Here is a 57,671-nt window from a genome sequence, read left to right as displayed (position 1 = left end):
AACGCAGACACCAGTACATTCGTATCAATCACAGCAAGGCAAGTCATTTCCCTGCTCCCTGTCGAGCCATTTCAATCTCTCGATTGATTTCTTCCAACGTCATATCAACCGCACCGCTTCTCTTTGCTTCTTGGCGAAGAGTCATGAACGCCTGCATAGCGCCCTCCCTCGTCAACTCCGTCTCCAACGAAGAGATTTCAAAAGGTATCCTGCGCTCTCGTACCACAGCTCTGACAAACACATGGATAGCGGTCGCCATATTCATCCCAAATTCCTGGCACAATCCCTCAAACTGCCGCTTGAGCCCCTCTTCCATCCGCACGCTGAATGTTGTCTGCGCCATATTGAACACCCCCCTTGAATATCCAAAAGCATACATTCCCTTGCCGCACCTGTACGGCTCTGCTCCCGTCGAATATCTACCTCCATTATAGCGAACAGGCGAAAAAAAGCAACCGCGCCGAAGTAAATGCGAGGCATTCTCGGCACGGCTGCTCATCCTATGGATACAACACAATCAGCACTCAGTTGGGCAGAGCGTTGGGCGCTGCGAAAATGAAATGGTAGACATCAACTCCGGGAACGCGTACGCTGCCCAGATCGCGCACGGCGCCCATGGCTTTCCAAGTGTTGTAGATGACTTTGTTCGGCGTGTACACTTCCACGCCGTCGCTCAGTTCCTCAGCGATTTCATGAGCTGCAGACGGACCCGAGCGGGTGCACCAATACTCGGTGTAGCTGCTGCTGTTCTTCACGTAGACAGAGGATCGCGCCTGATCGGTGCATTTCGTCTTCATGACGGTCTCACTGATAGAATAGCGCTCCACTGAGGCGAAGCAAAGGCTTGACGAGAGCGCCAACATCGCAAACGTCACGGAAAGTACTTTCTTCAGTTTCATGATGTTCTCCTCCTTACATAAAGTTCCAAAATCAAGTCACGTGCCAAATCCACTCGACACCAGACCTCCGCGCTTATTGTACCATACAACGAGTCATAAGTAAACTACAAGTACACATATCCATTCTGCTTCACCAGATTCGGTAAATTTCCAAAGTAAATCCCACATAATAGGTCACTAACGGGATTTACTCTGAGAAGAATTTATGGCTGAATTTAGTGTGAGAAATCTCTCTACACAAAGGAGGCTGTCATCATGAAGCAAGCAGACAACAACAAGAAGAACAAGCACCTTACTGCACAAGACCGCCAGGAAATCATGAACGGGCTCGACAGGGGATTGTCCTTCAAGGCGATCGCCCTGCTCGTTCAGAAAGATCCTACCACCATATCTTACGAAGTGAAGCGACATCGCAAAGAGCACCGCAATGCGTTCGTGCAAACAGACGAACTCTGCCCCTTGCTCGAAAAGGCACCCTTCGTCTGCAACGCCTGCCCCAAGCGCCGTTCTGCTAACTGCCGCTTCCTCCGCCTTCTCTATGTCGCTCCGCAGGCACATGCCGAATACGAAGCGCTCCTGCACGATGCACGCGAAGGCATTCCGTTGAACCGTGCGTCTTTTTACAAGCAGGATCGCATCATTTCCTCTTGCATTGAGAAGGGGCAGCACATTTATCATATCGTCGCTTCTCACCCAGAGCTCAATGTGTCTCTCAGCACAGTTTATCGGCATTTTTCCAAGGGATATTATTCGGCTTCCAAGATTCACCTTCCACGCGCCGTAAAGTTCAAGCCTCGCAAAAAGAAGCGGGCGGATGTCGTTCCTTCTGCCATAAAGAAGGAACGCACCTATGCGGATTTCCTCGCTCATATGGAACGGGAAGGGCTTAGCGCACATACGCAGCTTGATACCGTTATCGGAGTTTCAGGCGGCAAAGTCATCCTCACCGTCCACTTCACTGCGTTCAATTTCATGTTCGGGCTTCTGCTCGAAAACAAGACGGCTGTGCAGGCTGCCTTGAAGTTCCAAGAGGTCAAACGAACTTTGACTGCAGGCGGTTTTGCTTTTCCTGCCCTTATGCCCGTGATGCTTACGGACAACGGTGGAGAGTTCTCCGATGTTTTCGCCTTTGAGAACAATCTTGAGGGGGAAAAGGAGGCCTGCCTTTTTTTCTGCGATCCCATGCAGTCTTACCAGAAGGCGCAAATTGAGAAGAATCACACGCTTTTTCGCGATATTGTGCCGAAGGGGTCTTCTTTCGACCATTTCACACAGGATACCGTCAATTTGATTTTTTCGCACATCAATGGCGTCCGTCGCAACATTTACAGCGGCAAGTCTCCCTATGAGATGTTTACGTTCGCTTTTTCCGAGGAACTGGCTGCTCTTTTGGGCATCTCGTATGTTGCGCCGGAAGATGTCGTGCAGTCTCCTAGACTTCTAAAGGGCTGATCTTGCGCTGCACATCTTTCTCATAGTAAATCCCGCCAGGGTGGAACTTACTCTGAAAAGCCTCGCTTTTCGGAGTGCGAAGCATGTCCTTCTTTCTAGCTTATCCCTTATGGTTCGGTCGCTTTTAAGACGATATTGTGCTCAGGTCATCCATTGCATACAAATTCTGATGCTTCTCGCACTTACTCCTATCGGCTTTCTTAGACTAAATCCCATAGACTTACATCAGCGGAAGTTACTTTGCGAATTTACGCTTCACCAGATTCCCGCGCTCGCACAGAAATTGATAGGGAACAAAAAACACGGACGAATCCGTCAGCTTTGTGCCAGATTCATCCGTGCATCCTTAATACTCGACGCTTTCCAAAAACAAGCCGCATGCAGGCGCAGTCGCCGAGGCACGCTTTCGCTCGCGGCTCGCGAGGATCGCGGCGAAGTCCGCCCGCGTGCGCCGCCCCTTGCCGACATCGACGAGCGTGCCGACGATGTTGCGCGCCATGTGGTAGAGGAAGCCGTTCGCATGGAAGCGGAACTCGATCCTCTCGCCCTCAATGCGTCTGCCCTCGGCGCTGTACATCGTGCGCACGGGCAGCATCGGCGCACCGCCTGCGGCACGAAACGCCGAAAAGTCGTGCGTGCCGAGGAGCAGCGCCGCCGCCTCGTTCATCGCTGCGAGGTCGAGCGGCGTGCCGACGTACCAAGCGTAGCGCTCGCTGAACGGGTTCGGCGTATCCCCCTCCTGTATGCGGTAGATGTACGACTTGCTCTTCGCGCTGTGACGTGCGGAGAAGTCGCGCCCCTCTTCCCGCGCCGCCTTGACGACGATGTCGGGCGGCAGGACGCTGTTCATCGCACGCACGATGCGCTCTGTCGGGATGCGCCCGTCAGTGAAGAAGTTCACGACCTGCCCCATGGCGTGAACGCCCGCGTCGGTACGTCCCGCCGCCGCCAGTTCGATCGCATCGCCGAAGACGAGCGCGAGCTTTTCCTCCAGGACGTTCTGCACGGCGCGGATCGGCGGGCTCTGGCGCTGAAAACCGTGGTACGCCGTGCCGTCGTAGGCGACGGTCAGACATACATTGCGCGCGCGCGCCTTCATCCTTTCCTTGTGCTCGCGCTTCATGCGATGCCGCCGAACTTCAAGGCGGCGAGCGCCGCGAAAAAGAGTGCGCCGAAAGCGTAGGCGACATAGTCGATGGAGCTGATGCGCAGCGCCTTCATCTGCGTGCGCCCGACGCCGCCGCGATAGCAGCGCGCCTCCATCGCCAGCGCGAGATCGTCGGCGCGGCGAAAGGCCGAGATGAAGAGCGGCACGAGCACGGGCACGAACCCCTTGACGCGCTCGATGACGCTTCCCTCCGTGAGGTCTGCGCCACGCGCCTGCTGCGCCTTCATGATCTTGTCTGCCTCCTCGATCAAGGTCGGCACAAAGCGCAGCGCGATCGTCATCATCATGGCGATCTCGTGCGCGGGCACACCGACGCGCTTCGCGGGCTGCATGAGGGTTTCCAAGGCATCGGTCAGGGCGAGCGGCGAGGTCGTATACGTGAGGAGCGCGGACAAGAGAATCAGAAGCGCCAGCCTGAGCGCGATGAAGAAGCCCTTCGCCGCGCCCTGCCAAGTGAAGTCAAAGAGCCACACATGGAAAAAGGCGTCGCCCGGCGTGCTCACGAGGTGGATGACGAACGTGAAAGCGATGATCCACGAGAGCGGCTTCAGCGCCTTGAGCATCAAGAGGAGCGGCACGCGGCTGACAGCGATCAGCGCCGCCGTGAACGCCGTCAGCGCCGCATAAGCGAGCGGCGAGTCAAAGACGAAGATCGCCGCGAGGAAGAAGAACAAGAGGACGATCTTCGTGCGCGGATCGAGGCGGTGCAGGAGCGAATCGCCCGGGAAGAACTGCCCGAGCGTGATGTCCTTCAGCATAGTCTTCGCCTCCCCAGAGCCTCTTTGATGCGCGCTGCGCCATCCGCCGTGTCGAAGGCGGCGGGATCGAGGTCGAGTCCCTTCTCGCGCAGCTCTTCCAGAAGCTCGACGAGATGCGGCGCACGAAGCCCCGCCTCCGCCAGCCTTTCCTTGGCGAAAAAGACTTCGCGCGGCGCACCTTCGAGCGTCGCGCCGCCCGCATGCATGACGATGAGGCGGTCAGCATAGCGCGCGATGTCGTCCATATTGTGCGAGACGAGCACGATGGTCACGCCGCCCTGCTCATGCAGTTCGGCGAGACGCACGAGGAGCGCGGCGCTCGCACGCGGGTCAAGCCCCGCCGTCGGCTCATCGAGCACGAGATAGCGCGGCTTGAGCGCCAAGACGCCCGCGATCGCCGCACGCCTCCTTTGCCCTCCGGACAGAGCGAACGGCGACCGCGCCCCAAACTCGGAGACAGGAAGCCCCACGAAGTCCAGCGCCGCCCTCACGCGCTCCTCGACCTCCTGCGCGGAAAGCCCGAGACGCATGGGGCCGAAGGCGACATCCTTTTCCACCGTCTCCTCGAAGAGCTGATGCTCGGGGTACTGGAAGACCATGCCGACGCTGCGCTTCGCCTTCTTCGCCTCCGCGCCCTTCTTGCCGATGTCCGTGCCGTCGACGAGAACCGTTCCGCTGTCGGGCTGCAGAAGGCCGTTGAGATGCTGCACGAGCGTCGATTTGCCCGATCCCGTATGCCCGGCGAGCGCCGTGAAGCTGCCCGCCTCGATCGTCAGCGAGACATCCGAAAGAGCCTTGCGCTCAAACGGCGTGCCGCGCATGTATGTGTAGTCGATATTTTTCAGCACGATGGACAAAGCGCACTCACCAATTCCTTATCCGTCAAGAGATCCTGCGGCAGCGATATGCCGTCCGCGCGAAGGAGCGCCGCCAACTCGACGGCGAGCGGCACGTCGAGGCCACGCGCCTTCATGCCCGAGACGTCCTGAAACACCTCGCGCGGCGTTCCTTCCGCCGCGATGCGCCCCTCCTCCATGACGATGACGCGGTCGGCGGCCGCCGCCTCCTCCATGAAGTGCGTGATATAGATGACAGTGATGCCCCTCTCGCGATGAAGCCGCTGCACCGTCTGCAAGACCTCCTGCCTGCCCAAAGGATCGAGCATCGCCGTCGGCTCGTCGAGCACGAGGCAGCGCGTCCGCATCGCCAGTGCGCCCGCAATCGCCACGCGCTGCTTCTGCCCTCCCGACAGGAGGTGCGGCGCTGCCGTGCGATAGCGCTCCATGCCGACGGCAGCGAGCGCGTCTCTCACGCGCAGGCGGATCTCCGCCGGCTCTATGCCGAGGTTTTCCGGTCCGAAGGCGACGTCGTCCTCGACGACAGCGGCGATGATCTGATTGTCGGGATTCTGGAACACCATGCTCACGAGCTGGCGGATGCGCCAAAGCTCCTGCGTCTCCTTCGTATCCAGCCCCGCGACCGTGCATCGGCCCTCGGTCGGCAGGAGGAGCGCATTGAAGTGACGCGCCAGCGTCGACTTGCCTGAGCCGTTCGTGCCGAGGACGGCGAGAAATTCGCCGTCGGCGATGGACAAGGAGATGTCGGAAAGCGCCCGATAGGCGTCCTCTTCCCCCGCATGGAATACATGCGAAAGATGTTCGGCACGAATGAACTCCGCCACGCTTCTTGCCTCCCCTGTCATGCGCGGACAAAAAACTGCCGCGCCCTTCTCTCATCTGCCGCAAATCACGCGATCAACAAAACATCCCCATTATACCCGATTTTAATTGTCAACACAAATAAAATTTCAGGGTAACAGTTCTAACCTGCCGGCAGCAAATTTCACGGAAAGCGCACGCCGTCTCATTTGCTGTAGATCTCGGGCTTCAGGATGCCGAGATACGGCAGATTCCTGTACTTTTGATCGTAGTCAAGCCCATAGCCGACGAGGAAGGCGTCGGGCACCTCCGCACCGCAGTAGTCGACCTTCACATCGACCTTGCGCCGCGACGGCTTGCTCAAAAGCGAGCAGAGCTTGACGCTCTTCGCCTTTCGATGGCGGAAGTTCTCCATCAGATAGTGCATGGAAAGCCCCGAATCCACAATGTCCTCAATGAGCAGGATGTTGCGCCCCGCGACGCTCTTCGCGAGGTCGAGGAGGATCTGCACATCGCCCGTCGAACTCGTACCGCCGCCATAGCTCGAAAGCTGCATGAAATCGAGCGTCACGGGCAGGTCGATGGCGCGCACGAGGTCGGCGTAGAAGAGCACGGCGCCCTTCAGAATGCCGACGGCGTAGATCTCCTCGCCCGCATAGTCGCGCGTGATCTCGCGCCCAAGCCGCTCCACCATCTCGGCGAGCTGCGCCTCATCGAAAAGAATCTTCTCCAAATCGTTGTGCATGATCGTATGCTCCTTCTTCAAAAACGGCGCGAAGCCGTACCATTGATTCATCTTCCTTCACCAGCGCGGACGAAAAACGCCGCACGCCTACCGCCCAGACGACCTCCCCATCACAGACGACGAGCGGCACGCGATCGCGCGCGGTGCGCGGCACATGCTCGTCGATGAAGAAATCCTTGAGCTTCTTCGTGCCGCAGGGAAGCCGCACGCGATCGCCCGCGCGGCGCGTGCGCACGACGGCTGCGGCAAGTACGCGAGACGGCAAGTAGATTTCCGAGCGTCCGTCCGTCCGTGGGCGCTCGCGGACAAAATCCGCGACGAGCGCGATGCCGAGCGCGGGCAGACGCGTCGCACCAGGCGCTCGAAGAGGTATGCCGCTCAAAAGATCGCTCTCCGCCATGCCGCCCGCCGTCCTATGCGAAGAAAGCGGCCTGCCTCCTGCACCGCCTTCCTCATGGGCAGTACGAATCGCGCCGACAAGAAAGACGCCCCTTTTTCCATCGAGGAAAAAGCGCACGCAGCCGGGCAAGTCCCACGAGAGACCGCCCCTTCCTTCCACCATCATGCGGCGCACCTGCTCGACCTGCCGCCAGCCCCAATCGTGCGATTCATCGACGAAGGCGCGCGCAGCAAGGCGCACGATGCGCCGCTGCAGGGCGAGCGGCTCGGCGCGAAACGCCGTGCGCGAAAGCGCAAGGCTTTCGTGCGCCGCGCCCGCTGCCCGCCCCTCGCCGCAGACGACGCGCGAAAACGCTGCGTGCGCCATCTCATCGAGCAGAGCGTCGTCCGCGCGGGCAGCTTCCGCGAGGCGTACGAGCGCCGCGCCCGCCGACGCGTTGATATGCGCGGTGAGACGCGGCAGGATCTCCAGCCGCAAGTAGTTGCGCCGCGCCTCCGCCGCATCATTCGTCGCATCGTGGCGCACCTCGATGCCATGCGCCGCGCAGTGAGCGACAAGCTCCTCCTTCGTGCAGGCGAGCAGGGGGCGCACGACATCGCCCGTGCGCGGCGTCATGCCCACGAGACCGTGCAATCCAGCGCCGCGCAGGATATGCTGCAGCACCGTCTCCGCCTGATCGTCCGCATGATGCGCGACAGCGATCGCCTGAGCGCCGACACACGCCCTTACGCGGCGCAAAAAAGCGTAGCGCAGTTCGCGCGCCGCCGTTTCCAGCGACATCCTGCGCTCTTTCGCATACTGCGGCACATCTGCCGCCTCCACGCTGCAGGCGACGCCTCGTGCACGGCAGAATGCAGCGACATAGTCCGCATCTTCGCGCGATGCCTCACCGCGAATGCCGTGCTCGAAATGCGCGACATGCAAGGAAAGCGCCCGCCGCTCCTGCAAATGCAGCAGCAGATCGAGCAGCGCCATCGAGTCTGCGCCGCCCGAGACGGCAACCACGATGGAAGAGCCATGCGCCAGAAGGCCATGCTCCTCGCAAAAAGCCAAGACCTTATTCAGCATGAGATTCCCCCATCTGCCGTCGTCCGGCAAGCTCTGCACTACTCTTCCTCAATACGTCTCCCAAGACCATAAACAGGAAAAGCACTCCTTGTAAGAGTGCTTTTCTCATGTCGTCAATCCCTGCGCGAACCACGGCCGCCGCGCTTGGAATCCGTCTTGCGGCGCAAGTCCGTCAGCCTTTCATCGCTGTCCTTGAGGAAGCGCGACAACTTGTCTTCAAAGGAGGCACTGCCTGGGCCGAAACGCCCCTGCCGCCTAAAGTCCCCGCCTGCACCGCGGCGCGGCGGCATCGGACGGCGCGGAACCTCGCCGACCTTCTTCTCCATCGGCTTCTTTTCCTGCAGTTGCTTGATGGAAAGCCCGATCTTGCCGCGATCATCGATCGTCAAGACCTTGACCTTCACCTTGTCCTTCTCCTTGAGGAAATCATGGACGTCCCGCACATACTCATCAGCGACCTCAGAGATATGGACAAGACCGACCTTCCCCTCAGGCAGCTCGACGAACGCTCCGAAATTCGTGATGCCCGTCACAACACCCTCAACAATACTGCCTACTTCAATGGACAAATTATTTCCTCCTTAATTATACTGTGGGAATCGCCGACTGCGTCAGCACCCACCATCCCAGCGTCTTCTCCCGCGCTGAGTGTGCTTTCTTATTATACTCTTGCGCCTTTTGCGCTGTCAAGAACATCCGCGCATGAAACGAGAAAAACGGCGATGGAGCAAATAAGGAGGAGGATATGCCTCGGGCATATCCTCCTCCTTATTTGTGTTCACTGAGCGCCGCGGTCAGAACTTCCAGTCAAATCCTGCTCTAAAGCTCACGCCGCGCTGTTTGCCGAACCAGCCTTCGATGCTGAGGTCAGCCGTGGCATTCTTGCTCATCTGCGTCTTCCAGCCGAGTTCGAGACTAGTCGAGAAGCCGTTGAGCGAGGGCGCAGGAGTGGTGTAGGAGTTGCCGCCGACATGTACGGTGGCACGCGACTCACCGCCGAATTCGTACTGTAACGACGCGCCCAAGATGAGCGAGCCGCCCTTCTGCGGAATCAGCCAGCGTGCGCCCACACGCAGGCGGTGGCTGTCGACGGCGTCGAAGTCATAGCGCTCGCCCGTGGAGAGCTTCGTGTCCGTACCGTTCTGCCGTGTGTAGAAGTAGCGCAGGTAAAGCTCACGATCCATGCCGCTCTTCTCTTGTATGCGCTGTCCGACGCCCAGATGTGCGCCGATGTAGTTCGCATCGGTATCATAAGTGGTCGGCGTACCCGAAAGGATCGCGGAGTAGTCCATCGAGGAGCGGCCAAAGCGCAGGCTGCCCTCATAGAACATCCCGTCTTTCTGCTCCTGCCGGACGAAGCCGCCGATACCGACGTAGCGGACGGAGCCGTCGCCGTGCGCATCGTTCACGTAGCTGTCGTACGTGCCGCGCCCGTATTCGACGATGGGCCCGAAGATCAGTCGATCATCGCCGCGCTTCACTTCGCGCGAGAAGCCGACAGCGAGGTTCAGCCCCTTCATGTTGACATGCGAACCCGTCTCATGCCGCATGGAGGAGCCGCCGATGGCTGCAAAGGGGGCAAACCCCTCGACTGCCGCAGCTTCTACGGAAGCGCTCGCCATGCCGCCGCCTGCAGCGAGGTCCGCACCTGCGCCGAGGAAGGCGACCGCGCCTGCCATCGTCTCGACGACAGACTTGCGATTGTCCAACACCTGCTGTTTCGGATCGGGGGTCGGTGTAGGCGTTGGTGGTGTCGGCGGTGGTGTTGGCGGGGTCGGTGGTGTCGGTGGTGGGGTCGGCGGTGTTGGTGGTGTCGGCGGCGGGGTTGGAGGTGTCGGTGGTGTTGGCGGCGGCGTTGGCGGTGTCGGCGGCGGCGGTTTCGGCGTTGGCTTATCGCCCTCGTCGATGGCGGAGCCGTCGGTCTTGACAATCAGCTCCTTATTATCCTTGGTAATGCCGATCTTCGCCGTAGTCACATCGGAGACGCCCTTCCAGACGGTCATGGTGGTCGTGCCGTCCTTCTGGATCTGCGCTTTCTCTGTGTAGAGGAGGCGCAGGCGCTTCTCGGTCTCATCGCCGCGCAGATGCGCCGTGATGTCCGTGCCCGTGAGGTTGGTATTGCTCGTGGACGAGAGCCAGAGCATGGTGTCGTCCTTCGTCATGCCCGCGGGCAGCCAGAACTCAAGCTTTTGGAATCCATCGATGGATTCTGCCTTGATGCCCTTCGTCTCCTTGACGACGAGCGCGTTGCCTGCGATGTTCTTCGTCGCGCCCTTTGCGTAGTATCCATGGAGCTGCGCCGCAGAGAGGTTGGGCGTGCCCGTGATGACGATGCGGTTATCCTTGACGGTCGCGACGGTGCCGGCTGCACTGCCCGCATCCGCAGTGGCGGCATAGATGCTCTTCTGATAGATGCCGCCGCTGATGTTCACGGTGTTCTCGTTTGCCGCCGCCTGTCCTCCTGCGCCGTCTGTGCTGGCATAGCCGCCGTCGATCTCCGCCGTGAATGTGCCGTATGCGAGGTTCAGCGTGTTCTTGCTTGCTGTCGCCGTCGCAGCCGCCCCGTCAGCGGAGGCATTGACCCTGCCGCCGCGGACCTGTCTCCACGGAGCAGCGGCGGAGAGGGTGACGGTATTCTCTGATGCCGACGCTGTAACGGGGGCATCCTTGCCGACCGCCCCTACTGTGCCGCCGTACACATCGCTTGCCGCCGTCAGCGTACCGCCCTCTACGGTGACCCTGTTTTTGTCTGCCGCAGCCGCTGCGCCCGCGCGCTCTGCCGTGCCGGAGGCAACGCCGCCGATGAGCTCCTGCACTGTGCCGGAGGCGTTCTTCAGCAGCAGTACATTTTCATGTGCCGCAGCGGATGCGGTCTTCCCTGCCGCTTTCGTAATGACCACGGCATACCCCGCCTGGATGCGGGTGTCATCGAGCTTGGCATTGGTGAGCTTGACCGTGTTCTTCGTGAGGGCGGCGGTCGCTGCGCTCTTCGTTGAGATGAGTTCTGCCCAGCCGCCGTACAGCTTGTTCGCGAATGTACCGCCCGTGCCCGTGACGGCGTTCTCCGTGAGCGTTGCCGCCGCATCGCCCGCATTGTTCACTCTCAGGGCGGCAAGTGCGCCGTAGGCATCCTTCACCGCGCCGCCCGTGCTCGTGACGCGGTTCTTCGCTACATGCGCCGTGAACGATGCGCCGTCCTCGGAGGAAGTTTCCTGTGAGAGATAGACGCCATAGGCGCTGCTTGTCACCACGCCCTTTGCCTCGATGGTGGCGGCGTTCTCGGTCGCCGTGTATGTCGTCGCGCCGCCAAAGGCGTTCGTCGCCGTCATGTTCACGCCGCTCATGCTCTCCGCCGTGCCCTCCACGAGCCGCACCGTGTTCCCCGTCGCCGTGAGCGCGGTATCGGCCGCCGCCGTGGCGCTAGGATCCCGCCGATAGTTGATGTATGCACCGTGGATGCTTTCCACGGCATTCGCCTTCGTCACGGTCGCTGCGTTTCTCTCGGCGATTACCGCCGCTGTGCCGTCTTTCTGGCGGACAGAGGTGTCTATGCCATAGACACCCTCAAGCTTCGTGCCGCTCCCCTCGGCGCTGTTCTCCCGGAAGGTCGCCGTGAGATCCGCCGCCGCATTCGTATACATCTCCGCATAGCTGCCCGCAAGATTCGCGATCTCCTTGCCTGCCGCGCTCGCACGGTTCTTCTCTGCGAGGATCTCCGTCTTGCCGGCGTTCGCGTTTTGCGCGAGGATATGGCTGCCGTAGATTTTGTCCGCGCTGAGATCCGCCCCGCGCGCCGTGATGGTATTCTCCTTGGCGGTGAGCTTCAGATTCCCCGCTGCATCCCTCGCCTCGATGCTGCTGCCGGCGAGGGCTGCCGAGCTAGCGCTCTCGACGTCCGTGAGCGCGGCGCTGTTCTTCGTGGCGGTCAGTTCTGCCGCGCCGAACGCCTTGCCCAGACGCAAAAAGCCGCCGTAGGCGCTGCCCGCCTTGCCGTTCGTGAGCGTCAGCGTATTCTCCGCGAGCGTCCCCGTGACGGTACGCGTCGTCGCTGCCGTCTGCGTCAATATGCCATAGGCGCCATCTACCTCTGCAGTGGTGCCATGTGTGCCAAGCACCTTGTTCTGCGTGACGGTGAGGCTGACATCGCCCGTCGTGCTCCTCGCCGAGGCGTAGCCGCCGTAGCTCTCCCCGTTCGTGACGGCAGCAGCGGCGAGGTTCAGCGTGTTGCCAGCGGTGACGGCGGCTGCCGTACCCGGCATGCCGGATCCCGCACTATCTGTGCTTGCGTAGGAATCGCCGCCGTAGAGCTGCCCCAGGAACGTGCCCGCATCTGCCGTGACTGTATTCCCCTCTGTCCGTGCGGTCGCCGCCGCTGTGACGGTGGCGTCCTGGCCGACCGCCTCTGTTTTTCCGCCGTAGACATTGTTCGCCGCCGTCAGCGTGCCGCCAAGGGCGGTGACGCTGTTTTTGTCTGCGGCAGCCGTCGCACCACCAAGGTCTGCCTCGATATAGGCGTTGCCGCCGATGAGATTATTCGCTGTGCCGGAGGCGTTCTTCAGCTGCAGCACGTTTTCATTGGACGCAGCGGATGCAGTCTTCCCTGCCGCCCTTGTACGGGCAACGGCATGGCCCGCGCGGATGTGGGCGTCATCGAGCGCGGCATTCGTGAGATCGACCGTGTTCTTCGTGAGGGTGGCAGTCGCCGTGCCCGTCTCTGCGAAGACGTCTGCCACACCGCCCCGCACGTCGCCCGCAAATGTGCCGCCCGTGCCCGTGACGGCGTTCTCCGTGAGTGTCGCCTGTACATCCCCTGCATGGTCCGCGTGGAGCGTCACGGAGGCACCCATCGCCTTCTTTACCGTGCCGCCCGTATTCGCGACCGTGTTCTTTGCGGCGGCCGCCGTGAACGACGCGCCGTCCGCAGAGTTGTTTTGCTGCTCGATCTCTGCGCCCGCGACGCTTCCTGTCACCACACCCGCTGCCGCGACGGTGACGGCGTTCTCGGTCGCCGTGTATGCCGTCGCGCCACCAAAGGCGTTGTTGATGCGGATCTCGGCACCAAACAGTTTGGACAGCTTGCCCTCGTTGAGGTCTGCCTTGTTGCTCCCCGCGATGAGCGTCGTATCTCCCGCCGCCGTTGCAGCGCCGTCGCGCTCATATATGGAGGGTCATAGGCTGAAAATCTCAGAGTTTCCAAAAAAGATGTATTTTCCCACCTAAAGATCTATGTATTGAAAGAAATTAAAGACGATAGCCTTAGACATTTTCTTTTCCGACGTTATATCTTGTCGAAAAAATATGATTCATAGTATAATCAGATTGAGGAGGTGGCAATCCGTGAGGAAAACTCGGCGCACATATAAGGATTCACTGTTTCGAGATATATTCAACAACGAAAAGCGTCTGCCTGAAATCTATGAATGCCTGGAGGGCGCTTCGGCAGATATTCACGATATTCGCCTTACAACCATGGATGAAGTCTTCTTTGACAGCGAGAAAAACGACGTGAGCTTTATCGTCAAGAATCGTCATATCATTTTGCTTGAGCATCAAAGCACGGTGAACGACAATATGCCTCTGCGTATTCTTTGGTATATCGCAGAACTTTACCGTCAACACGTTACCGCGAAATCCCCCTATCAGTCAAAACGCATAGATTTGCCCGCACCGAAATTTTACGTCTTCTACAACGGCAGAGCAAACATGCCGAAACAATGGCAGCTGCGTCTATCCGATGCCTTTGGCGATACAAAAGGTGCAATGGAACTTATCGTCGAGGTCATCAACATCAATGATGCTGCAGGAAATGAACTCCTCGACAAATGTGCTCCGCTCAAGGCCTACAGCACTTTCGTCGCAAAAGTGCGCGAAAGCGTGCATGAAGGATGCACTCTCGATCAAGCCGTGCCGAGGGCGATACAATATTGCATTGCCAACGGCTATTTAACAGAATACTTTACGGAAAAACAGGAAAAGGAGGTCTTTGACATGGTAAGCTTCCAGTGGGATCAAGAACTTGCCTTGGAGGTTCGCGCGGAAGAGGCGCGAGAGGAAGGCATGGAGAAAGGCATGGAGAAGGAACGAGTTTTTTCCATCCGCAGCCTTATGGCGAATCTGCAACTGACGGCGGAAAAGGCCATGGATGCACTTTCCATTCCCAAGGAGGAGCAGGCGCGATACAAGGCGATGCTGTGAGATACGATACGAAAAAGAGAAGGGGCTGCAGGCAAAGGCGCTGCAGCCTCTTCTCTTTTTTGTATGCAGATGTCACGCCTCCTGCCTCTCGGCAAGCACGACGCGCTCCTCCGCGTCGTGCTCTTCGAGCATGACGCGAATCTCCTCCTTGGAGGAGGTCGGCACGTTCTTTCCCACGAAGTCGGCGCGGATCGGCAGCTCCCTGTGGCCTCGATCGATGAGGACGGCGAGCTGGATGATCTTCGGACGCCCCATGTCGATCAAGGCGTCGAGCGCCGCACGGATCGTCCGCCCCGTGTAGAGCACATCATCGACGAGCACGATGGTCTTTCCCGTGATGTCGACGGGAATCTCCGTCTCACGCACGACGGGCTGATACGCGAGAGTCGAGAGATCGTCGCGGTACAGCGTGATGTCGAGGACGCCGATGGCAGGCCTCGTTCCCTCAATCTTCTCAATCGCCGCTGCGATGCGCTCCGCGAGCGGAATGCCGCGGCTTCGTATGCCGACGAGAACGATCCCCGCCGTGCCCTTGTTCCTCTCCACGATCTCGTGCGAAATGCGCGTGAGTGCGCGGCGGATCGCATCTTCATCCATCAGAACCGTCTTGTCGACCAAGGTTGCCATATCATCCCGCCCCTTTCTGTCCTTCGATGGCGTTTTCGTCCATCAGCTGCCTTGCCTTCTCCACGTGTTCAGCCGCTTCAGCGCCCTCGCCGCAAGGCATGAAGGATCGCTTTCATATCCTCGGGCATTTCTGCCGCGAATGTCATGCGCTCTTTCGTGCGCGGATGCGCGAACGAGAGCTCGCAGGAATGAAGCGCCTGCCCCGCTATATCGGGCGTCTTCCTGCCGTATTTCGGATCGCCGAGCAGCGGATGGTCGATATATGCCATGTGGACGCGAATCTGGTGTGTGCGCCCTGTCTTCAGGCGGCACTCGACAAGCGTGTGCGCAGGGAAGCGCTCCACGACGCGAAAGAGCGTCGTCGCTTCCTTGCCGCCCGGCACGACTGCCATCTTCTTGCGCTCCGTCGGATGGCGGCCGATCGGCGCACGGATCTCGCCCCTGTCCTCGGCGATCGTGCCGCAGACGATCGCCCGATAGATGCGCTGCGCCGTCTTCTCCCGAATCTGCTCGGCGAGGTCGACATGCGCCCGATCGTTCTTCGCCGCCACCATGACGCCCGACGTATCCTTGTCGAGCCGGTGCACGATGCCCGGACGTATGACGCCGTTGATGCCCGACAAGTCCTCGCAGTGATGGAGCAGCGCATTGACGAGCGTGCCGTCCGCTGCTCCCGCCGCCGGATGGACAACCATGCCGCGCGCCTTATTGATGACGATGACGTCCGAATCCTCATAGAGGATGTCCAAGGGGATGTCTTCCGGCAGGATCTCCAACTCCCGCGCTTCAGGAAGTTCCGTCTCCACGGCATCCCCTTCGCGCAGCTTGGCATTCGCCTTCGCCGTCCTGCCGTTGACGAGGACGCAGCCGCTTTCGATCAGCTTTTGGATATGGGAGCGCGAAACCTCCAGTTCCCTGCCGGCGAGAAAGCGGTCGAGACGTTCTCCCGCAGCCCCTTCGTCGACGATCAGCCGTTCCTTCATGTCAAGCGTCCTCCGCAGGGTGCATCTTGAAGAGGATGGCGTAGATGATGGCCGCGACGCCGACGACGATGGCGATGTCCGCGATATTGAAGACCGGCCATATACGGAAATCAAAGAAGTCGATGACATGCCCGAAGCGCACGCGGTCGATCAGATTGCCCAGGGCGCCGCCGAGCAGGAGTGACGTGCCGCAGCGAAAGATGCGGCACTGGCGGCGGATGTAGGGCGAGAAAAGGCCGCCCAAGATGACGATGACGATGCCCATGACGATAAAAAAAGAGCGCTGATGGGCGAGGATGCCGAAGGCAGCGCCGGGATTCAAAACGAACGTGATATGAAAGACATCTTGTATGACGGGGATTGACATTCCCGGAAACATCTCATGGGCGACAAGGAATTTCACGACTTGATCCAAGACTACGATGCAAATGCTCAAAAAAATCGGCACGAGAACCGCCTCAGTCCTTTCTCTTAGAGAAACCTCGTTTCGTCATCACAGATAGCGGTGCAGGAGCACGCTGATGCGCCCCTTCTTCGTCTGACCGCGAATCTCCTTCACTTCGAGCCGTCCCCTGCCGCGCATGGAAAGCACATCGCCCTCCTTGACGGCTTGAGAGGCGCTCTTTACGGACTGCCAGTTGAGCTTGAGCTTTTCCGCCGCGATGTCCGCTGCAGCCCGGCTGCGCGACATGCCGAAGCCCGCCGCCGCAATCGAGTCGGCGCGCAGGGAGGCTACCGTCGCGCGAATCTCCTTGCAGCGTTCCTCGCGCGGCAGGAGGGCGGAAAGTTCGCCGAGCGAGCACGTCACATGCGCTGCGCCGAACTGCACGCAGTTCGTCAGCAGGAAATCCGCCATATTCTCTACCGTGACGATACGCGCCGCGCCCTGCTGAATCTGGATGTCGCCGATGATCTCGCGCTCGACGCCGAGCCCCATGATCGCGCCGAGAACGTCTCGATGCGAGATGTGCGCGAACGCATCCTTCCATACCGCCTCCACGACGGCGATTTCCCAAGAGGGCGTACCGCGAAAATCTTCATGCTGAAAGACGGCACGCTGGCGCTCCGCCCCCGCATAGCCGCCGTTGAAAGAAACGGCGAGACCTTCGAAGTTCGCCGCCACGACCTCGGCGATTTCCTGACCGAAGGGGTCGAGGAACGCCGTCAGGCGGAACTTTTGATTCTTCATCGCCTTTTCTGCGGCATCGACTAATTTCACTGCCGTTTCTTCGCCTTCCGAGCCGCGATAGAAACGCAGGATTTTTTCCCGATTCGACATAGTGCTCCTATTCCCCTAAAGACTTCGATTTTTCCGTCGCGCTCAAGACGGCGTCAAGGAATGCGCCGCGCACGGCACGCTGCTCAAGGACGCGCATTCCTGCGATGGTCGTCCCCGCAGGCGATGTGACCTGATCGCGCAGCTCGTCGGGATGCCTGCCCGTATCGAGCGCCATCTTGGCGGAGCCGAGCAATGTCTGCGCCGCCAAAAGCCGCGCGTCCTTGCGCGAAAGCCCCGCCGCCACGCCGCCGTCCGCGAGCGCGTCGATGACGAGGAAGGCGAAGGCCGGTCCGCTGCCCGAAAGCCCCGTGACGGCGTCCATCAAAGACTCCTTGACGCAGACGACCTTTCCCGCCGCCGCGAGAATCGTGCGAATCGCTTCCTCGTGAGCTGCGCCCGCACGCGAGCCGAGCGCGTAGGCAGACATGCCCTCGCCCACGGCGAGCGGCGTATTGGGCATGACGCGGATGACGGGCTGACCGGGAAGCAGCGCTTCGAGCTTAGGAAGCGGCAGTCCTGCCACGATGGACACGAGGACGGCATCCGAGCGCAAAGCCCCGCGAATCTCCAAGAGAGCTGCTTCCGCCGCATTCGGCTTGACGGCGAGAATGACGACGTCCATATCGCCGAGGAAGGATTGCGCGCTGCAGAAAGCCTGCACGCCGTACGTTTCCTTCAATTCCTCGACGCGCGCCGCCTTGTGCTCGGAGACGAAGACCGCCTCCGAAGGAAGCACCTCTTCGCGCAGGACGCCGGCGATGACGGCCTCCGCCATCATGCCGCCGCCGATCAATGCAAGTTTCATCGCCGCCGCCCTACTTCTTCAGCCACGGCATCTCCGTCGACACCGACTTCTTGTCCTCCGAATAGGAGATATTGACGTTGCTCGGCGCACAGAAGAAGACGTTGTTGCTGACCTTCTTGATCTCACCGTTCAGCGCGTAGATCGTGCCGCTGATGAAGTCCGTGATGCGCTTGGCGTCCTCCTCGATGGTGTTCTCAAAGTTGATGACGACGGGGCGCTTCTCGCGCAGACAGTTCGCCACCTGCTGCGCATCATCGAAGGACTTCGGCTCGATGACGACGACCTTCATCTTGTAGGCAGCGACATTGTTCATCGCAGCGTTCGCCGCTGCCGCTTGGAAGTTCACGACGTTCGACGCCGGCGCTTCCTCGCGCTCCATCTCGTCAAACTCTGCAAAATCGTCGTCTTCGTCGCGCAAATCCCTTTTATCGTTGATGTCTTCCGGATCGATCAGGCCGATTTTTCCGCACACCTTATCAATGAAGCCCATCTTGTTCCCTCCTCAATATTGACGTGGCCCGAAAATGGCCGTGCCGACACGAACGATATTGGCGCCTTCTTCCACAGCGATCCGATAATCATGTGTCATACCCATTGACAAATAATTTATATTCGCCGTTTTCCACGGAAACTCCTTCGTCCTTTGAAAAATTTCATACATGCGGCGAAAGAGCGGCCTCGTCTCCTCGACTTCGTCGTAGTTGGGCGCTATGCACATCAGACCGCAAAGGCGCAGATGCGGCAGTGCGTCGACAGCTTCGAGCAGGGGCTGCAAGTCTTCTTCGTAAATGCCGGACTTCGACGCTTCTTTGGCAAGGTTGACCTGCACGAGGACGTCCTGCCGCTTGCCGCTCTTGCCCGCTTCCTTGTCCAAGGCCTCGGCAAGCTCCAAGGTGTCAACGGAATGAATGAGGTCGAAGAGCTTCACGGCGTACTTCGCCTTGTTCTTCTGCAAGTGACCGATGAGATGCCATACAGCCGTGCGCTCAAGCGTCTCGAACTTCTCCCGCGCTTCCTGTATGCGGTTTTCGCCGATGTCCGTCACGCCATGCGCGATCGCCTCGCGCATCTCGGCGACGCCGTGATTCTTCGTCACCGCCACGAGGCGGACAGGCTCTTTCGCATCGGCAATCGTCCTCTTCGCCCTGCTCTCCTCGATGGAGCGCAAGACTTCATGCAGATTCTCTTCGATCAACTTGCTTACCTCCTGCAAACTACTTCAAAGCGATCCACGCGGCGAAGCGTCCCGTCGTCCCGTGCTCTTCGCGATAGGAAAAAAAGAGTCCGGCATTGCACTTCGTGCATACGTCAGCACTGTCGATATGCGCGGGAAGGAGTCCCGCCGCTTCGAGCTGCAGGCGGTTGGCCGCCCACAAGTCGATCGTCCGCTTCCCCTCGGGCGAGTGCGAAAGAAGCTCGGGCGCTTCAGGAAATGCCGCGCGAAAAGCCGCCGCGACCTCCTCGCCGACCTCGAAGCAGCACGCGCCGATGGAAGGGCCGATGCCCGCGAGGATGTCCTGCGGACGCGAGCCGAACGTCTCGGCCATGCGCTGCACGGTCTTTCGCCCGATCTCGGCGACCGTCCCCTTCCAGCCCGCATGAGCGGCGGCAACGACGCGGCGCACAGGGTCGAAGAAGAGGAGCGGCACGCAGTCGGCGAAGCACAGCAGCAAGGGCAGTCCCGCCTGCGCCGTCATCAGGGCGTCGCAGGCGGGCACGGACTCGTCATAGCAGCTCGCGCCCATGCCCGCATCGCTGGCGCGGACAAGGCGCACTTCGTCGCCGTGCACCTGGCGCGGCGTGACGATCCGCGCAGCGTCAAGTCCCAGAGCCTCTGCAAAGAAGCGGCGATTCTCCGAGACGTCCGCGGCGCAGTCGCCGACGTGGAGCGCCATGTTCAATGCGGCAAACGGCGGCTTCGAGACGCCGCCCAAGCGCGTGGAAATGCCGTGCGCCAGCCCCTCCTCGGGAAAGAGCGAGAACGAGCCGCGCCAAAGGCCGCCGCTATGTCTGAGCTGAAACATGTCTCTCCTCCATTGTATCACAAACGCCGCAGCGTGTGCATCCCGAAAAGCAAGGTTTCGTATATTGCAGCACCGCCGCCCTCTGCAGTTCGCGGTAGAGGTACTGCTTGGGAAATCCCATGTCGAGCGCATCCCACGGGAATACCGCATCTTCTGCGTGCCGCACCTGCAGAAAGTCCGCAAAGGAAAGCCCCTCTTCCTTCAGCGCACGCTTGAACGATTTCGCGCCGCCCGCGAGGAAGGCGCGGTGCAGGGCGCGAGCGACGCGGCGGTCGCCGCGCGCGAGCACGCCCTGCACATAGGCGCTCTTGGGCGATTCGGCGATGATGCGAATGCTCCTGTAGGACGCCAGCCCCTTGCGAATCGTCTTCATCGCATCCTTGACCCATTTTTCGTCCGCCATCGGCAGCCACTGAAAGGGCGTGAACGGCTTGGGGATGAACGGATTGATGCTCAAGGTGATCTGCGCATGCTCCTTCTTCGCCCGGATGTGCTCATGCAGGCGCACGGTCATATCGACGATGGCCTTGATGTCCTCTTCCTCCTCGTAGGGCAGGCCGATCATCAAGTAGAGACGGAACTGGCGGATGCCCGCCTGCAGCGCGAGATCGACCGTATGGCGGAGATGCTCCTCCTCGATGCCCTTGTTGATGATCTTCCTCATGCGCACGCTTCCCGCCTCGGGGGCGAGCGTGATCGTGCGCAGACCGCTCCTCGAAAGGGACGCGACAAGCTCCTCGGTCACGGAATCGGCGCGGAAGGAGGCGACGGACATGCCGAGATTTTCTGCCAGAATGTCGCGGCACAAAGCGTCGATCTCGGGATAGTCCGAGATGGCGGCTCCCATGAGTCCGATACGCTTTTCGTACTTCTTCGCCTCTTGGACTTCCTTTTCCAAGACCTTCAGCGAGCGATTGCGCGGCTGTCGAAAGCAGTAGCCCGCCATGCAGAAGCGGCAGTGCCTGCCGCAGCCGCGCGCCGTCTCGATGAGGTAAAGGTTGAATTCCGTATCGTCGGTGACGACTACTGTGTGCGCGGGAAATTCGTCGAGATCGCGCACCCATTGGCGCGTGACGCGCGAAGGAGCGCCCGCCGCAGGGCGAATGGCACACAGGCGGGCCGACTCATCGTAGTCGTGCGCGTAGAGCGATGGCACGTAGACGCCCTCGACCTTCGATAGGGCGCACAGAAGCTCGGCACGCGAAAGACCCTGCCGCACGGCGTCGTCGTATGCGTCCATCAGAGCCGGCATGACGACCTCGCCCTCGCCGATGACGAAGGCGTCGACGAAGAGACTCAACGGCTCGGGGTTGAACGTGGCGCAAGGCCCGCCCGCGAGGACGATGGCGTCCTGCTCGCCGCGCTCCGCCGCCAGAAGTTTGACCTTGCCAAGCTGCAGGATGCGCAGCAGGTTGAAGTAGTCCATCTCGAAGGAGACGGCAAAGCCGATCAACGAGAAGCGATGGAGCGGCTGCTGGTTCTCCAGGCTCAGAAGCGGCGTGCCCGTACGCTCATGCTCGCGCTGTTCCTCGTCGCTCGGCAGGAAGAAGCGCTCGCACGCCGTGTCGGGACGTCGGTTCAAGAGGTCGTAGATGATGTGCAGCCCGAGGTTCGACATGCCGACGAAGTAGGAATTGGGGTATACGAGCGCGAAGGCGCGCCGCGTGCCCGTCGGAAACGAAAAATAGCCGCGCTCGCGTTCCAACTGCTCGCGCAGGCGCCGCTTGATCTTCCAGCTCAAGACGGGTTCTTCTCCCTGAGCAGCGCTTCCAACTCCTCGCGGAAGCCGCTGATGTCGGCAAACTTGCGGTAGACCGAGGCGAAGCGGATGTAGGCGACCTCGTCGAAGTTCTTGAGCTTCTCCATCACGAGTTCGCCGATGTCGCGCGTGTAGACCTCGCGGTTCATCGTATTGCGAAGCTCCTTTTCGATCTCGTCCGCCAGAGCAATGATGCGCTCCGTCGGAATGTCGCGCTTGTCGCACGAGCGTATGAGGCCGTTCAGCAGCTTGTTGCGGTCGAAGACGACGCGCCTGCCGTCATTTTTAATAACCATCAGCGGAATCTTCTCCACTGTCTCGTATGTCGTGAAGCGCTTGCCGCACGACGTACACTCCCTGCGGCGGCGAATGGTATTGCCGTCGTCAGCAGCACGCGAGTCGACGACGCGGCTGTCCTCCTCTTTGCAAAATGGGCAACGCATCTATATCCCCTTCTCTTTCCTTCGTTTTTTTCTCGTTTTTTCCACCGTCTCGCGCCGTTTCGGACGCAGCAGACACTTCTTCCCGTAGCCGATGAGGTCGCTCCTGCCCGCCAGATGCAGCGCCTTGCGCACGATGGCGTCATTCTCGGGCAGCCAATACTGCAGAAGCGCGCGCTGCATCCTCTTCTCCTCCGCCTTCTTCGCCGTATAGACCTTCTCGCCCGTCAGAGGATTGATTCCCGTATGGTACATGCAGGTCGAAAGCGTGCCGGGCGTCGGGATGAAGTCCTGCACCTGCTCGGGATGGTAGCCGCGCTCATGGATGAACTCCGCAAGCTCGACGGCGTCTTCGATGTGTGCGCCCGGGTGGCTTGACATGAAGTACGGCACGAGGTACTGCTTCTTGCCGATCTTTCGGTTCATTTCTTCGAACGCCTTGACAAAGCGCAGGTATACGGATTTTCCGGGCTTTCCCATGAGTCGCGTGACGCGCCTCGACACATGCTCGGGCGCGATGCGTAGCTGTCCGCTGATATGATGACGGCACAGCACTTCCAGAAAATCATCGTGCGCCTGCTGCAGGTAGTCGAAGCGAATGCCTGAGCGGATGAAGACCTTCTTCACGCCGGGCAGCGTGCGAAGGCTCTCTAGGATAGCCAAGTATTCTCTGTGATCGGCCCGCAGGTTCTCGCACAAGGGCGAAAGGCATGCCTTGCCGCGGCACGTCCCGCGCACGAGCTGGGCGCTGCACGACGGCTCATAGAAGTTCGCCGTCGGCCCGCCGACATCGTGAATATAGCCCTTGAAATCGGGCAGGGCGATGAGCCGCTTCGCCTCGCGCAGCAGGGACTCCTTGCTCCTATGCTGGATGATGCGCCCCTGATGCGACACGATGGCGCAGAAATGACAGCCGCCGAAGCAGCCCCTCTGGCTGACGAGGCTGAACTTGACCTCGGCGATGGCGGGCACGCCGCCCGCCTTGTCGTATACGGGATGCCATGTATAGCGATACGGCAATTCGTAGATCTCGTCCATCTCTTCCGTCGTCAAGGGCAGCGCCGGAGGATTCTGCACGACGCAGATCTCTTCGTTCTGCTGGATGAGCCTGCGCCCGCGCAAGGCATCCTGCTCCAGATATTCGACACGGAAGGCGTCGGCAAACTGTGCCTTGTCCTTCGCGACCTTCTCATAGGGCGGTAGTTCCACATAGTCCCATACATAGTCGCGGTTCGGCACGCGGTAGCAGGTGCCGCGCACATCCTGCACGTTCTCGATCGCGACGCCCGCATGAAGCTCGGCCGCTATCTCGACGATCTGCTTCTCTCCCATGCCGTAGATCAGAAGATCGGCGCCGCTCTCTAGGAGGATGGACGGGCGCACCTCATCGCTCCAATAGTCGTAATGCGCCATGCGGCGCAGGCTCGCCTCGATGCCGCCGATGATGACGGGAATCGCACCCCAAGCCTCACGCAGCCGCTTCACATAGACGCTGACAGCGCGCTCAGGCCTGCAATTCATGCGTCCGCCGGGTGAATAGGCGTCCTGCCGGCGCAGTTTCTTCGCCGCCGTGAAGCGTGCGAGAACAGAATCGAGATTGCCGCTCGATACAAGAAAGGCAAGCCGAGGCTTGCCTAAACGTCGAAAATCTTTTGCACTGTGCCAATCGGGCTGAGCGATGACGCCGACGCGATAGCCGTGCGCTTCGAGCACCCGGCAGATGATCGCAGTGCCGAAGCCCGGATGGTCGACATAGGCGTCGCCCGAAACGAAGATGAAATCAAGCTCGTCCCAGCCTCTTGCCTCCATGTCCGCCCGGCTCATCGGCAAAAAATCCTTCACGCTTCCAACCATCGATCACTTCGCCGCATTCTCTTTGGTAAAGGTCTTCTCCACCACTTCGCCCTTCTGCCCGATCGCGCCCATGTCCTTGCCGTTCAGGGAATAGTTGAGCGCTCCGGCATTGCCCGCCGTGATGTGCACCTTGTCCTTGCCCTTGAGCGTCAAGACCTTGCCCTTTTCAGCCGTCCCCTCGAACTCCGTCTTGCCGTCAACGACGACTTCCGTCCAGCAGCGATCGGTGAAACTGAGCTTCACCTCTACACTATCGGCTGCCGGCTTCGGCGCGGCCTCCGTCTGCTTCTGCCCCTGCTGCGTCTGCATCTTTGCACGCGGCGCGGGAGCGCTCGGCTCTTCGTCCCCGCCGAAGGCGATGAGCGCCGCGAAAGCGACGACGAAGACGGCCGCCGCCACCATCAGGGCGTTGCGAACGCCATGGGAACTCTTCTCCATCGGATAACTTTCAAGCGAGGTGATCTTCGGCCCTCGGTATTCTTCCCTGTTCCTTTCTGCCGACTGCTCCTGCCTTGCTTCTTCCGCAGAAGAAGATCCCGCCGCGTCCTGCAGCTCTTCCTGCGGGTGCATCTCTTCATTGAAAGCGTTTACGATCTCGTTGGCATTAAGCTTCAAATAGTTTGCATAATTGCGGACAAATCCCTTCGCATAGACCTCGCCGGGCAATGTCTTGTATTCGCCTTTCTCGATTGCATCTATATATAAAGCGCGTATGCTCGTAGCCTTTTCAATATCCTTGATCGATAAATTCTGCCTCTCGCGTTCCCTGCGCAGAAGATCGCCTATCATCGAAATTCATCCTTTCCGAAAGCTTCCCAATAAAACTTCCCATTCCATTATACCGTCATAGAAGAGAAAAGACAATAAGCGCGAAAAGCACGCGGTGCAAGAATAGGAATTGAGTCTCAATAAAAGACTCGCGCCGCAGCAAGCAGCGCGAGTCTTCGATTCCTATACTCAGAGAAGAACCTTGTGCGAGAGGTTCACACGTCCCTGCTTGTCGATCTCGACGACCTTGACTTCAAGCTCATCGCCTTCATGCACTACGTCCTCGACCTGAGCGACGCGATGGCGTGCGAGCTGGGAGATGTGGCAAAGCCCCTCCTTGCCCGGCAGGATTTCAACGAAAGCGCCGAAGTTCATGATGCGCGTGACCCTGCCCTTGTAGACAGCGCCAACTTCCACATCGCGCACGATGTCCTCGATGATCTGCTGCGCCTTCTTTGCGCCCTCGCCGTCCGCCGCCGCGATGAAGATCGTGCCGTCCTCCTGGATGTCGATCTGCGCACCCGTCTCATCAATGATCTTCTTGATCGTCTTGCCGCCCGAGCCGATGACCTCGCGGATCTTGTCGACATGGATCTTCATGACCGTGACGCGCGGCGCATAGGGCGAGAGATCGGCCGCCGGCTTGTCGATGACGGCGAGCATCTTCTCTAAGATGAAGGCGCGGCCGCGCTTCGCCTGCGAGAGCGCCGAAAGGAGAATGTCGCGCGTGATGCCGGCAATCTTGATGTCCATCTGGATCGCCGTCACGCCCTTCTCCGTGCCCGCGACCTTGAAGTCCATATCACCGAGCGCGTCCTCCATGCCCTGGATGTCCGTCAGGATCGTATAGTGGTCGCCGTCCTTGACGAGTCCCATGGCGACGCCCGACACGGGACGCTTGATCGGAACGCCCGCGTTCATCAGAGAGAGCGTGCTGCCGCAGACGCTGCCCATGGAGCTTGAGCCGTTCGACTCCAAGACCTCCGACACGAGGCGGATCGTATAGGGGAACTCATCGAGCGAGGGAATCATGGGCAGGAGCGCACGCTCCGCCAGAGCGCCGTGACCGATCTCGCGCCTGCCGGGACCGCGTGCGGGACGCGCCTCGCCGACGCTGTAGCCGGGGAAGTTGTACTGATGAATGTAGTGCTTCGACTGCTCGGGACCAAGACCGTCGATGATCTGCTCGTCGCCGACAGAGCCGAGCGTCGTGATCGTGAGTACCTGCGTCTGCCCGCGCGTGAAAAGCCCCGAGCCGTGCGTGCGCGGCAAAAGGCCGACCTCGCAGCTCACGGGGCGCACCTCATCGAGCGCACGCCCGTCGGGACGGATCTTCTCGTGCGTGATCATGCGGCGCACGCTCTCCTTGACGATCTTGTGCGTGACGGCGGCGATCTCCTTGGCGTTCTCGGGATAGTCCGCAAGGAAATGCTCCAGAACCTCCGCGCCGATGGCGGCGATATGCTCGTCGCGGTCGAGCTTGTCGGGATTGCGCACAGCTTCGTCGAGACGCGAAGAAGCGTAGTCGCGAATCGCCCGATCGAGTTCTTCCGGCGCGAGGAAGAGCTTGACTTCGCGCTTCTCCTTGCCGCAGGCAGCGGCGATCTCCTGCTGGAACTCGACGATGCGCTGAATCTCCTTGTGCCCGAAGAGGATTGCTTCGAGGATGACTTCCTCGGGAAGCTCGTTCGCTCCCGCCTCGACCATCATGACGGCGTCGTGCGAGCCGGCAACCGTCAGATTCAAGTCGGAAACTGCACGCTGCGCCTCCGTCGGATTGATGACGAGTTCGCCGTCGACGCGGCCGACCTTGACGCCTGCGATCGGTCCGGCAAACGGGATGTCCGAGACGCAAAGAGCGCACGAAGCGCCGATCATGCCTGCGATCTCGGGAGCATTGTCCTGGTCGACGCAGAGCACCGTCGCGATGATCTGCACATCGTTGCGGAAACCCTCGGGAAACAGCGGGCGGATCGGACGGTCGATGAGACGGCTGCAAAGAATCGCCGATTCGCTCGGGCGGCCTTCGCGCTTGATGAAGCCGCCCGGAATCTTGCCGGCAGCGTACATCTTTTCTTCGAAGTCAACCGTCAGCGGAAAGAAGTCGATGCCCTCGCGCGGCTCTGCCGACGCAGTCGCCGCGACGAGAACTGCCGTATCGCCGTAACGGACAAGAACGGAGCCGTTCGCCTGCTTCGCCATCTTTCCCTGCTCGATGATCAGCGGACGGCCTCCAACCTGCATTTCAAAACTCTGCATTTGAGTTCCTCCTAAATTTTCACTCTTTGATTCATGACCTTATTCGACAAAAAAACGCATTATCCTTGCCACATGCAAAAAAAGGCGGGGAAAAATCCCCGCCTCTCTCTTACTTCCTCAAGTTCAGTTTTGCGATAATCGCGCGATAGCGCTCGATGTCACTGTTGTAGAGGTAGCTCAGAAGCCTCCTGCGATGACCGACCATCTTCAAAAGGCCGCGTCTCGAATGGTGATCCTTCTTGTGCTCTTTCAGATGCTCCGTGAGGTAGACGATACGCGCCGTCAAGAGCGCGATCTGCACCTCGGGCGAACCCGTGTCGCCTTCGTGTACGGCATTTTCCTCGATGATCTTCTGCTTTGCTTCCTGTGTCAGCATGAATAAGCCCTCCTAAGCGTCTTTCTTTTCTCCTGCAGCCACGGCGTCGTCGGAGAAATCGGTGTCGTAGCTACGGAATTCCTTAAAACTTCTCTGGCATTATAGCACAGTTCCTTCGCCCTTGCAAGCCTTCGACATGCGCGTTCCGGCATATATCCGGCCTCAAAGACCGAGTTTCCTGCTGTAGTCTCCGAGGTAACGCTCGAAGTTGACGCCGTAGCGGATGTCCGTACCCGCCTCCTTCGTCCAGGCTATGCACTCCACCGTATAGTCGACGGCGATGCGTGCGGCCTCCGCGATCGGCTTGCCGCCGACCGCCGCGCCGACGAAGGCGCTGCCGAACACATCGCCCGTGCCGTGGTAACTGCCCGGAATGTTCTTGCCGAGGACATAGCAAACATTGTCCGCCGCCGCATCATAAACCGCCGCGCCAAGTTCCTTGTCGTCAAAATAGACGCCCGTCAGCACGATATGCTTGACGGGAATCGCCTTCGCCAGGCGGCGCAGCAAACCTTCCACATACTCGCGCGTGTAGGGACCCTCCGCATAGTCCTCGCCGAGCATGAACGCCGCCTCCGTCATGTTGGGCAGAATGATGTCCGCCTTGGAGCAAAGCCCCTTCATCGCCGGCGGGAATGTCTCGTCGAAAATGGAATAAAGCTTGCCGCCGTCCGCCATCACAGGGTCGACGACGAGCAGCGTATCCTTTTCCGCCAAGGCGGAGAAAGCATCGCCGACAAGCTTGATCTGCTCGAAAGAGCCGAGAAAGCCCGTGTAGATGCCGTCGATTTTCAGGCGAAGCGACTGCCAATGCGCGACCATCGGCGAGATGTCCTCGGTCAGGTCACGATAGGTGAAGCCCGTGAAGCCGCCCGTATGCGTCGACAAGACCGCCGTCGGCAGCACCGAGCACTCGACGCCCGCCGCCGATATGATCGGCAAAGCCACCGTCAGCGAGCACTTCCCCACGCCCGAAATATCATGAATCGCCAAGACTCTCTTCTGTCTTTCCATTTTTATAGCCTCTTTTCGATTGGTAAGCTTCCGCTACATAGCTGCAGCAGACAGGCGGATGTTTGTCTCACACGCCGAAATGCCCGATCCTTACGCCGATTTTCTGCGCAAGCTCTTCTATATCGTCGGTGCCCGTTTCCATGCCTGCGAAAAGCAGGATGGCGGCGCACGTTCTGGCATCGTCCAGGGCGCGGTGGTGGCGAAAATTGATATTGAGATGCGCGCCTACGGTGTTGAGCTTGTGATCGTCAAGAGCAGGCCAGACCTTGCGTGCGATGCGCACGGTGCAGCATGTGCGAAAATACGGCGCCTGCAGGCGATTGGCAAGGAGCGACGCCTTGAGCACGCCCATGTCGAAGGACGCATTGTGCGCGACGACGATCTTGCCGGCAAGGCGCTCCTTCAGCTCTTCCCAGACCTCGGCGAAGGTCGGCGCATCTGTCACATCTTTGGGGCTTATGCCGTGGATGCCGATGTTGAAGCTGTCGAAGCGAAGTCCGGGCGGCTGAATGAGCGTCGTCCACCCTTCCTTTAGCTGTCCGTCCCGCACCTCTACGGTAGCCACGCTGCAGGCGGAGTTCATGCTGCCCGTCGCCGTTTCAAAATCAATCGCGATATAGTTCATCATGGCGATCACCTCGCAAAACACTTTCTGCGGCACTGCCGCGCCATGCACACGCCAAGGGACGCTGCCTCTCCCGCGTCCCCCGGACACGCCTGAGCTTCGGTCTTCTTCGAAGCTCAGGCGTTCTTTTTCTTCTGCAGATACTCGTCGATGGCGGCGGCCGCCTTCTTGCCCGCGCCCATCGCCAGGATGACGGTCGCCGCGCCCGTCACGATGTCGCCGCCCGCGAATACGCCTTCCTTCGTCGTAGCTCCCGTCTCCTCGTCGGCGACGATGTTGCCGCGCTTCGTCGTATCCATGCCGGGCGTCGTCGTCGCGACGATGGGATTCGGCCCCGTGCCGATGGACATGATGACCGTATCGACGGGAAGCTCGAACTCCGAGCCTTCGATGGGCACGGGACGACGGCGTCCCGAATCGTCCGGCTCGCCAAGTTCCATCTTGATGCAGCGGATCGCCTTGACCCAACCGTCTTCGTTGCCCAAGATTTCGACGGGATTGTTCAGCAAGCGGAAGTCGATGCCCTCTTCCTTCGCATGGTGCACTTCCTCGCGCCTTGCAGGCAGTTCTTCCTCGCTGCGGCGGTAGACGATGTAGACTTTCTCCGCGCCGAGCCGCAGCGCCGTGCGCGCCGCGTCCATGGCGACGTTGCCGCCGCCGACGACGGCAACGCCCCTGCCGACGTGAATCGGCGTCGCAAAATCGGGGAAACGGTATGCCTTCATGAGGTTGCAGCGCGTCAGGAACTCGTTGGCGGAATAGACGCCGTTGAAGTTTTCGCCGGGGATGTTCATGAAATGCGGCAAGCCCGCGCCCGTGCCGACGAAGACGGCGTCGAATCCCGCTTCTTCCATGAGTTCGTCGATCGTATAGAGCCTGCCGACGACGGAATTCAGCTCGATCGTCACGCCGAGCTTTCTGAGGTTTTCGACTTCCTTCTGCACGACGCCGTCCTTCGGCAGACGGAACTCGGGGATGCCGTAGGAGAGCACGCCGCCTGCGACATGCAGCGCCTCAAAGATCGTCACGCGGTAGCCCTTTTTCGCGAGATCGCCGGCGCACGAGAGTCCCGCAGGACCTGCGCCGATGATTGCGACCTTCTGCGCGTCCGGGGCGAACTCGACGGGCTTGACCTCTTCTTCCTGCGCGAGCTGCCAATCCGCCGCGAAGCGCTCAAGTCTGCCGATGCCGACAGGCTCGCCGCGCTTGCCGAGGATGCAGAGCTTCTCGCACTGGTTCTCCTGCGGACAGACGCGGCCGCAGACGGCGGGCAGCGCATTGTCGCCCTTGATGATGTCGATCGCCGCCGCAAAATCGTGCGCCTTGATCTTCTGGATAAACTCGGGGATGCGCACGGACACAGGACAGCCCTTGCGGCACTGCGGCACCTTGCAGTTGAGACAGCGTTCAGCCTCGGCGATCGCCGTTTCCTCATCGTAGCCCAACGCCACTTCTTCAAAGTTGTGGGCGCGAACCTTCGGGTCTTGCTCAGGCATCTTATGTTTTTCCAGCACCAACGCCATGTCAATTCCTCCCCAAGCCGATGTTGCAGATGTGATCCTTCTCCTTCGCTTCCTGCGTGCGGTACATCCTGCCGCGCGCCATCAATCCGTGAAAATCGACGAGATGACCGTCGAACTCAGGGCCGTCGACGCAGGCGAACTTCGTCTCCTCGCCCACCTGCACGCGACAGCCGCCGCACATGCCCGTACCGTCAACCATGATGGGATTGAGGCTCACAACGGTCTTGATGCCGTAGGGGCGCGTGGCTTCGGCGACGCTCTTCATCATGACGCCCGGGCCTATCGCCGTGACCTGGTCGATCTTCTCGCCGCGCTTTATAAGTTCTTCGATGGCGTTCGTGACGAACCCCTTGATGCCGTAGGAGCCGTCGTCCGTCGTGATCAGAACCTCGTCGGAAATCGCCCTCATGCGCTCTTCAAAGATGAGGATGTCCTTCGTCTTCGCACCGAGAATCGAGATGACCTTGTTGCCAAGTTCATGCGCCGCGCGTGCGATCGGATAGACGGGCGCGACGCCGATGCCGCCGCCGACGAAAACGACGGTTCCCATGTGATCGGAAAGCTCCGACGGCTGCCCCAGAGGGCCGACGAAGTCAAGAATAGAATCACCCTCCTTGAGAGAGGCGAGAAGCCCAGTCGATGCGCCGACGACCTGGAAGAGGATCGTGACGATTCCCTTTTCGCGGTCGAAGTCGGCGATCGTCAGCGGTACACGCTCGCCTTCCTCATTGACGCGCAGGACGATGAACTGCCCCGGCAGAGCCTTCTTCGCCACGCGGGGCGCCTCGATATCGTACTCAAGGATGCCCGGTGACAACTCTTGCTTCTTTAAGATTCTGTACATTCCAATGCCCCTCCTCTGCATGAAAAACCAAAGAATCAGATTTCTGACACGCCCTTTATCCTTCGGCAAATATGCCGCCCAAATACTCGTCAATCCCCGTGCGAATCGGCATGAGATAGACGTGTTCGCCCTTTGCCCGCGCTTCTGCCAAAACATCGCGCGCGAACGCGATGCTCCATGCAAGCGTCGGTTCGAAGTCCTTCGGGAACACGACCTGATTCTTCGTCTCCCAATAGCTCTCAGAGCGCTGCGAGGTCACGGGCGAGAGCCCCCAGTAAACCTCGATGCCTTCGAGCATGTCCGCATACATCGCGAGGAAGCGGCGATCGAAAAACGGCTGTGTGAAGAAGCCGACAGCGCCCGCCTGCAGTTTGCGGCGGATGCGGTAATCTTCCTGCCTCATGCTGCCGCGATACTGGTCTATGCCCGCAAAGACTCGAATCTCGGGCATTTCCTCGCGGAACTTCCGTATGACGTCGATGCTCTCCGTCGGATAGACGGTGTGCGCCATGTTCTGCGGCGCATCTCCCTCGATGACGAGGACTTCTCGAATCGCATGTTCGCGCAGGTAGTCCGCCATGGGCAGCGGCTTCGTGATGTCGATGTCCATAGCGCGGATGTGCGGCACAGCGGGGAAAGTCTCGCCCGCAATCGCCGCGCCCTCCCAACTGCGCACAGGAAGCCGCAGGAGGTCGGGGACGTTGATGAGATCGATCTTTCCCTCATATTTTTTCGTTTGCGCGAGTTCTTCACGCAGCGCCGCTTCATCGCGCGGCACAAGTTCAAGCGACACTTTGCTCATAATCAATCACCTGCTCAACTCTAAAGGATACGCTTCTCGCACAGCCTCATCCATCGTCTCGAATGCCGGAATGAAGCGGGTCAAAATCTCCGTCACCAAAGCCCTTGCACGCGCGCTGTCATAGATATGCGTCAAATCGTTGCGCGTGCGCAGCATGTCGAGCCACACGTCTTCCTCAAGAAAATCAAAGCAGCGGTATGCCGCCTTGATAATCTCCCTTGGCGACCCCGAAGCGGCAGTCGCCTTTCCCTCGTAACGCAGAAGCTCTTTCAGCACCTTCCAGCCAAGTTCAAACTGAATGAAAAACTTGTCGATGATGCCGCTGATGATGAACTCATTCTCCAAGTCCTGCAGCGGAGCCTGCGCCAATACATGCAGATGACGGGAAAATTCTTTATACTTTTTCATACAAGATCACCCCATCGCGCAAAATCTCTGCAACAAGTTCCGCCGACGGCGATTCATTCATGTTGACGATGTCAAACGTCAGCAGCGTGTCCACTTTCTCCTCCACATCAAACGCAAAATCGCGAAAATCGGCACAGTCATAGACGGCGATATCCACATCACTTTTCTCCGCTTGCAACCTGCGCGCCCGTGAGCCAAAAAGCACCAGTTTCCCTACATCGTAGCGCTTTGCCAGCTCCCGAAGCTGGGTGAAGATTTTTTCCTCGCGCACCGTCCAACGAAGTTGCGGCTCAGCCATCGTTTTCATTCGCATTACCTTCCCTTGTGCTCCAAGCGCCTTGCTTCCTCAGAACAATCCCGTGATTCTGCCGTCTTCCGTGATGTCCATATCCATCGCCGCCGGATGCTTGGGAAGCCCCGGCATCGTGAGGATGCTGCCCGTCAGGGCGACGACGAAACCCGCGCCCGCCGCGAGGCGAAGCTCGCGCACCGTGATGCGAAAGCCCTCGGGCCTGCCGAGAAGCGCGGCGTCGTCGGAAAGCGAATACTGCGTCTTCGCCATGCACACGGGCATCTTGTCGAAGCCCAGCGCTTCCAATTCCTCAAGCTCTCTTTGCGCTTCCTTCGTGAAGTCGACGCCTGCCGCGCCGTAAATCTCACGCGCAATCTTGCCGATTTTTTCAGGGATAGTCTCCTTCTCATCGTAGATATAGCGAAAGTCCGCCTTCTTTTGAAGCGCCGCCTCGACCTTCTCGGCAAGCGCCTCGCCGCCCTCGCCGCCCTTCGCCCAGACCTCGGACAGAGCGACCTCGGCGCCGAGCGCCTCGCACTCGCGGCGCACGAAGTCCAGCTCTTCGGACGTATCGGTCGGAAAGGCGTTGACGGCGACGACGGCGGGCAAACCGAACTTCTGCACGTTCTCGATGTGCTTGGCGAGATTCGCCATGCCCTTTTTGAGCGCCGTCATGTCCACCTTCTCCAATTCCTTCTTGGAGAGTCCTCCGTGCATCTTGAGCGCACGCACCGTCGCGACGATGACGACGGCGTCGGGCGAAATCCCCGCAAAGCGGCACTTGATGTCGAGGAACTTCTCCGCACCGAGGTCGGCGCCGAACCCCGCCTCCGTCACGACGACATCGGCGAACTTCAACGCGAACTTCGTCGCCATGATGCTGTTGCAGCCGTGCGCGATGTTGGCAAAAGGACCACCGTGGATGAAGACGGGCGTGCCTTCGAGCGTCTGCACGAGGTTCGGCTTGATCGCGTCCTTGAAGAGCAGCGTCAGTGCGCCCGTCGCGCCGAGCTCGTCGGCACGCACAGCTCTGCCCGAGCGCGTGTAACCGATGACGATGCGTCCGAGACGCTCCTTCATGTCCATGAGGTCACGCGAGAGACAGAGAATCGCCATCATCTCCGACGCCACCGTGATGTCGAAACCCGTCTCACGCGGCACGCCGTGCGCCTTGCCGCCCATGCCGATGACGACGTGGCGCAGTGCGCGGTCGTTGAGGTCGAGGACGCGCTTCCATGTGATGCGGCGCACGTCGAGGTCAAGCGCGTTGCCCTGCTGGATATGGTTGTCGATGATGGCGGCGAGGAGGTTGTGCGCCGTCGTGATGGCGTGAAAGTCTCCCGTGAAATGCAGGTTGATGTCCTCCATCGGCACGACCTGTGCATAGCCGCCGCCCGCCGCGCCGCCCTTCATGCCGAAGCACGGCCCCATCGACGGCTCACGAAGCGCCGCCGCCGCCTTGCGGCCTCGGCGAGAAAGCGCGTCGGCCAGCCCGACGCTCGTCGTCGTCTTGCCCTCGCCCGCCGGCGTCGGATTGATCGCCGTGCAGAGGATGAGCTTGCCGTTCGGCCTGTCCTTGACGCGCTGCCAGGCGTCAAGCGTGACCTTCGCCTTGTATTTGCCGTAAAGCTCCAGATCATCAGGCACAAGGCCGATCTTCGAAGCGATCTCCTCGATCGGCTTCATCTTCGCCGCCTGTGCGATTTCCACATCAGATTTCATGGCTGCTCCTCCTCACTTTTCCACTCGCATCTTCGCCGCCTGCACCGTATTCGCCATGAGCGTGGCGATGGTCAGGAGTCCGACGCCGCCGGGCACGGGCGTGATCGCGCCCGCGACTTCCTTCACGGCGTCAAAATCGACATCACCGACAAGTTTCTTCTCGGCGATGCGGTTGATGCCGACGTCGATGACCGTCGCGCCGGACTTCACCATATCCGCCGTCACGAAGCGCGGTTTGCCGACGGCAGCGACGAGGATGTCCGCCTCGCGTGCGACAGCGGCGAGATCTTCCGTGCGCGAGTGACAGATCGTGACCGTCGCATTCTCTGCGAGCAAGAGATGGCTGATCGGCTTGCCCACGATATTGCTCCTGCCGATGACGCAGGCGCGTTTTCCCGCGACGGGAATCCCCGCGAGCTTGAGCATCTTCATGCAGCCTGCAGGCGTGCACGGCACGAGCGCGGTTTCCCCCGCCACGAGGCGGCCGATATTGATCGGATGGAAACCATCGACGTCCTTTTTCGGGTCGATGCGCTCGATGATCTCCGCCGCGCTCTTCGCGAGGTGTGCGGGCAGAGGAAGCTGCACGAGGATTCCATCGATGCGGCGACTCGCATTGAGCCGGTCGATCTCGGCGAGAAGATCCTCCTTCGTCGTCGTTTCGGGCAAGGCGATCAGAGCGGAGAAAAAGCCGAGCGCCTCGCACGCACGCTCCTTGTTGCGCACATAAACCTCGGATGCCGGATCTTCGCCGACGATGACGACGGCAAGCCCCGGCATCCTGCCGAGTACGGTGCGCAAAGCCAGCGCCTCCTCCCGCGCCTCGTCCTTGATCTTTTGGGCAAAGACCTTGCCTTCGAGCAATCGGGCTGTCATATTTCACTCCCCCATCAAACGTACAAGCTCGCCACGGTAAAGATGAGCATGGCGATGGAAACGATGCCGTTGCGCATGAAGTAGCGCTGCGTGACGCGGCTGTAGTCGTCAGCACTCACGATGCGGTGCTGGTAGACGAGCGTTCCTGCCGCGACGCCGACACCGATGAAATACGGCCACTGCAGTTCCATGAGGATGCCGAGGCCATAGAAGCACGCGATGCTCGCGGCGTGCACGAAGCGGCAGATGACGAGCGCACCGTGCGCCGTGAACTGCGTCGCCAGCGAGTGAAGCCCCTCCGAGCGGTCGAACGCCTCATCCTGCGAGCCGTAGACGGCATCGAAGGCACCGATCCAAAGCGCCACGGCGACGCAGAGGACAACGGCGGGCAGAGGAAGCTCTCCCGTCACCGCGACCCAGCTGCCCGCCGGCGCCATAGCGATGGCGATTCCCAGCACCAAGTGACACAGGAATGTGAAGCGCTTCGTATACGGATAGATCAAGAACGGCACGACGGCGACGGGCAGAAGCCAAAGACAGATCGGTCTGAGCTGCGCCACCGCCAAGATACAGACGATGAAATAAAAAACGATCGAGAGCTTCGCCTCGCGCGGCTTCAAGTCACCGCGCACCATGGCGCGTGAGGCGAGCCGCGGCTGTTTCTTGTCGTACTTCAAGTCGGCGAGATTGTCCAAGGCGAGCGCCGCGCTCCTCGCGCCTGCGATGGCGACCGTGATCCAGACGAGATCCATCACGGGCGGCATCCCCCCCGCCGCCAGAAACGCGCTCATGTAGGCAAACGGCAGGGCAAAGACGATATGATGGAGCGCGATGTTGTTGATGTGCGCACCGAGTTTAGCCAAGTTCGAGTTCCCTCCACTTCGCATCGACACGCGCCTTGACCTCGTCCGTCATGACGATCTCATCGGGCCATTCGCGCGTATGCCCCTCTTCCGGCCACGATTTCGTCGCATCGATGCCGAGTTTCGTGCCCCACTTCGCCATCGGCGAGGAGTGATCGAGCACGTCGAGAGGCCCTTCGACCATCTCCAGATCGTACTTCGCGTCGATATTGTTGAAGACGCGCCACCAGACTTCCTTCATGTCCTGCACGTTCACATGCGCGTCGACAACGATGATCATCTTGCAGAACATCATCTGCCCCATGCCCCAGATCGCGTGCATGACGCGACGCGCCTGCATCGGGTACGTCTTCTTGATGGAGACGACGCAGCAGTCATGGAACACGCCTTCAAGCGGCATATTGATGTCGACGATCTCGGGCACCATCTGCTGCAGGAGCGGCAGGAAGATGCGCTCCGTCGCCTTCGCGAGGAAGCAGTCCTCCATCGGCGGCTTGCCGACGATCGTCGCCGGATAAATCGGGTTCTTGCGGTGCGTGATGCAGGTGATGTGAAAGACCGGGTAATCGTCCGCCAGAGAATAATAGCCCGTGTGATCGCCGAACGGCCCTTCGCGGCGGCGTTCGCTTTCCAGCACATAGCCCTCCAAGACGATCTCGCTCGTCGCAGGCACCTCAATGTCGACCGTCTTGCACTTGACAAGCTCGACCGACTTGTGACGCAGAAAACCCGCGAAAACCATCTCGTCGATGTCGCGCGGCAGAGGCGCCGTCGCGGCATACGTGAGGACGGGATCCGTGCCGATGGCAACGGCGACCTCGATGCGGTCCTTGCCCTGCTCCTGTGCCGCACGGAAGTTCTCCGCGCCGTTTTTATGAATATGCCAGTGCATGCCCGTCGTATTCTTGTCGTACTTTTGCAGACGATACATGCCGACATTGCGCTTGCCCGTCTCGGGATTTTTCGTAAAGACGAGCGGCAGCGTGATGAAGGGGCCGCCGTCCTCGGGCCAGCACTTCAAGATCGGCAGGATGTCGAGCGACGGATTATCCATCTCCACGACTTCCTGGCACGGCGCTTTCTTGACGTACTTGGGGAAGTTCACCGCCTTGCGCATCTTCGGGATGAGCGTGACGAGATCCATCTTGTTCGCGAGCGAGATCTTCGGCAGACGCATGAAATCGCGCAGATCATCGGCGATCTCATCGAGGCTCTCGACGCCCAAGGCGATGCTCATGCGCTCCATGCTGCCGAAAGCGTTCATGAGCACGGGCATGTCGTAGCCCTTGACGTTCTCGAAGAGCAGCGCGACGTTCTTCTCGCCCTCCATCTTGGAAACGCGGTCAGTGATCTCGGTGATTTCGAGTTCGGCGTCAACCTCCGTCTTGATGCGGCGCAAAAGCCCGCGCGATTCCAGTTCCTCAATAAATTCGCGTAAATCCTTGAAAGCCACGAATATTCCTCCTTATTTGCGCAAAATAAAACGAACGATGACGTAGCTGATCTCATAGAGGAGGATCATGGGCACGGCGATCATCGTCTGAGAAAAAACATCGGGTGTCGGGGAAATGACAGCGCCGATGACGAAAGACAGAAACACCACGATGCGCTGCTGCTTCCAGAGAAAGGCAGAGCCGACGAACCCGAGCTTCGCGAGAACCACGATGATGAGCGGCAGTTCAAAGATGCAGCCAAACGGCAGGATGAACGCCAACACGAAGTCAAGGTACTTTCCTAAGGAAAAAAGCGGCTCCAGATTGTCCGTGCCGAAGCCTATGAAGAAGCGGATGGCGGCGGGCAATACAAGGGTGAAGGAAAAGGCGATGCCGACGACGAAGAGCACGACGGAAAGCGGCACGATGAGGAGCAGCGCCTTTCTCTCGCGCACGGTCAAGGCCGGCAGGATGAAGCGCCAAATCTCGTAGAAGATGACGGGCAGAGCGAGCAAAAAGCCGCCAAAGACCGCAATCTTCAGATAGGTGAAGAACGCCTCTGCCGGCTGCATGTAGTAGAGTTTTCCCGCAGGCGCCGTCAAGCAGCGCATGATCTCGTCGATGTAGAAGTAGGCGACGCCGCTTCCGACGGCGACGGCGGCAATCGAATAGATCAGCCGCTTCCGCAGTTCTTCGAGATGCGCGATGATGGACATGCTGCCGTCCCTGCGCTCCTCCGGCGCCTGCTGCCCCGCTTGTTCTCGCGGCTCAGACAGCTGCTGCATCGACGGCTCGTGCATCTGCTGGATCGGCGGCTCAGGCGGCTGCTGCATCTGCGGCTCGTGCCCTGCCCCTGCCTTTCCATCGTTCAAGCCTTGCGGCTGCTCATGCTTTTCGTACGTCATTTTTCGCTCTTCTCATCTTTTTTGGCAAGCGTCGACGACTCGGGCGTGACGTCGACGGTGCTCTTTTCGACCTCGTCCTTGCCTTCCTTGAACTCCTTCACGCTCCTGCCGAGCGCCTTGCCGATCTCAGGCAGTTTGCGCGGGCCGAAAATGATGAGTGCGACGAGGAGGATGGCTCCAAGCTCATAAAGGCTCAGCATTTTCTATCTCCCCTCGCTTTCCTGCTTCTTCGCTGCATCGCCTTCTGCGGCAGTCGTCTGCGCCCCATTCATCGGCTCGGGTGCAAGCGGCTGCTGCCCCGCCGGCGGTTCGGCAATCGTCTGCATCGGCGGCTGCTGCACACTCGGCGGCGCGGCACTTTCGATCGGCTTATTCACGTCGGACATCAGATTGTTCGTCGCCTTTTTGAACTCGCTGAGACCCTTGCCAACGGCGCGTCCGATCTCGGGCAATTTGCCCGGGCCGAATACCACGAGCGCGATGACGAGAATGAGGATGAGCTCAGGAAAGCCCAAGTTGAACATAGCTTTTCCCCCTTAAAGAACTGCACAAGGCAGACCTTGCATACTTCAAGCAAAACTTACGATTCGCGCTTCGCGATGTAGTCCGCCGCCTTGCAGAAGGTATCGCGCACCTTGTCGGGCAGAGCGGCAGGCAGAGCCTCCTTCGCTTCGGTAAGGAACTCACGAACCTTGGCACGCGCATATTCGATGCCGTCGGACGCACGCACGATGACGAGCGCACGCTCGACGTCTTCGCGCGTCATCGAAGGGTTCGTCACGATGGAAAGAAGCTCCTCACGCTCGGAGCTGACCTCAAGCGCACGAATCACGGGCAAAGTCACGATGCCCTCATGGATGTCGTTGCCCGCAGGCTTGCCGATCTTCTTCTCGTTCGAGGTCAGATCGAGAAGGTCGTCCGTAATCTGGAACGCCATACCGACGTACTTGCCGTAGGCACGAAGCCCCCGCTCCGCCTCCGCACCGAGATTCGTCGCGATGGCGCCAAGCTCACAGCAGATGGCGAGAAAGTTCGCCGTCTTCTTCGCGATGCGCTCATAATACTCCTCGACATCGCGCGAGGCGCGGTAAAGTTCCTTGTTCTGGATGATCTCGCCCGAGCTCAGATCCATGATGAGCTGCGCGACGCGCCCCGAAACGCGCTCGCCGAAGCCGTTCTCGACGATGAGCAAAAACGCGCGCGCGAAGAAGTAGTCGCCCGAGAGAATCGCCTGCTGATTGCCCCACATGGCGTTCGCCGTCACCGCGCCGCGCCGCGTATCGGCATGATCGAGCACGTCGTCATGGACGAGCGACGCCATGTGGATCAGCTCGAGCGCAACGGCGAGCGGCATCATTTTTTTCGCGTCAAAATCCTTGCTAGAGCGTGCCGCAAGCAAAAAGAGCGCAGGGCGCAGCCTCTTGCCGCCGGACTTCACGAGATGCGTACCGATCTCCGTGATGCGGTCTACAGGCGAGACAACCGCCTGCAGAAGCTCCTCTTCCAGCAAGGCAAGGTCCTTCTTTATCAAGAGAAACATCGAATGGATGAACATCCCATCACCTACATACCTACAATTTCATAATGCTCCCATAAGTTTACACCATTCAAGCATTTTTGTCATGAATTTTCTTTTTCCGAACAGCGTTAACTCTTTTTCTCATCGAGTTCCCGCTGCATCTCGATGAGATCGGAAAGCGAGACGTTCTCAATGACATCCTTCATCGCCTCATGCAGCTTCTGCCACAGGAAGAGCGTCGCACATCTCTCGTGTCTTGGACAGTCGTTCTCCTCCATGTCCATACAAGCGACGGGCGCGAGACTTCCCTCGATCAGACACAGGATGCTGCCTGCCGTATATTCCTGCGGCGCACGCATCAGGCGATAGCCGCCCTGCGGTCCGCGGCTGCTCTTGACGAAGCCCGCTTTGTTCAGCACGGAGACAATCTGCTCCAGATACTTTTCCGAGATCTCCTGTCTTCGCGCAATATCCTTGATGCGCACAGGCTCGTTCTGCCCGTTCATGGCGATATCCATCATGAGCCGCAGCGCATATCTCCCTCTCGTCGAAATCTTCATTTCTTTTCCTCCGCTTGGATTTTTCCTGCGTTTCTCGTGGAAGCACGGATAAACTCAGGGCTGGCTTGTATATCGTTCCTATATGATATGTTTATGCACGTACTATTATAGCGCATTTTCTTCTCGCTGTCTCCCTTGCAAATTCCTGTGTATCCCTTATAATATTCTTATGAAACTATTCCAAGGAGGAATCCATCATGCCAACACCACACAACTCCGCCGAAGTCGGTGATATTGCCGAGCGCATCCTGCTGCCCGGCGATCCGCTGCGTGCGAAGTACATCGCCGAAAACTTTCTCACGGACGCTAAAGAATACTCGCATGTGCGCAACGTGCTCGGCTATACGGGAAGCTACAAGGGCACGCCCGTTTCCGTTCAGGGTACGGGCATGGGCATGCCGTCCATCGCCATCTATGTGCATGAGCTGATCAGCATCTACGGTGCGAAGAAGCTCATCCGCGTCGGCAGCTGCGGTGCGCTCGCCAAGGATCTCCACATCCGCGATGTCGTCATCGCGCAGGGAACGACGACGGATTCTTCCATGCCGAAAAATATCTTCGGCACGTCCGTCAACTTTGCACCGCTCGCCGATTTCTCGCTGTTGGAAAGTGCCGTACACCATGCGCGCGAAAAGCATCTGCCCGTGCGCGTCGGCAACGTGCTGTCGCAGGATCGCTTCTACGACGACGAGATCGACTTCGCCAAACTCCTCGGCTACGGCGTGCTCGCCGCCGAGATGGAAACGGCGGCGCTCTACCTGATCGCAGCCAAATTCGGCGTGCAGGCGCTCGGCATCTTCACGGTCAGCGACCACATCACCTGCGACGAAGCGCGTGCGACGCCCGAAGAGCGCGAACGCTCCTTCAACGACATGATCGAGCTTGCCTTGGAAAGCATCATTAAGGAATGAATGGATTGCGCCCCTCTCGGGGCGCAAAAAAAACCTCATTTCCAAGAAATGAGGCCAATATGACAATGGCAGGGGCAGTAAGACTTGAACTCACAACCTACGGTTTTGGAGACCGTTGCTCTACCAGTTGAGCTATACCCCTAAGATGGGGCGACTGGTGGGGCTCGAACCCACGAATGCTGGAGCCACAATCCAGTGTGTTAACCACTTCACCACAGCCGCCATAAGGTATGCCACCGCAAAAGCGGTGGCATGTCAGAACCAGCAGCTTTCTATCCTCCCAGGTCGTCTCCAACCAAGTACTTTCGACGTATGAGTGCTTAACGACTGTGTTCGGGATGGGAACAGGTGGAACCACTCAGCTATCGCCACTGGATTTCGTGAAGGTTTGCGTGCCTTCAAAACTATACAGAAGACTCAATGGAACATTTTAGAGGCGAAATGTACGCGCGTCTCACGCTTCTCCCTGCCTTGAGGCAGTCAGCAGCGGTCAACGTCGGCCAATCGCGCTGCGCTTTCAGCTTGCGCTCTTGGGACGTTTTCGCACGCTAGCCCCTTTGCCAATCGGTTGCACCCCTGCGGGGTTTGCCTCTTGGATGGGCTATGCGAGTCAAGCCCTCGGCGTATTAGTACGGGTCGGCTGCACGCCTTGCGGCGCTTCCACTCCCCGCCTATCAACCTCATCGTCTTTGAGGCGCCTTACCGGATTACTCCGTGAGAAACTTCATCTTAGGGCTGGTTTCACGCTTAGATGCTTTCAGCGTTTATCCTTTCCGGACGCAGCTACCCAGCTGCACGGCTGGCGCCATGACTGGTACACCGTTGGTCCGTCCACTCCGGTCCTCTCGTACTAGGAGCAGCCCCCTTCAGGTTTCTTCCGCCCGCGATGGATATGGACCGAACTGTCTCACGACGTTCTGAACCCAGCTCACGTACCACTTTAATGGGCGAACAGCCCAACCCTTGGGACCTGCTTCAGCCCCAGGATGTGATGAGCCGACATCGAGGTGCCAAACCTCCCCGTCGATATGGACTCTTGGGAGAGATTAGCCTGTTATCCCCAGGGTAGCTTTTATCCGTTGAGCGATGGCAATTCCACTCTCATTCCACCGGATCACTAAGCCCTACTTTCGTACCTGCTCGACTTGTCGGTCTCGCAGTCAAGCTCCCTTCTGCCTTTATGCTCTTCGCGCGATTTCTGTCCGCGCTGAGGGAACCTTTGGACGCCTCCGTTGCTCTTTCGGAGGCGACCGCCCCAGTCAAACTGCCCACCTGGCACTGTCCCGAGTGTCGTAACTACTCCGGTTAGATGACCAGCGAATGAAGGGTGGTATCCCAACAGCGGCTCCGGGCGTCCTTGCGGCCGCCTTTCTTAGCCTCCCACCTATCCTGTACATCATTCGCCGGGCATCAATGCCAAGCTGCAGTAAAGCTCCATGGGGTCTTTCTGTCCAGTCGCGGGTAACCTGCATCTTCACAGGTATTTCAATTTCACCGGGCCCCTCGTCGAGACAGTGCCCAAATCGTTACGCCTTTCGTGCGGGTCGGAACTTACCCGACAAGGAATTTCGCTACCTTAGGACCGTTATAGTTACGGCCGCCGTTTACTGGGGCTTCAGCTCAAGGCTTCGGATTGCTCCTGACCTCTCCCCTTAACCTTCCAGCACCGGGCAGGCGTCAGCACCTATACGTCAGATTTCTCTTTTGCAGGCACCTGTGTTTGTGGTAAACAGTCGCTTGGGCTTCTCTTCTGTCGCCGGCCCCGGCTCCAACCGCATGGGTCTTCACCAGTTCCGGCCATCCTTTTCCCGAAGTTACGGATGCAATTTGCAGAGTTCCTTAACGAGGGTTTTCCCGCGCACCTTAGGATCCTCTCCCTGCCTGCCTGTGTCGGTTTCGGTACGGGCGCAGTTCGTCTCGCTAGAAGCTTTTCTCGGCAGTGTGGTCCGCTTGGCTTCGGCTCACCCATAGGTTTGCCTCCCTGTCACGTCTCGGCTTTTACAAGGGGGATTTGCCTCCCTTGCAGCCTACCGGCTTCGACGCGCTCTTCCATTCGCGCGCCCAAGCTCCCTCCTGCGTCACTCCATCACTCAAACGACTCTCTGCGGTACTGGAATATTCACCAGTTGTCCATCGCCTATGCTTGCTGCCTCGGCTTAGGTCCCGACTGACCCTGGGACGACGAGCGTTGCCCAGGAAACCTCAGGCTTTCGGTGGGCCAGATTCTTGCTGGCCTTTTCGCTACTCATACCGGCATTCTCACTGCCATGCACTCCACCGCTCCTTCCGGTACGGCTTCGCCGCGCATGGTACGCTCCCCTACCCCGCATACTTTCGTATGCAGCCGCAGCTTCGGTTCTGTACTTGAGCCCCGGATATTTTCGGCGCAGGGACTCTCGACCAGTGAGCTATTACGCACTCTTTAAATGGTGGCTGCTTCTGAGCCAACATCCTGGTTGTTTTCGAATTCCTACATCCTTTTCCACTTAGTACAGCATTGGGGACCTTAGCTGGCGGTCTGGGCTGTTTCCCTCTTGCGTACGGGTCTTATCACTCGCACGCTGACTCCCGAGTTTGACATGCAGCCATTCGCAGTTTGACTGGGGTCGGTAGGCTTTACGCCCCCTTGCCCGATCAGTGCTCTACCGTCTGCATGCATCACTCGAGGCTAGCCCTAAAGCTATTTCGGGGAGAACCAGCTATCTCCACGTTCGATTGGCATTTCACCCCTATGCACAGCTCATCCCAAAGTTTTTCAACACTCACGGGTTCGGCCCTCCGCTCAATTTTACCTGAGTTTCAGCCTGGCCATGCATAGATCACTGTGGTTTCGGGTCTACCCCGCCGAACTCTTCGCCCTTTTAAGACTCGCTTTCGCTTCGGCTCCGCGTTTTCCGCTTAACCTCGCTCGACAGGATAACTCGCCGGTTCATTCTTCAATAGGCACGCCGTCGCGCATATAAAGCGCTTCGACTGCTTGTGGACATACGGTTTCAGGTTCTATTTCACTCCGCTCCCGCGGTTCTTTTCGCCTTTCCCTCACGGTACTTTCCTCTATCGGTCGTCAGGTAGTATTTTGCCTTGGATGGTGGTCCACCCGGCTTCCCACAGGGTTCCTCGTGTCCCGTGGTACTCTGGATTCCAGCCCGTTCTTCAGCCTTTCGTGTACGAGGGTCTCACTCTCTTCGCCCGGCCTTCCCATGCCGTTCCACTAGACTGCTTTCCCTTTGTGCTGGTCCTCAACCCCGAAAGCCCGAAAGCTTTCGGTTTGGGCTCTTCCCGCTTCGCTCGCCGCTACTGAGGGAATCTCGTTTGATTACTTTTCCTCCGGCTACTTAGATGTTTCAGTTCACCGGGTTTGTCTCCCTTTCGGGTAGTGCGACATGACTCGCACTGGGTTGCCCCATTCGGACATCCGTGGCTCGAGGCCTATTTGCGGCTCCCCACGGCTTTTCGCAGCTTATCGCGTCCTTCTTCGACTCCTGACGCCAAGGCATCCACCGTATGCCTTTCGTAGCTTGACTTTTCCACGGCTTTCGCCGTGCGTTTCGCCTCAAGGCATCATTTCTGATGTTCTTGGTTTGGTTTGTGATCCTAAAATGTTCGGAAAATCTTTGCCGTGATTTCTCACAGCCTTCGATGATTTTCTTTCATTTTGTCTTCTGTGTAGTTTTCAAGGTACGCCTGACCTTACCGCTGGTATAATCCAACGAGAAGGTCAAGTTTGAGAGATTTGTGTTCCCTCAAAACTAGACAATGCAGAAAACCTGATGCCTCGACTTAAAGTTTAAGCTTTTTCTGTTCAGCTTTGCCTTGCGGCTTGCTTCACGAACAGCTCAGCACCTTAGAAAGGAGGTGATCCAGCCGCACCTTCCGATACGGCTACCTTGTTACGACTTCACCCCAGTCATCGCCCCCGCCTTAGACAGCTGCCTCCTTGCGGTTGGCCCACCGGCTTTGGGCGTGAATGACTTCCGTGGTGTGACGGGCGGTGTGTACAAGGCCCGGGAACGTATTCACCGCAGTATGCTGACCTGCGATTACTAGCGATTCCGACTTCATGCAGGCGGGTTGCAGCCTGCAATCCGAACTGGGGGATGGTTTGTGGGGTCCGCTCCGGCTCACGCCTTCGCTTCCCTCTGTCCATCCCATTGTAGTACGTGTGTAGCCCAGGACATAAGGGGCATGATGACTTGACGTCATCCCCGCCTTCCTCCGCGTTCTCCGCGGCAGTCTCCTTTGAGTTCCCGCCATTACGCGCTGGCAACAAAGGACAGGGGTTGCGCTCGTTGCGGGACTTAACCCAACATCTCACGACACGAGCTGACGACAGCCATGCACCACCTGTTTTCGTGTCCCCGAAGGGAGGAAGCTATCTCTAGCTCTTTCACTCAATGTCAAGCCCTGGTAAGGTTCTTCGCGTTGCGTCGAATTAAACCACATACTCCACCGCTTGTGCGGGCCCCCGTCAATTCCTTTGAGTTTCAGTCTTGCGACCGTACTCCCCAGGCGGAATGCTTATTGCGTTAACTCCGGCACAGGAGGGGTCGATACCTCCTACACCTAGCATTCATCGTTTACGGCCAGGACTACCGGGGTATCTAATCCCGTTCGCTCCCCTGGCTTTCGAGCCTCAGCGTCAGTTACAGTCCAGAAAGCCGCCTTCGCCACTGGTGTTCCTCCCAATATCTACGCATTTCACCGCTACACTGGGAATTCCGCTTTCCTCTCCTGCACTCAAGGCATACAGTTTCCATCCCCTCACGGGGTTGAGCCCCGCACTTTTAAGATGGACTTATATGTCCGCCTGCGCTCCCTTTACGCCCAATAATTCCGGACAACGCTCGCCACCTACGTATTACCGCGGCTGCTGGCACGTAGTTAGCCGTGGCTTCCTCGCTCGGTACCGTCACCCAAACTCAATATTCTCAAGCTCGGTTTTCGTCCCGTGCAACAGAGCTTTACGATCCGAAGACCTTCTTCACTCACGCGGCGTTGCTCCATCAGGCTTTCGCCCATTGTGGAAGATTCCCCACTGCTGCCTCCCGTAGGAGTCTGGGCCGTGTCTCAGTCCCAATGTGGCCGTTCATCCTCTCAGACCGGCTACTGATCGTCGCTTTGGTGGGCCGTTACCCCGCCAACTGGCTAATCAGACGCAGGCCCATCGACAGGCGATAGCATATTCAGAGGCCATCTTTTATCCGAGGATGATGCCATCCCCGGACTCCATTCGGTATTAGCATTCCTTTCGGAATGTTGTCCCCATCCTGTCGGCAGGTTGCCTACGTGTTACTCACCCGTTTGCCACTCTCACCTTTACCGAAATAAAGGTTCCCGTTCGACTTGCATGTGTTAAGCACGCCGCCAGCGTTCGTCCTGAGCCAGGATCAAACTCTCCGAAAAAACTTGGTCTTTTTCCGCTATGCTGCGTCACGGCTTCGCGCCGCTTCCTCGACGTACGCGAGTACGTCTGCGGGGCGCCGCTTCGCCGTTCCTTGCCTAGCGAAAAAATCCCTGCGTTTTTTTCACTAACTCCGACTGTGGTATCATCACAGTAGAATTAATGAAAATCACTTTGCAGTTTGCAGAGAGCCATGATTGGCTCTTTTTATCTTTGGATACGATTCTTTCGAACCGCATAAAGAAATTGTCGATTGCTTTTACAAATGTAGTTCACAATCGATGTTTCATCAAGATTCCTCTTGATGGACATCTGGCTTGAATCATATAGATGATTCATTTCTGCATTGTTTAGTTTTCAAGGAACACCGCCGAATTTCTTCGGCTGTTCGCCACTCAGTTGAGCTAGCTTATTTAGTATACTCGCTTCAGTGAATTTTGTCAAGCACCGTTTTCATGTCCGCCAGGACTCGGGAGCCGTTCTTCTCCGAACCTTTCACTTGCTGTCCGCTCTCTTCGCGACTTGACCTATTCTACACGAAGACGTCGTGCCTGTCAACATCTTTCTTTTCGTTCTTTTTGTCCACTGGAATAGAACAAAAAAGAGGAGCCGCTTGCCGCAGCCCCCCTTTTTTTGTTCTTTCACTCTGCTTCTGTTTCCAGCTTCATCTCCACCACGGGCGCAACGTCGCGCTTCCTCGCATAGAGCAGGTAGTAAAGCCCTGCGCAGAGGAGCGCAGCTGCACCGCATGCGGCATAGATGCCCTCGAAACCAATGCCGTCCTTGAACGCGCCGAGCGCATAGGGGCCGACGCCGAGACCGAGGTCGAGAGCGATAAAGTACGTCGATACGGCGACGCCGATGCGATACTCGGTGACGAGCTTCACGCAGATTGCCTGCCCATTCGACATGAACGTGCCGTAGCCGAGACCGACGAACACGCCCGCGAGGAGAAGCGTCCAGCTTTGCGTCGTGACGCTCAGGAGCAGAAGCCCGATGGCAAGGCACGCATACGTCGGGTACATCACGAAGTCCTCTCCCTTGCGGTCGAACATGACGCCGGCAACAGGACGTGCGAGCGTGATCGTCAGCGCGTAGACAAGGAAGAATACCGTGCCTGCGCCGATGAGGCCAAGTTCCTGCGCATACGTCGCAAGGAAGCTCAGGACACTCGAATAGCTGATGCCCATGATGAACGCCACGATGGAAATGGACGTGACCTTCGGCTCCAAGAAGTTGCTGATGCTGAACTTCTTAAGCTCCGCCTTCTTCTCTTCCGAAAGCTCCATCTCCGGCACCTTGAGGGCGACGATGGCGGCGAGGCAGACGACGAGCATGGCGACGCAGAAATCAATGATGTAATTGAACGTCATCGTATGCTGCATGAGCATGCCGAGGAACGGGCCGATAGCGGCGGCGAGGCTCATGCTCAAGGCGTAGTAGTTGATGCCCTCGCCGCGGCGCGTCACAGGAATGATGCTCGATACGATCGTGCTCGTCGCCGTCGAAGCAATGCCGTAGCCGATGCCGTTCAGACAGCGCACGATGTAGAGCATGGAAAGGGAATCAACGAAAAAGTACAAGAGCGTCGTGGCAAGATAGAAGACGATACCCGCATAGAGCATGAACTTTCTTCCATAAAGCTCGATGGAATGACCGGCGACCATGCGTGCGAGCAATGTGCCGAGGATGAAGATGCCGGATGCAAGCCCCGCCTCGCTCATCGACGCGTTGAGCGTCTTGATCGCTTCGGATGCGATGATGACCATGAGCATGTAATAGATGATATAGATCAAGAAGTTCACCAAGGTATCAAGGATGAACTCCTTCGTCCATAACTTTTCATGTTCCACGTTTAACAACGACCTTTCTTTGCCGAACGCGCTCCTTAGCGCTGCGGCGATTTCTTAAATTAAAAATGAACTGTACCCGATTATAAGCATCGACCTCCGTTTTGTATAGCGCATAAAAAAGATGGAAGTTATCGCAAAAAGCGATAACTTCCCCAACAATATTCCTTTATTGCAGCTTTCAGATCGTACTCTGATAAATTTGCTGAACATGTTCAACGTAGGTGCGAATATGGCGCAGACGCGGGTTTTCCTTCTTATATACAAGCACAGCGTCGAGCGTCAGCGCGGGGGCAAGGGAAGCGAAACCCGACGTGATGCTGAGCGCTTCGATGAAGCGGCGCGGCAGGAGTGCCCCTGCCGGATTTTCCCGACAAAAATGCACCATCGCATACGGCGTCGAAAGGCGCGCCGCCACTATGGGCATCTCTTCGCTGAAGTAGCGTTCGTAGACGCGGTTCATCGACGACTTCGCGGGGTAAAACACGAGCGGCTGCTTCGCCGCCCAAGATCTTGCCGCATCGCCTTCGGCGGGCGCAAGGCAGGGCGCATAGAAAACGATGTCATCATCGGAAAAATGCACGCACTCCCATCCGTCAAAACTCATTCCTTCCAGACGATATACCGAGGCAACGTCGATGCGGTCTTCCAGAATCCCGCATCGAATCTCATCTTCCTCCATTTCAAAAACATTGAGGCAAATCTTCTCATTCTGCTTCTGAAAGTACGATACATGACGATTCATGTGAACATCGCCCAGAGAGCGCAGTACGGCGACATTCAGCTCGGCAGGAGTGCGCTTTACGCTTTCCTGCATCTCCGCCACCGCGTCCCTCAGCTGCTCGACGCAAAGCTGCGCCTTCGCCAGAAACGCCGTGCCCGCCTCCGTCAAGTCGCTGCCGCGCGTCGAGCGGCGGATCAAAGTGACGCCGACCGCCTCTTCGAGCTTCTTCATCTGCACGCTGAACGCCGACTGCGTGATATTCGCTTCCTGTGCGGCAAGCGAGAAGTTCCTAACCCTGCCGTAAATGATGAAACATTCCAACTGATGTATGCTCGGCAGTTCGCCCATGCCGCAGCCTCCCTTCGACAGGAGAAATCCTCCCGCATTTTCTAGAAAACAAAAAGCGGCTTCTGCGCCTAAGCAGAAAGCCGCCTGAATACCCTATGGTGGAGACGAGGGGGATCGAACCCCTGACCTCTTGCATGCCATGCAAGCGCTCTCCCAGCTGAGCTACGCCCCCGTGGACAAGTTACTTTGCTAGTATACAGCACGAAAGCAAAAAGCGCAAGCCTTTTTTTGCAAAAATTTCATGTGCTCGGATACGCTTTTCGATAGCTGCCGTCGAGGATATGCTGCCACCATGCGCGGTTTTCCAGATACCATGCAATCGTGCGCTCGATTCCATCTTCGAATCTCGTCTCGGGCAACCAGCCGAGTTCCGTATGAATTTTCGTCGGATCGATCGCATAGCGGCGGTCGTGCCCCTTCCTGTCTGCCACATACGAGATGAGGCTCTCAGGCTTCTTCAAGGCGCGAAGGATGACCTTGACGACATCGATGTTGGCGCGTTCGTTGTGACCGCCGATGTTGTATACCTCTCCCGTGCGCCCCTTCTGCAGCACGAGGTCGATGGCGCGGCAGTGATCCTCGACGTAGAGCCAGTCGCGCACGTTGGCGCCGTCGCCGTAGACGGGAAGCTGCTCGTCGGCAAGCGCCTTGACAATCATCAGCGGGATGAGTTTTTCGGGGAAATGGTACGGGCCATAGTTATTCGAGCAGCGCGAGATCGTCACGGGCAGGCCGTATGTGCGGCTGTAAGCGAGCACGAGGAGATCAGCGCTCGCCTTCGAGGATGAATACGGGCTCGACGTATGCAAGGGCGTCTCCTCGGTGAAGAAGAGGTCGGGGCGGTCGAGCGGCAAATCGCCGTAGACTTCATCCGTCGACACCTGATGGTAGCGCGAAATGCCGTACTCGCGGCAGGCGTCCATGAGAACGCTCGTGCCGATGATGTTCGTCTGCAGGAAAATCTCCGGCGTCTCGATCGAGCGATCGACATGACTTTCCGCCGCGAAATTCACAACGACATCGGGTTGCTCAGCGCGAAAGAGCGCGTAGATCGCCTCGCGATCGCATATATTGCAGTGGGCGAAGCGAAAACGCGGTGCGTCCGCGAGGTCGAGCAGGGATTCATAGTCGCCCGCATACGTCAGCGCATCGACGCAAAGAATCTCCGCGTCCTCGTGCGCCTTCATCATATAGTGAACGAAATTGCTGCCGATAAAGCCGGCGCCGCCGGTCACAAGATACTTCACGCTTCTTCCTCCCCATAGACGAAATTGAGCTGGGATTCCCGTTCGGCGAGCGTCGGCGCCGCCTCGTCCTTCGCCGAAAGAACCGTCGGCGCAATCTCCCAGTCGACGCCGATGGCAGGATCGCTCCAAAGAATGTTGCCGTCGCATTCCGGCGCATAGTAATTGTCCGCCTTGTACTGCACCTCGACGTCGTCCGTCAGTGTAATGAAGCCGTGCGCGAAACCGCGCGGAATCATCAGCTGCCGCTTGTTTTCCGCCGAAAGGCGCACGGAAACCCACTTCGCATACTGCGGCGATCCCTTTCGTATGTCAACGGCGACGTCTAAGATCTCGCCGCGCGTGCAGCGCAGGAGTTTCGCCTGCGCCATGGGATTCTTCTGGTAGTGAAGTCCGCGTAGCGTACCCTTTTCCGCTGAGAAAGACTGATTGTCCTGCACGAAGTCGTAGAAGAGACCTGCCTCTTCCATCTTCTTTTTCGACCAGCTCTCCATAAACCAGCCGCGTGCATCGCCGAACACCTGCGGCTCCAAGATAAAGACACCCTTGAGGCGCGTTTCCGTCACATTCATTTCTCGTTCTCCTATCCCTTTACCATGAAGCCCCAAGAGGTCAATCCCAAGGGGCGCGGACCGATTGGCTAGACTTCTGTAAGGCGTGAGGACATATGTACAGCGTGCCTCGTTGATGATGCCGTGCTAGAAACGGGGTCAAAAGAAGCCCCTGTCGTTCTGCTCCACGGCTGAACATATGTCCTGAAAGTTCACCAGCTGCTCCAAATAGCGCCCGTAGTCGTTCTTCATCAAAGGCTGCGCGAGGCGAAGAACCTGCTCCGCATCAATATGCCCCATGCGGTAGGCGATCTCCTCGATGCAAGCGATCTTGAGACCCTGACGATCCTGAATCGTCTCGACGAACGTCGCCGCCTGCAAAAGCGATTCATGCGTGCCCGTATCGAGCCACGCGAACCCCCTGCGCATCTTCTCTACCTGAAGGTCGCCGCGCTCCAAATACGCGCGGTTCACATCCGTGATCTCAAGCTCGCCGCGTGCCGACGGCCTGACCGCCTTCGCGATTTCAACGACATCGTTGTCGTAGAAGTACAGCCCCGTCACCGCATAGTTCGAGCGCGGCGTCTCGGGCTTCTCCTCCAAACTGACAGCGCATCCCGTCTCATCAAACTCCACGACACCGTAGCGCTTTGGATCGCGCACGTAGTAGGCGAACACCGTCGCGCCCGCCTCGCGTGCCGTCGCACGCTGCAGAAGCCGTGCAAGATCGGCGCCGTAAAAGATGTTGTCGCCCAGCACGAGCGCACAGCCGTCGCCGCCGATGAAATCCTCGCCGATGAGGAACGCCTGCGCCAGACCGTCGGGACTCGGCTGCACGGCATAAGAGATATGGATGCCCCACTGGCTGCCGTCACCGAGCATGGCAGAAAACATCGCGCTGTCCTGCGGCGTCGTGATGACGAGGATGTCCTTTAGCCCGGCGAGCATCAACGTGCTCAGTGGATAGTAAATCATCGGCTTGTCAAAGACCGGCATGAGCTGCTTCGACACGACCTTGGTCAGCGGATAGAGCCGCGTGCCCGAGCCGCCCGCCAGAATTATTCCCTTCTTCAGCACAAAATCACCTCTCGAACGACACGGCTTCAATATTTCCGCATCTCAGGCCTTCTGCCAAATCAAGCCCATGAACTCGCTGTGACGCTTCTTTACCTCCCGCGCGACGACGCCCACGATCGTATTGACGAGATCGGCCGAATAGTTCTTCTGCGTCATCGGGATGCAGGCGTCAAGGATGACAGACGTATCGGGCGCAAGATAATACTTGAACAGCTTGTTGCCGTTGTTCAAGCGCATGATGAAGTTCGTCACCTCATAAGCGTTGTCATCGTTCAGCGCCTTCGGCGCGAGATTGGCGCGCACGATCACATAGATCGTATCGTCGAAAATGACCCCGAGCGGCACATACTGTCCCTGCACCTCGACGGTCGAACGAAAAATCACGCTCTCATGCTCATCGCCAAGCTCCTCGCGCTCAAAGCTGTCAATCTTATGCCTCTGCAAATATCGCTTGAACTTCTCCGCTGCCTCTACCATGAAACTTCCTCCGTAAATGCGAAATTCGTATCTTTTTAGTATTCCCCAAAGGCACAGGAAACTCCTGCCAAAAACGGTCTTTCTTTTTTATTTTATTCCCCATACCATCGGATGGGAGATGTATCGAAGATGCAGCCGCGCACGCCCTTTCAGACCTCCGTGATCTTCGCAAAAAATTCCTTGTACTCAAGCCGCAGGATTTCAGCGACCTCCTTGCGCATCGCGGGGCTTTCCATCGTTTCGAGCGCCGCGCGTCGCGCCTTGAGCAGGATATCGACGTCGCGCAGGGCGTCCGCCATCTTGAGGTCAGGCAAGCCATGCTGCATCGCGCCGAAGAATTGGCCGGGGCCTCTGAGCTTCAAGTCCTCCTCGGCGAGCACAAATCCGTCGCGCACGCTCTCCAAAAGGGCAAGACGCTTCTTCGCGGCAGCGGTTCGCGCCGCCGAAACGAGGATGCAGTAGGAGCGATGCGCCCCCCTGCCCACGCGTCCGCGCAGCTGGTGAAGCTGCGCGAGGCCGAAGCGCTCGGCGTTCTCGATGACCATGATGCTCGCGTTCGGCACGTCTACGCCCACCTCGATGACCGTCGTCGTCACGAGGACATCGAGCTTACCCGCGTGGAAGTCCGCCATGACGGCTTCCTTCTCCTTGCCCCGGAGCTTGCCGTGCACGAGGCCGCATCGCACTTCACGAAACACGCCTGCACTGAGTTCTGCGTAGACCTCCTGCGCCGACGGCAGATCAAGCGTGTCGCTCTCTTCGACGAGCGGGCAGACGACGTAGGCCTGCCTGCCCCGTTCAATCTCTTGGCGCACGAAGCGGTAGATGAGGTCGCGCCTCGCGGGCGTGCGCACGAAGGTTTCAACGGGCACGCGCCCCGGCGGCAGGTGTTCGATGCGCGAGACGTCAAGGTCGCCGTAGACCGTCAGCGTCATCGTGCGCGGGATCGGCGTCGCCGTCATGACGAGCATGTCGGGCGTCAGGTGCGCACGCTTTTCGAGCGCCGCTCGCTGCTCGACGCCGAAGCGATGCTGCTCGTCCGTCACGACGAGGCCGAGCGCCGCGAAGGCGACAGGCTCCTGAATCAGGGCATGCGTGCCGATCACGATATCGACATCGTGCGCCTCGATTGCCGCGTACGCCGCCTCGCGCTCCTTCTTCGACAGTCTTCCTGTCAGGAGCAGCAGCCGCACAGGCAAATCTCGCAGCAATTCGCTGAACTTGTCGAAATGCTGACGCGCCAAGATTTCCGTCGGCGCCATGAATGCGCCCTGAAAGCCGTTTTCCACCGTCTTGACGAGCGCCAAGAGGGCGAGCGCCGTCTTGCCCGAGCTGACGTCGCCCTGCACGAGACGGCGCATCGGCAAGGCAAGCTCCATGTCCTGCCGAATGTCGCGCCACGCCTTTTCCTGATCCTCCGTCAACCGAAACGGCAGAGCCTCACGCGCCCCGCGCGAAAGGCGGCTCGCGCCGAGATGGCGCACGCCCTTCCTCTTTTCGCGGCTCTCGCGGCGCAGGAGAAGAAGCCCGCACTGGATGAGGTAAAGCTCCTCGAAAATCAGCCTTTCCCGCGCGAGATGCAGCGCCTCGGGCGATTCGGGAAAATGCACCTCGCGATACGCCTCCTCTCGCGCGACGAGACGATAGCGCTGGCAGATGCTCTCGGGCAAGGTCTCCACGATCTTGCCAATTCCTTGAAAGACTCCTGTGAGAAGCGTGCGGAAAAACTTCTGATTCAGACTGCCCGAAGCCGCATAGACCGGCAGGATGCCCAGAGCCGCTTCCCCGCCTTTTTCCATCAGGGAGAAGTCCTTGACCTGGCTCATCTGCTTCTTGCCGCGCCCGCCGAAGGCATAGTCGATCTTGCCGACAGCGAAGAGCTGCATCCCCGCCTTGAGCTTTCCCTTGAGGAACTTCTGATTGAAGAACGTGACTTGCAGAAAGCCCGTGCCGTCGTCAATATCGACGCTCAGGATATGAATGCCGCGCCCCGTGCGCCTCTCGGCTATATGACGGATGACGCCTGTGACCGCCTGCTGCTCACCGACCGCGATCGCGGCGAGCGGCGTCAGCACGCGCCTGTCTTCGTATGTGCGCGGATAATAGGTCAGGAGATCATAGACGGTAAAGAGGCCGATCTTGTTCAGCGCCTCGTATTTCTTCGCGCCGACGCCCTTAAGCTCCAAAAGGCTTGTCTGCAGCTCCATGGCCGCCCCCTCTCCGAAAGATACAAAACATAAAAGAACCCGCCTCCGCATCGAATCGCAGGCGAGCTCTTTCTTCATGGCACGCTTTTTTGCGCCCCTTCCATATCACGATATTGTCGGAAGCGCTTTCGCCCAAAAGCCGCCCGAAAGCTGCTTAGAGTTTCGGACCGGCAGCGACGAGCACCCTGCCCTCATCATCCGTCTCGTACTTCTTGAAATTCTTGATGAAGCGGCCGGCGAGATCCTGCGCCTTCTTGTCCCACTCAGCCGGATCGGCATAAGTGTCGCGCGGGTCGAGGATCTTCGTGTCGACGCCTGCGAGCTCCGTCGGGATGTCGAACTCAAAGTACTTGAGCTTCTTCGTCGGCGCCTTGTTGATCGAGCCGTTCAGGATCGCGTCGATGATGCCGCGTGTATCCTTGATGGAAATGCGCTTGCCCGTGCCGTTCCAGCCCGTGTTCACGAGGTATGCCTTGGCATCGCTCTGGCGCACCCTCTTGACGAGCTCCTGTGCATACTTCGTCGGCGGCAGTTCGAGGAACGCCTGACCGAAGCATGCCGAGAACGTCGGCGTCGGCTCCGTGATGCCGCGCTCTGTGCCCGCAAGCTTCGCCGTGAAGCCCGAGAGGAAGTAATACTCCATCTGCTCCGGCGTCAGGATGGCGACGGGCGGCAGTACGCCGAAGGCGTCCGCCGAAAGGAAGATGACCTCTTTAGCCGGAGGCGCAGAAGAAATCGGACGCACGATGTTCTTGATGTGATCGATAGGATAGGAGACGCGCGTATTCTCCGTCACGGACTTGTCGGCAAAATCGATCTTGCCATTCTCGTCGACCGTGACATTCTCCAGGAGAGCATCGCGGCAAATGGCGTTGTAGATGTCCGGCTCAGAATCCTTGTCGAGGTTGATGACCTTCGCGTAGCAACCGCCCTCGAAGTTGAAGACGCCGTTGTCGTCCCAGCCATGCTCGTCGTCGCCGATCAAGAGGCGCTTCGGGTCGGTCGAGAGCGTCGTCTTTCCCGTACCCGAGAGGCCAAAGAAGATCGCCGTGTTCTTGCCCTCAAGATCCGTATTGGCCGAGCAGTGCATGGCGGCGATGCCCTTCAACGGCAGGTAGTAGTTCATCATCGAGAAAATGCCCTTCTTCATCTCGCCGCCGTACCACGTATTGATGATGACCTGCTCGCGGCTCGTGATGTTGAAGGCGACCGCCGTCTCCGAATGAAGTCCGAGTTCCTTGTAGTTCTCGACCTTCGCTTTCGACGCATTGTAGACAACGAAATCCGGCTCGAAGTTCTCCAACTCCTCCTTCGATGGCAGGATGAACATATTGCTGACGAAATGCGCCTGCCATGCGACCTCGACGATGAAGCGCACGGCCATGCGCGTATTCTTGTTCGCACCACAGAAAGCGTCGACGACGAAGAGACGCTTGTCGGAAAGCTCCTGCTTCGCGATCTTCTTGAGCTCTTCCCACGTCTCCTGGCTTGCCGGATGGTTGTCGTTCGGATAGGCGTCCGAGGTCCACCAGACCGTATCCTTGGAGTTCTCGTCCATGACGATGAACTTATCCTTCGGCGAACGACCCGTAAAGACGCCCGTCATGACATTCACGGCATCAAGCTCCGTGAGCTTTCCCTTCTCAAATCCCGTGAGGTCGGCCTTCATCTCTTCTTCGAAAAGCTGTTCATAGGACGGATTATGGACGATTTCCTTCACGCCGGTAATCCCGTACTTTGTCAGATCAAGTTTTGCCATGTTTCTCTACCTCTTTCATAAAAAATTGAATTTAAGATATAGTTTCAAACATGCTCTGTTTATCTCTTTCTCGCTTTTCTAGGGAAATCCTGCTTGTTTTCAATTTTTATTTATGAAATTTCACTTGCAAATCCTTATTTCTTCGCAAATCCTTCCGTTACAGCATGCATTTCCGTCTTCTCGCACACTGCGCGATGCAGGATCTCAGCCGTTTTCAGC

53 protein-coding genes, 3 tRNA genes and 3 rRNA genes (2 of these 59 only partly in view) are annotated in these 57,671 nt (G+C 58.7%); 3 read left to right on the top strand and 56 right to left on the bottom strand.

Translation table 11 applies throughout. The features are described from left to right. The 3 genes from SELSP_RS04380 to SELSP_RS04370 all read right to left on the bottom strand — a co-directional run. Positions 1-32 carry the start of a putative toxin-antitoxin system toxin component, PIN family gene (locus SELSP_RS04380; protein WP_232362359.1) on the bottom strand. It extends 364 nt beyond the left edge of the window, so only the first 32 of its 396 coding nucleotides appear in the window; its start codon is at positions 30-32; its stop codon lies off the left edge, out of view. An 11-nt stretch (positions 33-43) separates the two neighbouring features. Further along, positions 44-343, bottom strand: coding sequence for a type II toxin-antitoxin system RelB/DinJ family antitoxin (locus SELSP_RS04375; protein ID WP_009645684.1), 300 nt, complete (start codon positions 341-343; stop codon positions 44-46). A 181-nt stretch (positions 344-524) separates the two neighbouring features. Beyond that, positions 525-899, bottom strand: a complete 375-nt coding sequence (locus tag SELSP_RS04370) for a hypothetical protein (RefSeq protein ID WP_006192992.1) — start codon at positions 897-899, stop codon at positions 525-527. A gap of 255 nt (positions 900-1,154) precedes the next feature. Between SELSP_RS04370 and SELSP_RS04365 the strand changes: the two genes are divergently transcribed. Then, on the top strand, positions 1,155-2,351 hold the full coding sequence (locus SELSP_RS04365; RefSeq protein ID WP_006193208.1) for a helix-turn-helix domain-containing protein: 1,197 nt from the start codon (positions 1,155-1,157) through the stop codon (positions 2,349-2,351). Positions 2,352-2,697: 346 nt separating this feature from the next. Here SELSP_RS04365 and truA read toward each other — a convergent pair whose 3' ends face one another. The 8 genes from truA to SELSP_RS12315 form a co-directional block, all read right to left on the bottom strand. After that, a complete protein-coding gene (gene truA, locus SELSP_RS04360; protein ID WP_006192965.1) occupies positions 2,698-3,474 on the bottom strand; it encodes a tRNA pseudouridine(38-40) synthase TruA in 777 nt (258 codons plus the stop codon). Further along, on the bottom strand, positions 3,471-4,277 hold the full coding sequence (locus tag SELSP_RS04355; protein ID WP_006192964.1) for an energy-coupling factor transporter transmembrane component T family protein: 807 nt from the start codon (positions 4,275-4,277) through the stop codon (positions 3,471-3,473). Before SELSP_RS04355 ends, truA begins: the two co-directional genes overlap by 4 nt. Next, entirely contained in the window at positions 4,271-5,134 is an 864-nt protein-coding gene (locus SELSP_RS04350; protein WP_013740713.1) for an energy-coupling factor transporter ATPase, read from the bottom strand. The genes SELSP_RS04355 and SELSP_RS04350 overlap by 7 nt, the downstream gene beginning before the upstream one ends. Continuing rightward, on the bottom strand, positions 5,119-5,979 hold the full coding sequence (locus SELSP_RS04345) for an energy-coupling factor transporter ATPase (protein WP_006192962.1): 861 nt from the start codon (positions 5,977-5,979) through the stop codon (positions 5,119-5,121). The genes SELSP_RS04350 and SELSP_RS04345 overlap by 16 nt, the downstream gene beginning before the upstream one ends. A gap of 161 nt (positions 5,980-6,140) precedes the next feature. Then, entirely contained in the window at positions 6,141-6,680 is a 540-nt protein-coding gene (gene hpt / locus SELSP_RS04340; RefSeq protein WP_006192960.1) for a hypoxanthine phosphoribosyltransferase, read from the bottom strand. Then, positions 6,646-8,148 carry a tRNA lysidine(34) synthetase TilS gene (tilS, locus tag SELSP_RS04335; protein ID WP_006192959.1) on the bottom strand — a complete coding sequence of 501 codons (1,503 nt, stop codon included), beginning with the start codon at positions 8,146-8,148 and terminating at the stop codon, positions 6,646-6,648. Before tilS ends, hpt begins: the two co-directional genes overlap by 35 nt. A 113-nt stretch (positions 8,149-8,261) precedes the next feature. Then, positions 8,262-8,717 carry a S1 domain-containing RNA-binding protein gene (locus SELSP_RS04330; protein ID WP_006192957.1) on the bottom strand — a complete coding sequence of 152 codons (456 nt, stop codon included), beginning with the start codon at positions 8,715-8,717 and terminating at the stop codon, positions 8,262-8,264. 225 nt (positions 8,718-8,942) lie between these two features. Beyond that, positions 8,943-13,121 carry an autotransporter outer membrane beta-barrel domain-containing protein gene (locus SELSP_RS12315; RefSeq protein ID WP_006192955.1) on the bottom strand — a complete coding sequence of 1,393 codons (4,179 nt, stop codon included), beginning with the start codon at positions 13,119-13,121 and terminating at the stop codon, positions 8,943-8,945. A 364-nt stretch (positions 13,122-13,485) separates the two neighbouring features. On the opposite strand from SELSP_RS12315, the gene SELSP_RS04320 reads away from it, so the two are divergent. Then, complete coding sequence (locus tag SELSP_RS04320) at positions 13,486-14,343, top strand: Rpn family recombination-promoting nuclease/putative transposase (protein WP_013740710.1); 858 nt, start codon at positions 13,486-13,488, stop codon at positions 14,341-14,343. A gap of 72 nt (positions 14,344-14,415) precedes the next feature. Here the strand turns inward: SELSP_RS04320 and pyrR are convergent, their stop codons facing one another. From pyrR to SELSP_RS04170, 30 genes are all read right to left on the bottom strand, one after another. Then, positions 14,416-14,970 carry a bifunctional pyr operon transcriptional regulator/uracil phosphoribosyltransferase PyrR gene (pyrR, locus tag SELSP_RS04315; RefSeq protein ID WP_006192953.1) on the bottom strand — a complete coding sequence of 185 codons (555 nt, stop codon included), beginning with the start codon at positions 14,968-14,970 and terminating at the stop codon, positions 14,416-14,418. Between the two features lie 77 nt (positions 14,971-15,047). Then, positions 15,048-15,953 carry an RluA family pseudouridine synthase gene (locus SELSP_RS04310; RefSeq protein WP_006192952.1) on the bottom strand — a complete coding sequence of 302 codons (906 nt, stop codon included), beginning with the start codon at positions 15,951-15,953 and terminating at the stop codon, positions 15,048-15,050. 1 nt (position 15,954) lies between these two features. Beyond that, the gene (gene lspA, locus SELSP_RS04305) at positions 15,955-16,401 is read right to left on the bottom strand and encodes a signal peptidase II (RefSeq protein ID WP_006192951.1); all 447 of its coding nucleotides are present in this window, start codon (positions 16,399-16,401) and stop codon (positions 15,955-15,957) included. A gap of 45 nt (positions 16,402-16,446) precedes the next feature. Beyond that, positions 16,447-17,232: a YlmH family RNA-binding protein gene (locus SELSP_RS04300; RefSeq protein ID WP_006192950.1), complete on the bottom strand. Its 786-nt coding sequence runs from the start codon at positions 17,230-17,232 to the stop codon at positions 16,447-16,449. 7 nt (positions 17,233-17,239) lie between these two features. Further along, positions 17,240-18,037, bottom strand: a complete 798-nt coding sequence (proC, locus tag SELSP_RS04295) for a pyrroline-5-carboxylate reductase (protein ID WP_006192949.1) — start codon at positions 18,035-18,037, stop codon at positions 17,240-17,242. A gap of 10 nt (positions 18,038-18,047) precedes the next feature. Next, on the bottom strand, positions 18,048-18,527 hold the full coding sequence (locus SELSP_RS04290; RefSeq protein WP_006192948.1) for a cell division protein SepF: 480 nt from the start codon (positions 18,525-18,527) through the stop codon (positions 18,048-18,050). A gap of 12 nt (positions 18,528-18,539) precedes the next feature. Next, on the bottom strand, positions 18,540-19,232 hold the full coding sequence (locus SELSP_RS04285) for a YggS family pyridoxal phosphate-dependent enzyme (protein ID WP_013740709.1): 693 nt from the start codon (positions 19,230-19,232) through the stop codon (positions 18,540-18,542). A gap of 19 nt (positions 19,233-19,251) precedes the next feature. Beyond that, positions 19,252-20,061, bottom strand: coding sequence for a peptidoglycan editing factor PgeF (pgeF, locus tag SELSP_RS04280; protein WP_006192946.1), 810 nt, complete (start codon positions 20,059-20,061; stop codon positions 19,252-19,254). Further along, on the bottom strand, positions 20,042-21,802 hold the full coding sequence (locus SELSP_RS04275; RefSeq protein ID WP_006192945.1) for a TIGR03960 family B12-binding radical SAM protein: 1,761 nt from the start codon (positions 21,800-21,802) through the stop codon (positions 20,042-20,044). Before SELSP_RS04275 ends, pgeF begins: the two co-directional genes overlap by 20 nt. Then, the gene (nrdR, locus tag SELSP_RS04270) at positions 21,799-22,263 is read right to left on the bottom strand and encodes a transcriptional regulator NrdR (protein ID WP_006192944.1); all 465 of its coding nucleotides are present in this window, start codon (positions 22,261-22,263) and stop codon (positions 21,799-21,801) included. The genes SELSP_RS04275 and nrdR overlap by 4 nt, the downstream gene beginning before the upstream one ends. Next, positions 22,264-24,114, bottom strand: a complete 1,851-nt coding sequence (locus SELSP_RS04265; RefSeq protein WP_006192943.1) for a YgiQ family radical SAM protein — start codon at positions 24,112-24,114, stop codon at positions 22,264-22,266. 3 nt (positions 24,115-24,117) lie between these two features. Continuing rightward, positions 24,118-24,903, bottom strand: coding sequence for a helix-turn-helix domain-containing protein (locus SELSP_RS04260; RefSeq protein ID WP_006192942.1), 786 nt, complete (start codon positions 24,901-24,903; stop codon positions 24,118-24,120). A 168-nt stretch (positions 24,904-25,071) separates the two neighbouring features. Next, positions 25,072-27,141, bottom strand: coding sequence for a polyribonucleotide nucleotidyltransferase (locus SELSP_RS04255; RefSeq protein ID WP_006192941.1), 2,070 nt, complete (start codon positions 27,139-27,141; stop codon positions 25,072-25,074). 109 nt (positions 27,142-27,250) lie between these two features. Further along, positions 27,251-27,517 carry a 30S ribosomal protein S15 gene (gene rpsO, locus SELSP_RS04250; RefSeq protein WP_006192940.1) on the bottom strand — a complete coding sequence of 89 codons (267 nt, stop codon included), beginning with the start codon at positions 27,515-27,517 and terminating at the stop codon, positions 27,251-27,253. 162 nt (positions 27,518-27,679) lie between these two features. Then, entirely contained in the window at positions 27,680-28,531 is an 852-nt protein-coding gene (locus SELSP_RS04245) for a pyridoxamine kinase (RefSeq protein ID WP_006192938.1), read from the bottom strand. A 67-nt stretch (positions 28,532-28,598) separates the two neighbouring features. Further along, on the bottom strand, positions 28,599-29,207 hold the full coding sequence (locus SELSP_RS04240; RefSeq protein WP_006192937.1) for a 3'-5' exonuclease: 609 nt from the start codon (positions 29,205-29,207) through the stop codon (positions 28,599-28,601). A gap of 65 nt (positions 29,208-29,272) precedes the next feature. Beyond that, entirely contained in the window at positions 29,273-30,679 is a 1,407-nt protein-coding gene (gltA, locus tag SELSP_RS04235) for an NADPH-dependent glutamate synthase (RefSeq protein ID WP_006192936.1), read from the bottom strand. A gap of 1 nt (position 30,680) precedes the next feature. Then, positions 30,681-31,523: a sulfide/dihydroorotate dehydrogenase-like FAD/NAD-binding protein gene (locus tag SELSP_RS04230; RefSeq protein ID WP_013740707.1), complete on the bottom strand. Its 843-nt coding sequence runs from the start codon at positions 31,521-31,523 to the stop codon at positions 30,681-30,683. Positions 31,524-31,578: 55 nt separating this feature from the next. Then, positions 31,579-32,325, bottom strand: coding sequence for a methylenetetrahydrofolate reductase (locus SELSP_RS04225; RefSeq protein ID WP_006192933.1), 747 nt, complete (start codon positions 32,323-32,325; stop codon positions 31,579-31,581). A gap of 6 nt (positions 32,326-32,331) precedes the next feature. Next, positions 32,332-32,733 (bottom strand): HI0074 family nucleotidyltransferase substrate-binding subunit, encoded by a 402-nt coding sequence (locus tag SELSP_RS04220; RefSeq protein WP_006192932.1) that lies wholly within the window; start codon positions 32,731-32,733, stop codon positions 32,332-32,334. Continuing rightward, positions 32,720-33,040 (bottom strand): nucleotidyltransferase domain-containing protein, encoded by a 321-nt coding sequence (locus SELSP_RS04215; RefSeq protein WP_006192931.1) that lies wholly within the window; start codon positions 33,038-33,040, stop codon positions 32,720-32,722. Before SELSP_RS04215 ends, SELSP_RS04220 begins: the two co-directional genes overlap by 14 nt. A gap of 39 nt (positions 33,041-33,079) precedes the next feature. Next, positions 33,080-34,747 carry a formate--tetrahydrofolate ligase gene (locus SELSP_RS04210; RefSeq protein WP_006192930.1) on the bottom strand — a complete coding sequence of 556 codons (1,668 nt, stop codon included), beginning with the start codon at positions 34,745-34,747 and terminating at the stop codon, positions 33,080-33,082. Between the two features lie 12 nt (positions 34,748-34,759). After that, complete coding sequence (gene folD / locus SELSP_RS04205) at positions 34,760-35,623, bottom strand: bifunctional methylenetetrahydrofolate dehydrogenase/methenyltetrahydrofolate cyclohydrolase FolD (RefSeq protein ID WP_006192929.1); 864 nt, start codon at positions 35,621-35,623, stop codon at positions 34,760-34,762. A 14-nt stretch (positions 35,624-35,637) separates the two neighbouring features. Then, on the bottom strand, positions 35,638-36,486 hold the full coding sequence (locus tag SELSP_RS04200; protein WP_006192928.1) for a 4-hydroxybenzoate octaprenyltransferase: 849 nt from the start codon (positions 36,484-36,486) through the stop codon (positions 35,638-35,640). Then, positions 36,479-37,939 carry a menaquinone biosynthesis decarboxylase gene (locus SELSP_RS04195; RefSeq protein WP_006192927.1) on the bottom strand — a complete coding sequence of 487 codons (1,461 nt, stop codon included), beginning with the start codon at positions 37,937-37,939 and terminating at the stop codon, positions 36,479-36,481. The genes SELSP_RS04200 and SELSP_RS04195 overlap by 8 nt, the downstream gene beginning before the upstream one ends. A gap of 12 nt (positions 37,940-37,951) precedes the next feature. Beyond that, on the bottom strand, positions 37,952-38,824 hold the full coding sequence (gene tatC / locus SELSP_RS04190; protein ID WP_006192926.1) for a twin-arginine translocase subunit TatC: 873 nt from the start codon (positions 38,822-38,824) through the stop codon (positions 37,952-37,954). Then, on the bottom strand, positions 38,821-39,024 hold the full coding sequence (locus SELSP_RS04185; RefSeq protein WP_006192925.1) for a Sec-independent protein translocase subunit TatA/TatB: 204 nt from the start codon (positions 39,022-39,024) through the stop codon (positions 38,821-38,823). The genes tatC and SELSP_RS04185 overlap by 4 nt, the downstream gene beginning before the upstream one ends. 3 nt (positions 39,025-39,027) lie before the next feature. Next, a complete protein-coding gene (locus SELSP_RS04180; protein WP_006192924.1) occupies positions 39,028-39,348 on the bottom strand; it encodes a Sec-independent protein translocase subunit TatA/TatB in 321 nt (106 codons plus the stop codon). Positions 39,349-39,404: 56 nt separating this feature from the next. Then, a complete protein-coding gene (locus SELSP_RS04175; protein WP_006192923.1) occupies positions 39,405-40,379 on the bottom strand; it encodes a polyprenyl synthetase family protein in 975 nt (324 codons plus the stop codon). Between the two features lie 92 nt (positions 40,380-40,471). Continuing rightward, positions 40,472-40,903, bottom strand: a complete 432-nt coding sequence (locus SELSP_RS04170) for an RrF2 family transcriptional regulator (protein WP_006192922.1) — start codon at positions 40,901-40,903, stop codon at positions 40,472-40,474. A 197-nt stretch (positions 40,904-41,100) separates the two neighbouring features. Between SELSP_RS04170 and deoD the strand changes: the two genes are divergently transcribed. Beyond that, a complete protein-coding gene (deoD, locus tag SELSP_RS04165) occupies positions 41,101-41,814 on the top strand; it encodes a purine-nucleoside phosphorylase (RefSeq protein WP_006192921.1) in 714 nt (237 codons plus the stop codon). 66 nt (positions 41,815-41,880) lie between these two features. Here the strand turns inward: deoD and SELSP_RS04160 are convergent. The 15 genes from SELSP_RS04160 to thrC form a co-directional block, all read right to left on the bottom strand. Continuing rightward, positions 41,881-41,956: transfer RNA gene (locus tag SELSP_RS04160), tRNA-Trp, on the bottom strand. A 4-nt stretch (positions 41,957-41,960) separates the two neighbouring features. After that, positions 41,961-42,036 (bottom strand) — tRNA-His (locus SELSP_RS04155). A 37-nt stretch (positions 42,037-42,073) separates the two neighbouring features. Next, positions 42,074-42,190 (bottom strand): 5S ribosomal RNA (rrf, locus tag SELSP_RS04150). A gap of 230 nt (positions 42,191-42,420) precedes the next feature. Further along, positions 42,421-45,338 (bottom strand): 23S ribosomal RNA (locus SELSP_RS04145). 324 nt (positions 45,339-45,662) lie between these two features. Next, positions 45,663-47,217 (bottom strand): 16S ribosomal RNA (locus SELSP_RS04140). Together the 16S, 23S and 5S rRNA genes with 2 tRNA genes alongside form the textbook arrangement of a ribosomal RNA operon. 639 nt (positions 47,218-47,856) lie before the next feature. Continuing rightward, the gene (locus SELSP_RS04135) at positions 47,857-49,068 is read right to left on the bottom strand and encodes an MFS transporter (RefSeq protein ID WP_006192464.1); all 1,212 of its coding nucleotides are present in this window, start codon (positions 49,066-49,068) and stop codon (positions 47,857-47,859) included. Positions 49,069-49,246: 178 nt separating this feature from the next. Then, positions 49,247-50,137 carry a LysR family transcriptional regulator gene (locus SELSP_RS04130; RefSeq protein ID WP_006192465.1) on the bottom strand — a complete coding sequence of 297 codons (891 nt, stop codon included), beginning with the start codon at positions 50,135-50,137 and terminating at the stop codon, positions 49,247-49,249. A 96-nt stretch (positions 50,138-50,233) separates the two neighbouring features. After that, positions 50,234-50,309: transfer RNA gene (locus tag SELSP_RS04125), tRNA-Ala, on the bottom strand. 67 nt (positions 50,310-50,376) lie between these two features. Beyond that, a complete protein-coding gene (gene rfbB, locus SELSP_RS04120) occupies positions 50,377-51,384 on the bottom strand; it encodes a dTDP-glucose 4,6-dehydratase (protein ID WP_006192466.1) in 1,008 nt (335 codons plus the stop codon). After that, complete coding sequence (gene rfbC / locus SELSP_RS04115) at positions 51,381-51,953, bottom strand: dTDP-4-dehydrorhamnose 3,5-epimerase (RefSeq protein ID WP_006192467.1); 573 nt, start codon at positions 51,951-51,953, stop codon at positions 51,381-51,383. Before rfbC ends, rfbB begins: the two co-directional genes overlap by 4 nt. A 138-nt stretch (positions 51,954-52,091) precedes the next feature. Then, complete coding sequence (rfbA, locus tag SELSP_RS04110) at positions 52,092-53,009, bottom strand: glucose-1-phosphate thymidylyltransferase RfbA (protein WP_006192468.1); 918 nt, start codon at positions 53,007-53,009, stop codon at positions 52,092-52,094. Positions 53,010-53,051: 42 nt separating this feature from the next. After that, positions 53,052-53,486, bottom strand: coding sequence for a hypothetical protein (locus tag SELSP_RS04105; RefSeq protein WP_006192469.1), 435 nt, complete (start codon positions 53,484-53,486; stop codon positions 53,052-53,054). A gap of 149 nt (positions 53,487-53,635) precedes the next feature. Next, the gene (recG, locus tag SELSP_RS04100; RefSeq protein ID WP_013740705.1) at positions 53,636-55,693 is read right to left on the bottom strand and encodes an ATP-dependent DNA helicase RecG; all 2,058 of its coding nucleotides are present in this window, start codon (positions 55,691-55,693) and stop codon (positions 53,636-53,638) included. Positions 55,694-55,847: 154 nt separating this feature from the next. Next, on the bottom strand, positions 55,848-57,452 hold the full coding sequence (gene pckA, locus SELSP_RS04095; RefSeq protein WP_006192471.1) for a phosphoenolpyruvate carboxykinase (ATP): 1,605 nt from the start codon (positions 57,450-57,452) through the stop codon (positions 55,848-55,850). Between the two features lie 134 nt (positions 57,453-57,586). Further along, positions 57,587-57,671 carry the end of a threonine synthase gene (gene thrC / locus SELSP_RS04090; protein WP_006192472.1) on the bottom strand. Its footprint extends 1,421 nt past the window's final position, so only the last 85 of its 1,506 coding nucleotides appear in the window; its start codon lies off the right edge, out of view; the stop codon is at positions 57,587-57,589.

This window comes from Selenomonas sputigena ATCC 35185 (assembly GCF_000208405.1).
GTDB lineage: Bacteria > Bacillota > Negativicutes > Selenomonadales > Selenomonadaceae > Selenomonas > Selenomonas sputigena.
Note: the sequence above shows the minus strand (reverse complement) of the source record. Positions and strands in the feature narration are given on the sequence as shown.

What these genes read in the sequence shown, in the direction of transcription:
- SELSP_RS04375 (WP_009645684.1), bottom strand. Translation starts at nt 343, where the DNA reads ATGGCGCAGACAACATTCAGCGTGCGGATGGAAGAGGGGCTCAAGCGG.
- SELSP_RS04370 (WP_006192992.1), bottom strand. Translation starts at nt 899, where the DNA reads ATGAAACTGAAGAAAGTACTTTCCGTGACGTTTGCGATGTTGGCGCTC.
- SELSP_RS04365 (WP_006193208.1), top strand. Translation starts at nt 1,155, where the DNA reads ATGAAGCAAGCAGACAACAACAAGAAGAACAAGCACCTTACTGCACAA.
- truA (WP_006192965.1), bottom strand. Translation starts at nt 3,474, where the DNA reads ATGAAGCGCGAGCACAAGGAAAGGATGAAGGCGCGCGCGCGCAATGTA.
- SELSP_RS04355 (WP_006192964.1), bottom strand. Translation starts at nt 4,277, where the DNA reads ATGCTGAAGGACATCACGCTCGGGCAGTTCTTCCCGGGCGATTCGCTC.
- SELSP_RS04345 (WP_006192962.1), bottom strand. Translation starts at nt 5,979, where the DNA reads ATGACAGGGGAGGCAAGAAGCGTGGCGGAGTTCATTCGTGCCGAACAT.
- hpt (WP_006192960.1), bottom strand. Translation starts at nt 6,680, where the DNA reads ATGCACAACGATTTGGAGAAGATTCTTTTCGATGAGGCGCAGCTCGCC.
- tilS (WP_006192959.1), bottom strand. Translation starts at nt 8,148, where the DNA reads ATGCTGAATAAGGTCTTGGCTTTTTGCGAGGAGCATGGCCTTCTGGCG.
- pyrR (WP_006192953.1), bottom strand. Translation starts at nt 14,970, where the DNA reads ATGGCAACCTTGGTCGACAAGACGGTTCTGATGGATGAAGATGCGATC.
- SELSP_RS04310 (WP_006192952.1), bottom strand. Translation starts at nt 15,953, where the DNA reads ATGAAGGAACGGCTGATCGTCGACGAAGGGGCTGCGGGAGAACGTCTC.
- SELSP_RS04300 (WP_006192950.1), bottom strand. Translation starts at nt 17,232, where the DNA reads ATGTCGAATCGGGAAAAAATCCTGCGTTTCTATCGCGGCTCGGAAGGC.
- proC (WP_006192949.1), bottom strand. Translation starts at nt 18,037, where the DNA reads ATGAAACTTGCATTGATCGGCGGCGGCATGATGGCGGAGGCCGTCATC.
- SELSP_RS04290 (WP_006192948.1), bottom strand. Translation starts at nt 18,527, where the DNA reads ATGGGCTTCATTGATAAGGTGTGCGGAAAAATCGGCCTGATCGATCCG.
- pgeF (WP_006192946.1), bottom strand. Translation starts at nt 20,061, where the DNA reads ATGTTTCAGCTCAGACATAGCGGCGGCCTTTGGCGCGGCTCGTTCTCG.
- nrdR (WP_006192944.1), bottom strand. Translation starts at nt 22,263, where the DNA reads ATGCGTTGCCCATTTTGCAAAGAGGAGGACAGCCGCGTCGTCGACTCG.
- SELSP_RS04265 (WP_006192943.1), bottom strand. Translation starts at nt 24,114, where the DNA reads ATGGTTGGAAGCGTGAAGGATTTTTTGCCGATGAGCCGGGCGGACATG.
- SELSP_RS04260 (WP_006192942.1), bottom strand. Translation starts at nt 24,903, where the DNA reads ATGATAGGCGATCTTCTGCGCAGGGAACGCGAGAGGCAGAATTTATCG.
- SELSP_RS04255 (WP_006192941.1), bottom strand. Translation starts at nt 27,141, where the DNA reads ATGCAGAGTTTTGAAATGCAGGTTGGAGGCCGTCCGCTGATCATCGAG.
- rpsO (WP_006192940.1), bottom strand. Translation starts at nt 27,517, where the DNA reads ATGCTGACACAGGAAGCAAAGCAGAAGATCATCGAGGAAAATGCCGTA.
- SELSP_RS04245 (WP_006192938.1), bottom strand. Translation starts at nt 28,531, where the DNA reads ATGGAAAGACAGAAGAGAGTCTTGGCGATTCATGATATTTCGGGCGTG.
- gltA (WP_006192936.1), bottom strand. Translation starts at nt 30,679, where the DNA reads ATGGCGTTGGTGCTGGAAAAACATAAGATGCCTGAGCAAGACCCGAAG.
- SELSP_RS04230 (WP_013740707.1), bottom strand. Translation starts at nt 31,523, where the DNA reads ATGTACAGAATCTTAAAGAAGCAAGAGTTGTCACCGGGCATCCTTGAG.
- SELSP_RS04225 (WP_006192933.1), bottom strand. Translation starts at nt 32,325, where the DNA reads ATGAGCAAAGTGTCGCTTGAACTTGTGCCGCGCGATGAAGCGGCGCTG.
- SELSP_RS04220 (WP_006192932.1), bottom strand. Translation starts at nt 32,733, where the DNA reads ATGAAAAAGTATAAAGAATTTTCCCGTCATCTGCATGTATTGGCGCAG.
- SELSP_RS04215 (WP_006192931.1), bottom strand. Translation starts at nt 33,040, where the DNA reads ATGAAAACGATGGCTGAGCCGCAACTTCGTTGGACGGTGCGCGAGGAA.
- SELSP_RS04210 (WP_006192930.1), bottom strand. Translation starts at nt 34,747, where the DNA reads ATGAAATCTGATGTGGAAATCGCACAGGCGGCGAAGATGAAGCCGATC.
- folD (WP_006192929.1), bottom strand. Translation starts at nt 35,623, where the DNA reads ATGACAGCCCGATTGCTCGAAGGCAAGGTCTTTGCCCAAAAGATCAAG.
- tatC (WP_006192926.1), bottom strand. Translation starts at nt 38,824, where the DNA reads ATGACGTACGAAAAGCATGAGCAGCCGCAAGGCTTGAACGATGGAAAG.
- SELSP_RS04185 (WP_006192925.1), bottom strand. Translation starts at nt 39,024, where the DNA reads ATGCTGAGCCTTTATGAGCTTGGAGCCATCCTCCTCGTCGCACTCATC.
- SELSP_RS04180 (WP_006192924.1), bottom strand. Translation starts at nt 39,348, where the DNA reads ATGTTCAACTTGGGCTTTCCTGAGCTCATCCTCATTCTCGTCATCGCG.
- SELSP_RS04175 (WP_006192923.1), bottom strand. Translation starts at nt 40,379, where the DNA reads ATGTTCATCCATTCGATGTTTCTCTTGATAAAGAAGGACCTTGCCTTG.
- SELSP_RS04170 (WP_006192922.1), bottom strand. Translation starts at nt 40,903, where the DNA reads ATGAAGATTTCGACGAGAGGGAGATATGCGCTGCGGCTCATGATGGAT.
- deoD (WP_006192921.1), top strand. Translation starts at nt 41,101, where the DNA reads ATGCCAACACCACACAACTCCGCCGAAGTCGGTGATATTGCCGAGCGC.
- SELSP_RS04130 (WP_006192465.1), bottom strand. Translation starts at nt 50,137, where the DNA reads ATGGGCGAACTGCCGAGCATACATCAGTTGGAATGTTTCATCATTTAC.
- rfbC (WP_006192467.1), bottom strand. Translation starts at nt 51,953, where the DNA reads ATGAATGTGACGGAAACGCGCCTCAAGGGTGTCTTTATCTTGGAGCCG.
- SELSP_RS04105 (WP_006192469.1), bottom strand. Translation starts at nt 53,486, where the DNA reads ATGGTAGAGGCAGCGGAGAAGTTCAAGCGATATTTGCAGAGGCATAAG.
- recG (WP_013740705.1), bottom strand. Translation starts at nt 55,693, where the DNA reads ATGGAGCTGCAGACAAGCCTTTTGGAGCTTAAGGGCGTCGGCGCGAAG.
- pckA (WP_006192471.1), bottom strand. Translation starts at nt 57,452, where the DNA reads ATGGCAAAACTTGATCTGACAAAGTACGGGATTACCGGCGTGAAGGAA.